Origin of the sequence: Micromonospora sp. NPDC006431 (assembly GCF_042870725.1) — a bacterium.
In the GTDB taxonomy this organism is placed as follows: Bacteria; Actinomycetota; Actinomycetes; order Mycobacteriales; family Micromonosporaceae; genus Micromonospora.
In genome coordinates this window covers 443,173-500,843 of sequence record NZ_JBIAHQ010000002.1, presented here as the reverse complement: position 1 = coordinate 500,843, position 57,671 = coordinate 443,173, and the positions used below count along the sequence as shown (strand labels likewise).

The window sequence follows — 57,671 nt, the reverse complement described above, 5'->3', positions numbered from 1 at the left end:
CGGGCGGCCACCGAGCCGCAGATCTCCGGCTACCGGGTGGGCCAGGTCGACGCCCAGACGCTGACCGTGCCGGTGGACGTGACCCTGGCCGGCGGCAAGCGGGAGGCCCAGACGGTGACGCTGGCGACGGACCAGCAGACGGGCGCCGTGGAGGTCTGCGGGGTGAGCTGACCTGGCCCCGGCTGGGCTCGGCGGCTCCGGTGGTCGTACCGTTGTCCCGGACCGTCCGGTTCAATCCACTCACCCCCGCCGACCGCCAGCCGGCGTAGGAGGAAACATGCCAGCCGACCGTATCGACGCCGTCGTCAGCCTCGCCAAGCGCCGGGGCTTCGTCTTCCCCTCCAGTGAGATCTATGGAGGCACCCGATCGGCGTGGGACTACGGTCCGCTCGGCGTGGAGCTCAAGGAGAACGTCCGGCGGCAGTGGTGGCGGACCATGGTCCAGCAGCGCGACGACGTCGTCGGCCTGGACTCGGCGGTTATCCTGGCCCGCCAGGTCTGGGAGGCCTCCGGCCACATCGCCGAGTTCGTCGACCCGCTGACCGAGTGCCAGTCCTGCCACAAGCGGTTCCGCGCCGACCACCTGGAAGAGGCCTTCGAGGCCAAGCACGGCCGGCCGCCGACCTCGCTGTCGGAGATCAACTGCCCGAACTGCGGCAACAAGGGCACCTTCACCGAGCCGAAGATGTTCAACGGCCTGATGAAGACCTACCTGGGCCCGGTGGAGAGCGAGGAGGGCCTGCACTACCTGCGCCCGGAGACCGCCCAGGGCATCTTCGTCAACTACAAGAACGTGGAGACGGTCGCCCGCAAGAAGCCGCCGTTCGGCATCGCGCAGACCGGCAAGTCGTTCCGCAACGAGATCACCCCCGGCAACTTCATCTTCCGGACCCGCGAGTTCGAGCAGATGGAGATGGAGTTCTTCGTCGAGCCGGGCACCGACGAGCAGTGGCACGAGTACTGGCTCCAGGAGCGCTGGAACTGGTACCTCGACCTCGGCCTGTCGGAGCAGAACCTGCGCTTCTACGAGCACCCCAAGGAGAAGCTCTCCCACTACTCGAAGCGCACGGTCGACATCGAGTACCGGTTCCAGTTCGGCGGCAGCGAGTTCGCCGAGCTGGAAGGCATCGCCAACCGCACCGACTTCGACCTGTCGACGCACAGCAAGCACTCCGGCGTCGACCTGTCGTACTTCGACCAGAGCAAGGGTGAGCGCTGGATCCCGTACGTGATCGAGCCGGCCGCCGGCCTGACCCGTGCCGTGCTCGCCTTCCTGCTCGAGGCGTACGACGAGGACGAGGCCCCGAACACCAAGGGCGGCGTGGACAAGCGCACCGTCATGCGCTTCGACCCGCGGCTGTCCCCGGTCAAGGTGGCGGTGCTCCCGCTGTCCCGCAACGAGGCGCTCTCGCCGAAGGCTCGGGGCCTCGCCGCGGACCTGCGCAAGCGCTGGGTGGTCGAGTTCGACGACTCGCAGGCGATCGGCCGCCGGTACCGCCGCCAGGACGAGATCGGCACGCCGTTCTGCGTCACGGTCGACTTCGACACCCTCGAGGACAACGCGGTGACCGTCCGGAACCGGGACACCATGGCCCAGGAGCGCATCTCGCTGGACCAGGTCGAGCGCTACCTGATCGAGCGCCTGCCCGGCTGCTGAGCTGGTCACGGGGCCCCGGCCGCGCCGGCCGGGGCCCCGTACACTTGTCCGGTGACCGCCCCGACCCTGCCCGCGCTGCGCCCGTTGACCCTCGGGCCGCACCAGGTGTGGCCGCCGGTGGTGCTCGCGCCGATGGCCGGGATCACCAACGTCGGCTTCCGCCGGCTGTGCCGGGAGCAGGGCGGCGGTATCTACGTCTGCGAGATGATCACCACCCGGGCGTTGGTGGAGCGCAACCCGAAGACGCTGCGGATGATCGCTTTCGGTGCCGAGGAACAGCCGCGCAGCCTCCAGCTCTACGGCACCGACCCGGAGATCACCGCCGCCGCCGTGCGGATCGTGGTCGAGCAGGGCCTCGCCGACCACATCGATCTCAACTTCGGCTGCCCGGTCCCCAAGGTGACCCGGCGGGGCGGCGGGTCCGCCCTGCCGTGGCGGCGCCGGCTCTTCGCCCGGCTGGTCAGGGCCGCGGTGAACGCCGCGTCACCCGCCGGGGTGCCGGTCACCGTCAAGATGCGCAAGGGCATCGACGACGACCACCTGACGTACGTCGAGGCGGGGCTCGCCGCGCAGGACGCCGGCGTCGCCGCGGTCGCCCTGCACGGGCGTACGGCCGCGCAGCGCTACTCGGGCACCGCCGACTGGGATGCCATCGCCACCCTGAAGCAGGCGCTCGACGTGCCGGTGCTCGGCAACGGCGACATCTGGGAGGCCGACGACGCGCTGCGGATGGTCGCCCACACCGGGGTGGACGGCGTGGTGATCGGGCGCGGCTGCCTGGGCCGGCCCTGGCTCTTCGCCGACCTGGAGGCCGCCTTCAACGGCCGGTCCGACCGGCGGCTGCCGAGCCTGGGCGAGGTGGCGGTGACCATGCGACGCCACGCCGAGCTGCTGGTCGACCAGTTCGTGGTCGGCGCCCGCAACCCCGCCCGGGGTGAGCGGGACGGCTGCACCGACTTCCGCAAGCACGTCGCCTGGTACCTCAAGGGCTTCCCGATCGGCAGTGAGCTGCGCCGATCCCTCGCGATGATCGACAGCCTGGCCCAGCTCGACGACCTGCTCGGCAAGCTCGACCCGGCCCTGCCGTTCCCGGTGGAGACCCTCGGTCAGCCGCGTGGCCGGACCAACTCACCGGGCAAGGTCTTCCTGCCGGACGGTTGGCTGGCCAGCCGGGACGACGACACCCCGCCCGACGGCGCCGAGCTGGACGACTCGGGCGGCTGACCCGCACCCGGCTCCGGTTGCCCGAGACGACAACGGCCGGCCCCGTGGTGGGGTCGGCCGGGTGCCGGTCCCCGGGGAGCCGGCGGTGAAGTTGCCGAAGAAGGGCCGGCCCCTGGCGGGGGGGCCGGCCCTTTGGGTTGTTTGGTGTGTCAGGAGGTCGAGTAGCCGCGGGTGGCGATCCAGTCGGCGAGGTTGTCGACGCTGATCCGGTAGGAGGCGGTGTTCGGGTTGGCCGAGTCGGCGATCGTCACGGTCTTGCCGTTGTCGTGGTAGCCCACGACGCTGATGTAGTGGCCGCCTTCGAAGGAGTGGGTGTTTCCGTCGGTGTCGGTGGTGGTGCCGGCGATGTTGGCGACCACGGCGCGGCCGTTGTCGATGGTGCGGACGATGTCGGCGCGTAGGGTCTCGGTCTGCTTGTCGTCGGCCTTGGTGTCCTTGATCTCGACCGAGTGGTAGGCGTTGTTGTTGCCGGTTTCCTTGTTCAGGACGGGGGTGATGTCGTTGATGCTGTTGGTGCCGTTCTCGGTGGTGCCCATTTCCTTGGCCATGGCGTCGATGTTGATGTTCTTGCCTTGGACGGAGAGGGCGTTGCGGGTGGCGGCGGGGCCGCAGTAGTAGAAGTTCGGCTGGGCCTCGTAGCGCACGTTCAGTTCCCGCTCACCGTTCTTGCTGGCCTGCGCCTGGGCGGCCTTCTCGGCGGGGGCGGCGTGGGCGGCGATGGCGGGTCCGGCGATGCCACCGGCGGTGGCGGCGATGCCGGCAGTGGTCAGCAGGGTCTTACGCAGGATGGTGTGGGTACGCATGATGGTCAGAACCTTTCAGTTCGGGGGAACGGCACACACACGCGAAGGGGGGTGCGCGGGCGCCGCGTGAAAGGGAAAGTCAGAAAGGGGAATCTGCCCGGCGGCCCTGGGGGCCTGCGCGGGGCGTTCCGGGTGTAACGACCGGGGGTCGGGGATCATTCCACCCGGCGTTCCGGGGCCGGCCCTGGGTGCTGCTCGGGCGGCCGGGGATGTAACCACAGGGGGCTGGGGATCATTCCACCCGGGCTCCCGGGGACCTGGCCGAGGCCTCGCGGCCTGCTCGGCGGCCCAGGGATGTAACCACGGCCGGGGGCCGATCATTCCGCCGCAGCCGGGGCCACCATCGGGTCGCAGATCCGGCGCGGTCAGCCATGTTCAACGCCCCCGGCCCGGCCAACATTCCACCGCCGGGCCTGGGCCACCGGGACACCCGCCCGCAAACCGGACAGCCGGGTACGCCCCACCCTCGCCGAACCGGACACCACACCCAAGGCACGCTTCGGTGCACCGCCGAGGTGCTCGCACCGCCGTTGAGCCGCCACCTCGCCGATGAGGCGGTAAACCCGTCGACCATCCCCCCACCTCGCCGACATGGGCGGCCCCTCCCCGGGCCGACACCGCCACCTCGCCGACATGATGCCGGCTCCGCCACTTAACGGACGCCGAGACATCGCCCTCGCAAAATCGGGGAAGTTGCTGCCTTCCGGTGCCCTAAGGCAGCAACTTCCCTGATGCTGCGCGGATCTTGGGCGCGACGCGACGCGACGCGGCGTGGCGTGGCGCGGCGTGGCGTGGGTGTGGGCGGGTCAGGTGGTGTGGGGCGCCTCGTCCCGGGAGCGTTGGGTCGGGATCGGGTGGCTGGGCGTCGCCGGCCAGGGGATCTCCGGGGCGGGATGGAAGGCGATCCCGGCGGTGGTCCAGCGCGGGCCGTGGCCGGCCAGCCGGTCCCGGAAGGCGGCCCAGTCGTGCGTCGACCGGGGGGACCAGCCCAGCTCGGCGATGGCGGGCAGGCGCGGGAAGAGCATGAACTCCACCTCGGCCAGCGTGGTGACCGTCTCCGTCCAGAGCGGCGCTTCGACTCCGAGCACGGCCTCGGCCGGTACGCCGGTCAGATGCGTCCCCGGGTCCCAGTCGTACGCCCGCCGCACGTCGATCAGCCCGGCCCAGTCGTGCCCGATGGGGGTGTCCGGGGTGTACTTCATGTCCACGTAGGCGTGGTTGGCGGGGGAGAGGATCACCCGGGCGCCGCGGCGTACCGCGTCGGCGGTCTCGGGGTCGTCGCCGTTGGTGCCCCACCACTGGAGCACCCGCCCCTCGGCGTGCCCGGTCGGGGCGAGCTGGTGCCAACCGATCACGGTCTTCCCGGTCGCCGCCACCAGTTCCTGCGCCCGCTCGATGAAGCCGCGGTAGGTGTCGGCCGGCACCTTGAACGCCTCGTCCCCGCCGAGGTGCAGCCACGGCCCGGGGGTGAGCGCGGCCACCTCGCCGACCACGTCCGCGACGAAGGCGTACGTCCGCTCGTCGGCGGGGTCGACGTAGCTGAAGCCGACCTCGGTGCCGGTGTACGGCGGCGGCGGGGTCTTGCCCGGCGCCAGCTCGGGGTATGCGACCAGCGCCGCGTTGGTGTGCCCGGGCAGGTCGATCTCCGGCACCACGGTGACGTGGCGGCGGGCGGCGTACGCGACGATCCGCCGGTAGTCGTCCTTGGTGTACCAGCCGCCGGGCCCGCCACCCACCTCGGTGGTGCCGCCGACCTCGGTGAGCTTCGGCCAGGAGTCGACCGCGATCCGCCACCCCTGGTCGTCGGTGAGGTGCAGGTGCAGGTGGTTGAGCTTGTAGCGGGCCAGGTGGTCGATCACCCGCAGCACGTCGTCGACTTCGAAGAAGTGCCGGGCCACGTCGAGCATCGCCCCTCGGTACCCGAACCGCGGCCGGTCGACGATGGTGCCGCCGGGCACCACCCAGCGCTCGGCGACGGGGGTGGCGTTCTCCATCGCCGCCGGGAGGAGCTGCCGGAGCGTCTGTATGCCGTGGAACAGGCCGGCTGCGCTGCCGGCGGTGATCCGGATCTCGGCGCCGGTCACGTCGAGCCGGTAGCCCTCGTCGCCCAGCGCCTCGGCAGCCGCGCGGCCCGTCCCGTCGGCGTTCGCGCCAGCCGGCGCCGATGCCGCTGCGCCGACGGGGCCCGCCGCGCCGACGGGGCCCGCCGCGTCGGTGGACTTCGCCATGCTGGTCAGGGTGAGCACGAGCGAACCGTCGGCCCGAGCGGCGGAGTCGGTGACCGGGAGCGGGTAGCCGGTCGCGGGGCGGAGCAGCCCGGCGAGCTGCTCGGCGACGTCCCGGGCAGCCCGGTCGGCGTCGACGCGGATCACCGCGTCCTCGGCGAGCACGAAGTCGGCCGCCGGGTCCGGCGTGACCAGCTCGGGGGCGGGCACCACGTCGGCCAGCCGTACCGGCGCGGGCGGGGCGAGCAGCTCGCCGGCCGCGCGGGCGGCGCTCCGGGCCAGCTCGGCGGCGGCCGGCTGGCGGGCGGACAGGCCGACCGCGTCGAGCGGCTCGGGACCGGTCTCGGACGGGGCGGCGGGGGTGGTCGGCACGGTGACGGCTCCCGGGTGTATTTGCGCTGGATATGGCAAAGGTGAGGTTCAGCGAAACCAGTGCCGTCAAGCGTACGAGGGGATCGGGGATTGCGTGATCCTGCACGTGGAAGCGTTCCCAAAAACCGGTACGGACGCGGATAGTGGTGACGGTTGTGCCAATAGTCACCGAACGGTCCCAGCCCCCGCGATGTTCGCTTAACCTTCGCCCACCGGCCGCTGACCACACCGGGATTACCGGTGGTCGGTCTCGGGGTATGTCCGAACTGAACCTTCGTTAAGTGTCAATTCCGGCGCGCGTGGGAGGCTCTGGTGGCTGCGCAAGAGACGGTCGATCACAAGTACGTCTATGACTTCGCCGAGGGCAACAAGGACCTCAAGGACCTGCTCGGCGGCAAAGGGGCCAACCTGGCCGAGATGACCAATCTCGGGCTGCCGGTGCCGCCCGGCTTCACCATCACCACCGAGGCCTGCAAGGCGTACCTGGCGACCGGGCGGCAGCCGGACGGGCTGGCCGGCCAGATCGAGGCGCACCTGGAGTCCCTGGAGCGGGAGATGGGCCGCCGGCTCGGCGACCCGGACGACCCGCTGCTGGTCTCGGTCCGCTCCGGGGCCAAGTTCTCCATGCCCGGCATGATGGAGACCGTCCTGAACGTCGGCCTCAACGACCGCAGTGTCATCGGACTCGCCAGCCGGGCCGGCGGCAACGACCGGTTCGCCTGGGACTCCTACCGCCGCCTGATCCAGATGTTCGGCAAGACCGTCTGCGACGTGCCGGGCGAGGAGTTCGAGCACGCCATCGACGACGCCAAGCGCGCCAAGGGTACGGACAACGACCTGGACCTGGACGCGGACGACCTGCGCGGGCTGGTCGACACGTTCAAGAAGATCTTCGCCAAGCACACCGGCCGGGAGTTCCCGCAGGAGCCCCGGGAGCAGCTCGACCTGGCCATCCGTGCGGTCTTCGAGTCGTGGAACGCCGAGCGCGCGGTGGTCTACCGGCGGCAGGAGCGCATCCCGGCCGACCTGGGCACCGCGGTCAACGTGGTGGCCATGGTCTTCGGCAACCTCGGGGCCGACTCGGGCACCGGCGTCGCCTTCACCCGCGACCCGGGCAGCGGCGCCCAGGGGATCTACGGCGACTACCTGGCCAACGCGCAGGGCGAGGACGTGGTCGCCGGCATCCGCAACACCGTGCCGCTGGAAGAGCTGGAGCGGATCGACAAGAAGTCCTACGACGAGCTGCTCGACTACATGGCCCGGTTGGAGGAGCACTACAAGGACCTCTGCGACATCGAGTTCACCATCGAGCGCGGCAAGCTCTGGATGCTCCAGACCCGGGTCGGCAAGCGCACCGCGGCGGCGGCCTTCGTCATCGCCGGCCAGCTCGTCGACGAGGGTCTGATCGACCTGGACGAGGCGCTGCACCGGGTCAACGGCGCGCAGCTCGCCCAGCTGATGTTCCCCCGGTTCCAGCTCGACCACGAGTACGAGCCGGTGGCCAAGGGCATCGGGGCCTCACCCGGCGCGGCGGTCGGCAAGGCGGTCTTCACCTCCGCCCGGGCGGTCGAGTTGGCCGCCGAGGGTGAGGCGGTGATCCTGGTCCGCCGGGAGACCAACCCCGACGACCTGAACGGGATGATCGCCGCCCAGGGCATCCTCACCTCGCGGGGCGGCAAGACCAGCCACGCGGCCGTGGTGGCCCGGGGCATGGGCAAGACCTGCGTCTCCGGCGCGGACGAACTCCAGGTCGACGTCCCGGCGAAGCGGTTCAGGGTCGCCGGGCAGACCGTCAGCGAGGGCGACGTCGTCTCCATCGACGGCACCACCGGCAAGGTCTACCTCGGCGAGGTGCCGGTCATGCCCTCCGAGGTGGTGCAGTACTTCGAGGGCACCCTCGACGCGGAGCGGACCGACGACCCGCTGGTCCGGGCCGTACACCGGATCATGACCCACGCCGACGCCAAGCGGCGGCTGGCGGTCCGGGCGAACGCCGACACCGGTGCGGACGCGGCCCGGGCCCGGCGGTTCGGCGCCCAGGGCATCGGCCTGTGCCGCACCGAGCACATGTTCCTCGGCGACCGGCGGGAGCTGGTGGAGCGGCTGATCCTGGCCTCCGGTGACCAGGAGCGGCAGCAGGCGCTGGCCGCGCTGCTGCCGCTGCAGCGGGAGGACTTCGTCGAGATCTTCCGCGAGATGGACGGCCTGCCGGTCACCGTGCGGCTGATCGACCCGCCGCTGCACGAGTTCCTGCCCCCGCTGGAGCAGCTCGCAGTCAACGTCGCCGTCGCCCAGGAGCGCGGCGAGGACGTGGCCAAGGAGGAGGCGCTGCTCGCCGCCGTCCGGCGGATGCACGAGGAGAACCCGATGCTGGGCCTGCGTGGCGTACGCCTGGGCCTGGTCATCCCCGGCCTGTTCGCCATGCAGGTCCGCGCGATCGCCGAGGCCGCCGTGACGGTCGTCCGGGCCGGCGGGTCGGCCTGCCCGGAGATCATGGTCCCGCTGGTCGGCGCCGTGCAGGAGCTGGAGACGGTACGCGCCGAGGCCGAGAAGATCATCGCCGAGGTGGTTGGCGACAGCGGCGTCGAGGTGCTGATCGGCACGATGATCGAGGTGCCCCGGGCGGCGCTGACCGCCGGGCAGATCGCCGAGGCGGCGCAGTTCTTCTCGTTCGGCACCAACGACCTGACCCAGATGGGCTGGGGCTTCTCCCGGGACGACGTGGAGGGCGCCTTCTTCTGGCGCTACCTGGAGCTGGGCATCTTCGGCATCTCGCCGTTCGAGTCGCTCGACCGGGAGGGCGTCGGCCGGCTGGTCCGGATCGCGGCCGAGGAGGGCCGGGCCGCCCGGCCCGGGCTGAAGCTCGGCGTCTGCGGCGAGCATGGCGGCGACCCCGACTCGGTGCACTTCTTCCACGAGGTCGGGCTCGACTACGTCTCCTGCTCCCCCTTCCGCGTCCCGGTGGCCCGCCTGGAGGCCGGCCGAGCCGCGGTGGAAACCCAGGGCTCCGACTCCCGCTGAGTGCGATCGGGGGGGCCGCCGGCGCGCCGGCCGGCGGCCCCCCGACGGGTTCCCCGCCTCGCCCGGCGCGCCGTCCGGCGGCTCCGGGCGTAACCTGGGCTCGCTCGTGTCGATCAGCAGAAGGGTGGCCGCATGACCAGCGTCTGGGAGAACCTGACCGTGGACGCCCAGGACCCGTCGCGGCTCGCCCACTGGTGGGCCGAGGCGCTCGGCTACCAGGTGGTGAGCGAGAAGCCGGACGAGGTGGAGATCCGCCGGGCGCCGGGCCAACTCCCCGGCATCGTCTTCGTCCCGGTCAGCCAGGCGAAGGAGACCAAGAACCGGCTGCACCTCGACCTGCGCCCGGCGAGCCAGGAGGCGGAGGTCGAGCGGCTGGTCGACATGGGGGCCCGGCACGTGGACATCGGCCAGGGCGACGTCGGGTGGACCGTGCTGGCCGACCCGGAGGGCAACGAGTTCTGCGTGCTCCGTGAGCGCGAGGAGTGAGCCGGTTTTGCGAGCCCGCAGTCGCGAGCAGCGGTGGCGCGGGCGCGAGGATGACGGTTGAGCGCGGGTCCCGGCGCTGAGGACGGGGCGCGCTTCGTCGTCGAGCCGCCCAAGGACACCGGGTACGGGCGGTCACCGTACGAGCGGGACCGGGCGCGGGTGCTGCACTCGGCGGCGTTCCGCCGGCTCGCCGCGAAGACCCAGGTGCACACCGCGGGCACCGACGACTTTTTGCGTACCCGGCTGACCCACTCGCTCGAGGTGGCGCAGATCGCCCGGGAGATGGGCGCCCGGCTCGGCTGCGACCCGGACGTGGTGGACACCGCGGGACTGGCCCACGACCTGGGGCATCCGCCCTTCGGGCACAACGGCGAGGACGCCCTGGACGTCATCGCCGCCGGCTGCGGCGGCTTCGAGGGCAACGCGCAGACGCTGCGGGTGCTCACCCGGCTGGAGGCCAAGGTGCTCGGGCCGGACGGCCGTTCCGCCGGGCTCAACCTGACCCGGGCCTCCCTCGACGCGGTCAGCAAGTACCCCTGGGAGCGCCGGCCCGGTGAGCGCAAGTTCGGCGTGTACGCCGACGACCGCCCGGTCTTCGACTGGCTGCGCGCCGGGGCCCCGCCCGGCGGCCGGCGCTGCCTGGAGGCGCAGGTGATGGACTGGGCCGACGACGTGGCGTACTCGGTCCACGACGTCGAGGACGGCATCCACGGCGGGTACGTCAGCCTGCGACCGCTGCTGGCCGATCCCGAGGAGCGGCGGGCACTCTGCGCCGACGTGGCCGCGACGTACTCCGGGGAGGCCCCCGAGGACCTGCACGAGGTCCTGGTCGAACTGCTCGCCGAGCCGGCGCTCGCCCCGCTCGCCGCGTACGACGGCAGCCACCGGGCCCTGGCGGCGCTGAAGGCGACCACCAGCGTGCTCACCGGCCGCTTCGTCGCCACCGTGGTGGCCGCCACCCAGGAGCGGCACGGCCCCGGCCCGCACCGCCGGTACGCGGCCGATCTGGTGGTGCCGCGTCGGATCCGGGTGCAGTGCGCGCTGCTCAAGGGCATCGCGCTGCGCTACGTCATGCGCCGCCCCGGTGCCGGCACCCGGTACGCCCAGCAGCGGGAGATCCTCGCCGAACTGGTCGCCGTCCTGGTCGACCGGGCGCCGGACGCGCTCGACCCGGTCTTCGCGCCGCTGTGGCGGGAGGCGCCCGACGACCTCGCGCGGCTGCGCGTGGTGATCGACCAGGTGGCCTCGCTCACCGACCCGGCCGCCCTGGCCTGGCACGTTCGCCTGGTCCGCAGCTGATCCACGCCGCGTCGCGCGGAAGGGTTCGCGCAACATCCCGGAAGTTGCTGCCTCTCCATGTCGGCAAGGCGCACGATCCCCGAGCTTGTCCGGATCTCGCCGGCCCTGGCCTGGGGAGGGGCACGGGCGGAGGCGGCGGGGCCGACGACTTAGGCTAGCCTAAGTGGCATGACGCAGCGCCCGAAGAAGGTCACCGCCGCCACGGTCGTACGGACCGAGCGGCCCACCCCGCATCTGATCCGGCTGGTGCTCGGCGGGGAGGAACTGGCCGGCCTGCCGGTGGGCGCGTACACCGATCACTACGTCAAGTTCGTCTTCCCGCCGGCCGGGGTGAGCTATCCGCACCCGACGGACCTGGCCACCATCAAGCGGGAGTTCCCGGCCGCGCAGTGGCCGCGGCTGCGGGCGTACACGGTGCGGGCCTGGGACGCGGCGGCCGGCGAACTCACCGTCGACGTGGTGTACCACGGCGACCAGGGGCTGGCCGGGCCGTGGGCGGCCGGCCTGCGCCCCGGCGACCGGGTGCTGTTCACCGGCCCCGGCGGGGCGTACGCCCCGGACGCGACGGCCGACTGGCACCTGCTGGTGGGGGACGAGAGCGCGCTGCCGGCGATCGCCGCCGCCCTGGAGCGGCTGCCGGCCGGCGCGCCCGCGAAGGTCTATCTCGAGGTCGGCGGCCCGGCCGACGAGCTTCCGCTGACCAGCCTGGGTGCGGTCGAGCTGTGCTGGCTGCACCGCGCCGGCCGCCCGGTGGGCGCGGCGCTGGTCGAGGCGGTCCGGGCGCTGGACTTCCCGCCCGGCCGGGTGCACGCCTTCGTCCACGGCGAGGCCACCGCCGTCAAGGAGTTGCGCCAGCTGCTGCGCGTCGAGCGCGGGGTGCCCCGGGAGGCGTTGTCCATCTCCGGCTACTGGCGGCGCGGCATGGACGACGAGGGCTGGCGCTCCACGAAGGCCGCCTGGAACACGCAGGTGGAAGCCGAGGAATCCATCGCCGCCCTGCCCGCCTGACGGGCGCCACCCCGCCCCGACCGCTGACCTGTCGCGCTCCCGAGCGAGAGCGGGTGTACCTCGACATGTAGTAGACCTGCTACATTTCGCGGTAGTGATCCGTCAATCTCGGGGGATGGTCATGACCGCGGTCGAACTACCGGGAGTCGCCCCGACTCCCCGCCCGCCCGACGAGGACCTGGTCCTCGACGTCCGCGACCTGCGCATGCGGTACGGCACCGTCGACGTGCTGCACGGGGTCGACTTCACCGCCCGGCGCGGCGAGGTGCTCGCCCTGCTCGGGCCCAACGGCGCCGGCAAGACCACCACGATCGAGATCCTGGAGGGCTTCCGGATGCGCTCGGCCGGGGAGGCCCGCGTCCTCGGCGTCGACCCCGGCCGGGGCGACGAGCGCTGGCGCGCCCGGATGGGGGTGGTGCTCCAGTCCTGGCGGGACCACGGCAAGTGGCGGGTCCGGGACCTGCTGGCCCACCTGGGCACCTTCTACGCGCCGTACGCCACGGACCGGATCAGTCGACCCTGGCCGGTCGACGAGCTGCTGGACGCCGTCGGGCTCACGCCGCACCAGGGCAAGCGGGTGCACCAGCTCTCCGGCGGCCAGCGCCGCCGGCTGGACGTGGCGGTCGGCATCGTCGGCCGCCCGGAGCTGCTCTTCCTGGACGAGCCGACGGTCGGCTTCGACCCGGCCGCCCGGCGCGAGTTCCACGAGCTGGTGCACCGCCTCGCCGACCTGGACGAGACCACCATCCTGCTCACCACGCACGACCTGGATGAGGCGGAGAAGCTCGCCGACCGGATCCTCATCCTGGCCGGCGGCCGGATCATCGCCGACGGATCGCCCGACGAGCTGGCCCGCCGGGTCGCCGGGGACGCGGAGATCCGGTGGACCCGGGACGGCGAGCGCTTCGTGCACGTCGCGGCCGACGCCACCGGCTTCGTCCGCGACCTGCTGAACGAGCACGGGCACGGCGTGCAGGAGCTGGAGGTCCGCCGGGCCAGCCTGGAGGACGCGTACATGGCACTGGTCTACGAAGAGGAATCCGGGGTCCGGGCCGGCACGGCGGCGGCCTCGGTGTGGCGGCAGGAGAGCCAGCGATGAACCCGACCACGGCGGCCGTCCGGGCCGGCGTCCAGCGCGGTGTGATCGAGCTGCGCAACACCTTCACCAACGCGCAGGACCTGTGGAACTACTTCTTCCCGACCGTCATCCTGCTGGTCACCATGTTCTTCATGCGCGGGGCGACCGTGCCCGGCACCTCCTTCTCCCTCGGCGCGCGTACGCTGCCCAGCGCGCTCGGGATGGGACTCGCGTTCGGCGGGCTGCTCGGCCTGTCCCAGCAGCTCATCGTCGACCGGGAGGACGGCACACTGCTGCGGGCCAAGGCGACGCCGAACGGCATGCTCGGCTACCTGATCGGCAAGATCGTCATGCTCTCGACGGTGGCGCTGATCGGGCTGGTCCTCCAGTTCACCCCGGCGCTGTTCTTCCTGGACGGGATCCGGCTGACCGACGGCGGCGCCTGGCTCACGATGGCCTGGGTGGTGCCGCTCGGGCTCGTGGCGACGCTGCCGCTGGGCGCGGTGATCGGCTCGCTGATCGAGAACCCCCGCAACATGGGCCTGGTGGTGCTGCCCATCTTCGGCCTCATCGCGCTTTCCGGCATCTTCTACCCGCTCAACGGCTACCCCGGCTGGCTCCAGGCCGTCGCCCAGGCCTTCCCGATCTACTGGCTAGGGTTGGGGATGCGCTCGGCGCTGCTGCCGCCGGAGCTGGCCGCCGTCGAGCTGGGCGGGTCCTGGCGGCACCTGGAGACGCTCGGTGTGCTGGGCCTCTGGGCCGTGCTCGGGCTGACCCTGGCCCCGGTCGTGCTGCGCCGGATGGCCCGCCGCGAGTCCGGTTCCCGGGTCGCGGCGCGCCGGGAGAAGGCCATGCAGCGGGTCGGGTGAGAGGGCGTCGATGAGTGAGACCGTGCACAACCGCATCGCGGTGCTGCGCGCCGAGCGGGGCATCTCCCGGCGGCAGCTCGCCGACGCGCTGGGCGTGCACTACCAGACCGTGGGCTACCTGGAACGGGGCGAGTTCCGGCCCAGCCTGCACCTGGCGCTGCGGATCGCCGCGTACTTCGAGGTGCCGGTCGAGGTGGTCTTCTCCATCGAGCCGTTCCCGCGGATCGGGGAGGACGCCCGCAGCTCCGGGCGTCCGGCCTGAGGCGGAGCGTCAACGCCTGCGCGCCTGGCCGGTCAGATGCCGGCTGGCCGCTCCACCGACAGCCAGTTCAGGCCGAGCCCGCAGAGCAGCCAGGCCACCAGGGAGGCCGCCCACTGCAGCAGCACGAAGGGGCCGCACACGGCGAGCACCGGACCCGGCGCGACCCCCGGGACGGAACGAGGGAGCCCGCGGGGCATTCGCCACACCGGGTGTCCCCCGGCCGCCGGATCGTCGGTCCCGCAGGGCAGGATGTACGCCGAGGGGGTGGCGGAGATGGCGGGGCGGATCCGGGACGAGGACATCGCGCTGGTCCGCGAGCGCACCTCGATCGCCGAGGTCATCTCCGACACGGTGACCCTCAAGTCGGCCGGCGGCGGCAACCTCAAGGGGCTGTGCCCGTTCCACGACGAGAAGAGCCCGTCGTTCAACGTCTCGCCCGCCCGCAACGTCTGGTACTGCTTCGGCTGCGGGGCCGGCGGCGACGCCATCAAGTTCCTGATGGACGCCGAGCACCTGAGCTTCGTGGAGTCCGTCGAGCGGCTGGCCGCCCGCGCCGGCATCCAGCTCCGCTACGTCGAGGACGACCGGTCGGCCCCGCGACGCGACCGGCCGCAGCAGGGGCAGCGGCAGCGGCTGGTCGCCGCGCACGCCGCCGCCGTCGACTTCTACCGCGCCCAGCTGAGCACCGCCGGCGCCCGCCCGGCCCGGGAGTTCCTGGCCCGGCGCGGCTTCGACCGGGCCGCCGCCGAGCGCTACGGCTGCGGCTTCGCCCCCGACGCCTGGGACCTGCTCACCAAGCACCTGCGGCAGCAGGGCTTCACCCACGACGAGCTGGTCACCGCCGGGCTGTCCCGCCCGGCCCGCTCGGGCAGCCTGATCGACCGGTTCCGCCGGCGGCTGCTCTGGCCGATCCGCGACCTCACCGGCGACGTGATCGGCTTCGGCGCCCGCAAGCTGTTCGACGACGACGACGGCCCGAAATACCTGAACACCCCCGAGACGCCGATCTACAAGAAGTCCCACGTCCTCTACGGCATCGACCAGGCCAAGCGGGAGATCGCCAAGCAGGGCAAGGTGGTCGTGGTCGAGGGCTACACCGACGTGATGGCCTGCCACCTGGCGGACGTCCCGACCGCGGTGGCCACGTGCGGCACGTCGTTCGGATCGGACCACATCTCCGTCCTCCGTCGGGTGCTCTTCGACAGTGACGAGCGAGCCGGCGAGATCATCTTCACCTTCGACGGGGACGCCGCCGGGCAGAAGGCCGCGCTACGCGCCTTCGAGGACGACCAGCGCTTCGTCGGGCGTACCTTCATCGCGGTCAGCCCGGACAACATGGACCCGTGCGAGCTGCGGCTGGCCAAGGGCGACCTGGCTGTCCGCGACCTGGTCGCCCGCCGCGAACCGCTGGTCGACTTCGCGCTCCGCCACGTGATCAGCCGGTACGACCTGGACACCGTCGACGGCCGGGTGGAGGCGATGCGCCGGGCCGCCCCGCTGGTCGCCAAGATCAAAGACCGGGAGAAGCGCCCCGAGTACGTCCGCAAGCTCGCCGGCGACCTCGGCATGGAGATCGAGCCGGTGCAACGCGCCGTGCTGACCGCCGCGTCCGGGCAACCGGCCGGCGAGCCGGCCGCTCCGGCCCGCTCCGGCCCGGCCGCGCCGACGGTGGACAGCCCGCAGTCGATGGTCGAACGGGAGGCGCTGAAGCTCGCCCTCCAGGAGCCGGTGCTGGCCGGCCCGATGTTCGACGCGGTGGAGGCGGGCGCATACCGGCACCCGGTGCACGTGGCGGTGCGGGCGGCCATCGCCGCGGCCGGCGGGGCGGCGGCGGCCGCCGGCGGCGCGGTCTGGATCGAGCAGGTCCGGGACGCCTGCGACGACCTGGCGGGCCAGGCGCTCGTCGGCGAGTTGGCCGTCGAGCCGTTGCGCATCGACGGCGAGCCCGACCCGCGCTATGTCACGGTGACCCTGGCCCAGCTCCAGTGGGGCTCGGTGACCGGCCGGATCAAGGACCTCAAGTCGAAGATCCAGCGGATCAACCCGGTGAGCAACAAGGACGAGTACTTCGCGCTCTTCGGTGAACTGCTCTCGCTGGAGCAGCACGCGCGGGCGCTACGCGAGCAGGCCGCCGGAGGGCTGTGAATGGGACTGTTCAACCGCAAGCCGAAGCTGCCGCCCGCCGCCCGCCCGCCGCTGGCCGCCGAGGAGCGGGTGCTCGCCTGGGCCGCCGCCGGCAACGGCGAGGGCGACGGCGTGCTGGTCGCCAGCAACCTCGGCCTCTGGCTGCCCGGCCGGGGGCTCCGGATCGGCTGGCACGACATCCTCAAGGCGGTCTGGTCGGGGCGCGAGCTCACCGTCACCCCGGCCGAGCGGGTCGCCGAGCGGGACGGCTACCTGGTGGTGGCGGACTGCCCCGCCGAGACCTACCTGCTGCTCGACCCGGGCGACCTGCCGCACCAGGTGCGGGCCCGGGTCACCCGCTCGGTCGCGTACACCAGTCATCACCCGGTGCCCGGCGGCGCCGGCCGGATCGCCGCTCGCCGGGTGCCCGGGCTGGACGGGCTGACCTGGACGGTCCGCTACGACCCGGGCACGCCCGCCGACGACGAGGCGGTGGCCGCCGAGACCGACCGGCTGGTCGCCGCCGCCCGGTCGGCCACCGCCCCCGCCGACGTCTGAGCCTCAGCCGGTGCGGTAGTAGCGGGCCGCGCCCGGATGCAGCGGGATCGGGTCGGTGCCCGCCGCGCTCTCCCGGGTGAAGTTGGCCGCCTCGGGGTGCACCCTGATCAGCTCGTCCTGGTGCGCGAAGAGCACCCGGGTCAGGTCGTACGCGAGCTGGTCCGGCATGTCCGCGGCGACCAGGATCACGTTCGACACGGTGATGGTCGGGGTGGCCGCCGGGGTGCCGTAGGCCTCCTTCGGCAGGGTCGCCGTGGTGTAGACCGAGCCGTACCGGGCGGCGAGCGGCTGGACCAGGTCGGTGAGCGGGAGCAGTTGGAACGTCCCCGGCGCGCCGGCGAGCAGGTCCTTGATGCCCGGGGTGGGCAGGCCACCGGAGAAGAACATCGCGTCCAGGGTGCCCGCCCGCATCCGCTTCACCGTCTCCGGCAGCGACAGGTTGGCCCGCCGGATGTCCCGGTCCGGGTCGATCCCGGCGGCGGCCAGCAGCCGCCCGGCGATGATGTCGGTGCCGGACTTCGGCGAGCCGGTGGAGACCCGCTTGCCGCGCAGTTGGGCGAAGCGGTCGATCTTCCCGCCGGTCCGGACGATCACGTGGGTGTAGTTGCTGTAGACCCGGGCCAGCGCCCGTACCGGCTGCGGTTGGCCGTCGAACACGCCCCGCCCCTTGACGGCGTCCGCCGCCGTGTCGACCAGGCTGAAGGCGATCTCCATGTCGCCGCCGGCGAGCCGGTTGATGTTCTCCACCGAGGCACCGGTGGGTTCCGCCCGTGCCTCGTAGCCGGGCAGGTGCCGGCTGATCAGGTCCGCGTAGCCGCCGCCGAGCTGGTAGTAGACGCCGGTGGTGTTGCCGGTGGCGAGGAAGATCCGCCCGCCGTGCCACGCCCGCGGCCCGGGGTCGGCCGTACCGCAGCCGGCGACCAGAGCGGCCAGCAGCAGGGCGGCCGCCAGCCGAAGCGGGCGGCCGGTCACGGGCGGGCCGCCGGTTCCAGCGCCTCCGCCACCCGCTGGACCAGCATCGCCGTCTCGTAGCCGACCTGGCCCAGGTCGCAGCCGGGCGCGGCGAGCACGCCGAGCAACGCCCGCTCGCCGACCGCCATCACCAGCAGCACCCCGCCGTCCATGTCGAGGATCTGCTGGCGTACCCGGCCGGCGGACATCAGCCGGGCGGCGCCCACGCCCAGGCTCGCCAGCCCGCTGATCACGGCGGAGAGCTGGTCCACCTGCTCGACGGAGAGGTCGGGGGAGGCGGCCAGCCGCAGCCCGTCCTGGGACACCGCGAGGGCGTGCGACACGTCCGGCACCCGTTCGGCGAAGTTCGCCAGCAGCCAGTCGAGTCCGGCGGTGACGGATGAGGTCATGGGTTTCTCCCGGTGGGTGTGGTGTTCGGGGTACGCCGCGTCGCGCTGGCCACGCCCTCGGCGAGCGCGGACAGGCGGGCCCGCACCACCTCCGGGTCGAGCAGGTCGTCGGCGGGTCGGGGCGGCGGGCTGGTGACGGGCAGGGGTGCGGGCAGCTGATCGCCCCGGGGAATCCGGCGCGGCAGCGCGGCCCCGGTGGTCAGTGGCGACGCCGACGGGGTGCCGGATGCTCGGACCTGGGCGGCTTCGGGCGCCAGCTCCGTGGTGCCGGGCGGTGGTACGGCGGCGACGCCGCGCGCGAGGCCGGTCGCGGTCCCCGGCACCGGGCCGGCGTCGCTGGCCGGCGCTGGCGGGCGAGCCCCGACCACCGGCACGGCGACGGTGGGGGCGCGGTGCAGGGCGGCCGGGTCGAGCGGGGCGGTGTCCAGTTCGGGCGTCGCCGCATCGGTCGCGGGGCGGCCCGGCGCGGGCCCGGACCGGAACCAGGGGGCGTCGCGGCCGGCGGTCGGCCGGCGGTCGGCCCGCCGGGTCGCCGACTCGACCCGGGTCAACGCGGACTCGGGCACCTCCACCTGGGCGACCGTGCCGGTGTCGGTGTGGTGCAGCTGCACCCGGATCCCGTGCCGGGCGGCCAGGTGGGCCACCACGTGCAGGCCCATGCTGCCGGCCGCGGCGCTGGAGAGCGTGGCCGGTGCGGCGAGCCGTACGTTGATCTCGGCCAGCCGGCTCTCGCCGATGCCGATGCCCTGGTCGTGCACCCGCAGCGTGACCCCGTCGACGGTGCGCCGCCCGTCCACCAGCACGGGCGCGTCCGGCGGGGAGTAGACGGTGGCGTTCTCCAGCAGCTCGGCGAGCAGGTGCACAAGGTTGCCGACCGCCGCGCCGTGCACCGCCGCGGTCGGCACGTCCACCTCCACCCGGGGGTAGTCCTCGATCTCGGAGGCCGCCGCCCGGACCGCGTCGTCGAGGAGCAGCGCCCCCTCGTGCCCGCGGCCCGGCTCGCCCCCGGCGAGGACCAGCAGGTTCTCCCCGTTGCGGCGCAGGCGGGCGGCGAGGTGGTCCAGCGCGAAGAACCGGGCCAGCGCGTCCGGGTCGGTCTCCTCGCGTTCGAACTCGTCGAGCAGCCGCAGCTGGCGGGTGATCAGCGTACGGATCCGGCGGGCCAGCGCCTCGGCCATCCGGGTCACGTCCAGCCGCAGTTCGGCCTGCTCGCCGGCGAGCCGCAGGGCGGCCTTGTTCACCGTGTCGAACGCCTCGGCCACCTGGGCCACCTCGTCCCGGCCCCGGCGGATGCCGGCGGTCAGCCGGGTCGCCGTGCCGTCGCCCGGGCAGCCGTCGCCCGCGGCGATCGCGGTGATCCGTTCCGGCAGTTCCCGGTTCGCCATGGTGAGCGCGGCGACCCGCAGCCGGCGCAGCCGGCGGCTGGTGCGTACCGCCAGCAGCACGGCGGTGAGCAGCGAGGCGAGCGCGACGGCGGTGGTCCCTCCGGCGGTGAGCAGGGCGCGCTGCCGGGCGGTGCGGGCCAGCGCGGCGGCGTCCCGGTCGAGGCCCTCGGAGAGTTCCCGGCCGAGCAGGTTGTACCGGCGGATCGTGCCGCTCTGCGCCACGTACCAGGCGTCGCCGTCGGTCTTCAGCGCCTCCGGCCCGCCGTCGGTGTCGAGCACCTCGTCCCGCATCCGGCGGGCCGTCTCGACGTCGCCGCCGGCCAGGCGGTACCAGGCGGCGCGTGCCGGGCCGGTGGCGATCCGGAGGAACTCGGCCTGGCGCTGCTCCCGGGCGCCGCGCAACCGGCCGAGCCGGACCAGCTCGCCCCGGGCCAGGGCGCCCCGGACGAAGACGCCGCGCAGCAGGTCGCGTTCCAGGGCCGCCAGGTGCTCCTGGGTGGCCATCGCGGCCACCTCCCGGGCGCCGTTGGCCAGCTGGGCGTCGCGCAGCTGGGCCGGCAGGGCGTCGGCGACGGCGAGCAGCGAATCCACCAGCGTCACGTACGCTGGGTCGCCGCTGTCACCGACCAGCGCGAGCCGGCGGGTGGGGTCGAGCTGGCCGAGCTGGCCGTCCGCGTCGTTGAGCACCGGAGCCAGGTCGGGGGCGGCCCGGCGGGCCTCGCCGCTGGCGGACCGGTAGTGGTCGACGGCGGTGTCCACCCGCCGCCGTTGGGCGTCGACCAGCGGCCGGCCGGCCGTGCCACCGCGCTGGCGCAGCGCCGCCGTCTCACCCAGCTCGCGTTCCAGCTCGTGCACCAGCCGTACGGTCGCGGTGGCCGTACCGGCGAGGACGCGGGCCCGGTCGGCGTCGGCGGAGGCGGCCAGCGCGGCGTCGGTCTGGACGGCGCCGAGCACCACCAGGCCGACCGTCGCCACCAGGATGGGCGCGAGCAGTTGGCTGCGCACCGACCAGAGCCGGTGGGTGTGGCCCGGCGGGCGGTGGTGCCGGCGGACGCGGCCGGGAAGGGGGAGCGGCACGGGGTCTCCCGGTCGGGGTAGGACGCCGGACCCGGACGTGGCGTCCGGGTCCGGCGTCGTCGGGTCAGCTCGCGCCCAGGTCCTTGAGCGCCTTGTCCGCGCCCCGGTGCAGCGGCACCGGTTCGGTCTTGCGGGCGTTCTCCAGGCCGATCGCCTTGGCGGCCGGGTTGGCCTGGGCGAGGGCGTCCTTCTTCTCGAAGACGGTCCTGGTGATCGCGCAGGCCACGTTGGCGTCGAGGTTGTCCCGGACCAGCAGCACGTTCGGCACCAGGATGGTCGGGGTGTCCGCGGCGGTCCGGTAGACGTCCTTGCCGATGGTCCCGGCCTGGTACGCCGGGTTCAGCTCGGCCATCTTGGGCAGCAGCGGGCTGAGGTCGAGGAACTTCACCTTGTCGCCGGAGGTGGTGAAGAGGTCGGTGAGGCCGCCGGTGGGCAGGCCGCCGGACCAGAAGAAGCCGTCGATGCTGCCGTCCTTCATGCCGTCGACGGTCTTGGTCAGGTCGAGCCGCTGCGCCTGGATGTCCTTGGCCGGGTCGAGGCCGGCGGCGGTGAGCAGCCGGTTGGCGATGACCTCGGTGCCGGACTTGGGCGAGCCGGTGGAGATCTTCTTGCCCTTCATGTCGGCGACCGAGGTGATCCCCGCGTCGGCCCGCACGACCACCTGGGTGTAGTTGTCGTAGATCCGGGCCAGCGCCTTCACCGGCTGCGGGGCGGTGAAGCTGCCCTTGCCCTGCACCGCGTTGACCGCGGTGTCGAAGAGCGAGAAGGCGACGTCGTACTGGCCGGCGACGAGCTGTTCGACGTTCTGCACCGAGGCGCCGGTCTCGGCGGCGGTCCCGGTGAGCTTGCCGTCGGTCGTGGCCGAGAGCTGACCGGCCAGCGCGTTGCCGACGACGTAGTAGACCCCGGTGGCGTTGCCGGTGGCGATGCCGACCCGGGTGTCCTTGGTGACCTTGCAGGTGACCTCGCTGGCGGCGTCGTCCGTCGCCGCCCCGTCCTGCCGGCCCCCGCACCCGGCGGCACCGGCCGCGACGAGGGCCAGCACTCCGACGCCCGCGGCAACCCGCGAGTTGATCCGTGTCATTCTCTCTCCTCCCCAGGAACCAGCTGTTTCGGCACCGACGGGGCGCCGGCGCGGCCGGCGGATCCACGTCGGACGAGCACACCCGCCACGGCCAGCGCGGCCAGCACGGCCCCGACCGCGACGGGCACGGGTTCGAGCCAGAGCAGCACCAGCCCGGCGACCGCGCCGACGATCCGCTCGGGCACGCCGGCCGGGCCGACGCCCGGCAGCCAGCCGCCGGCCGCCACCGCCAGCACGGTGACGCCGAGCGCGGAGACCACGCCGGCCACCAGGATCCGTTCCACCCCGCCAATGCCGAGCAGCCCGAGACCGGTCGGCGTGATGACGAAGGCGATCGGGATCAGGTACGCCGGCAGCGCGTACCGGAGGGTCTGCCACATGGTCGGGACCAGCCGGCCGCCGGTCACCGCGGCGGCGGCCACCGCGGCGAGCGCGGTCGGCGGGGAGACCTCGGACAGCACCGCGAAGTAGAAGACGAACATCGCCGCGGCGGGAGCGGCGACGCCCAGGTTGAGCAGCGCCGGGCCGATGATCACCCAGCCGATCACGAACGACGCGGTGACCGGCACGGCCAGGCCGAGCAGGCTGAGCGCGACGGCGGCGAGCAGCGCGGTGAGCGCCAGCACCACGGCCGGCTCGGAGCTGACCGCCTGCGCCCCGCTCACCAGCAGTGCGGCGGCCTGCGGGCCGAGGCCGGTCTTGGTGGTGGTGGCGGTGATGATGCCGGCCGCGGCGCAGACCGCGCTCACCGCGAGCACCCCGCGGACGCCGCCGCGCAGCGCCTCGACCAGGCGAGCCGGGGTGAGCCGGTGACGTCGGTCCAGGAAGGACAGCGCGGCGGCCAGCACGGTGGCGATCACCACGGCGCGGGTCGCCGAGGCGCCCATCGCGAGCACCACGATGATCACGATGAGCGAGAGGAAGTGGTATCCGAAGCGGGCCAGCAGGCGCCAGGCGGAGCCGCTGTCGATGACCACCGCGCGGACGCCGGAGCGCCGGGCGTCGATCTCGACGGAGAGCAGGATGCCCAGGTAGTAGAGGATCGTCGGCACGGTCGCCCAGCCGAGCACCTGCAGGTAGGACACGCCCAGGTATTCGGCGATGATGAAGGCCGCCGCGCCCAGCGTCGGCGGGGACAGGATCGCGCCGACTCCGGCGGCGGCCAGCATGCCCCCGGCCCGCTCGGCGGGGTAGCCGGCGCGGCGCAGGATCGGCCAGGTGACCGCGCCGATGCTGACCGTGGTGGCCGCTCCGGAGCCGGACACGGTGCCGAGCAGGAAGCCGGAGGCGACGGCGGTCCGGCCGGCGGCGGTACGGGAGCGGCGGAACGCGGCGGCGGACAGTTCCACGAAGAACCGGCCGGCCCCGGAGAGGTCGAGCACCGCCCCGTAGATGGTGAAGAGCACGATGTACGAGGCGGCCACGTCCAGCGGGGTGCCGTAGAAGCCGCTGTCGGAGTTGTAGAACGCGTCGATGAGCTGCCCGAAGTCGAGCCCGGCGTGGGCCACCGCCCAGGACTGCGGCAGCAGCCCGCCGTAGTAGCCGTAGGCCAGGAAGAGCAGGCAGACGGCGGGGAGGATCCAGCCGGTGGTCCGCCGGCACGCCTCCAGCAGCAGGAGCATCAGCACGGTGCCCATCGCCACGTCCAGCGGCACGAGCAGGCCCTGCCGGTCGAGGAAGGCGTCGTACCCGCCGCCGCCCGCGCCCAGCGTCACCGGCAGCACCGGGTAGAGGCAGCTCACCAGCGCGGCCAGGGCCAGCAGCCAGTCGACGAGGGTGGGCCCGCCGCGCCGCGCGTCGGCGGCCGGTGCGGTCGCGCCGTCCGCCACCGGGTCGCCCGCCGCCGGCGCGGTCGCGGGCCGCCGCCGCCGCGGCCGCACCCCTGACGGGTACGCCAGGAAGACCATCGGCAGGATGCCGGCCAGGAAAATGATCAGGTAGTACTTGCTGCCCTGAGGGAGCGGAAAGAACACCTGCCAGAGGGCGAGCAGTGCGACGGCGACCGTGACTCCGGTGAACAGCAGCCCGACCGGTCCGGACAGGACCCGTCCCGGCTTTTCGTCCTCGAACTGGGCGGCGAGTTCCCGGGTGTCGGGGGGTGCGGCGAGCGGTGCGTCGGCCCGCCGCGGCTCGCCGACCGCCCCGTCGTCGGGCGGGAGCGAAACCGGGACATCGTCCAGCTTGGACGCGGTGTCCTGCGGGCCGGTGGGCAGGGGCGTCGGCGCGGAGCCGTCGGACGGGCGAACGGGCGACACGAGGGGGCACGATACGCGAATAGTTCACATTATGGAACCATTGCCGGACGTGATTGCACCAAGTAACGGGAATGGGTGGCAATTACTGGCTGCACGCTCGTTTCGGAGCGATTTTCACGAATGTGTAGGCAGTCGACATTGCCCGAGTGCTGGTTTTGCCCGATGATCGGAGCGATCTGTCCGCAATGGCGGGTGATGTCCAGGTGAAGGGGTTGGCGGTGCTGGCCACTGCGGCCGTCACTCAGAGTGATTGACGCTACGCCCAGTGTCCGACATCCGTGGCGGCGGTTAACCGGTCGAGTCTGTCGGACCCGGCCGCTAGGGTCGGCCGGTGACCAGTGCTCAACCACTCATCCAGGCGCGGGGGCTGGTGAAGCGGTTCGGCGACTTCACCGCCGTCGACGGCATCGACGTGGCGGTGCACCCGGGCGAGGCGTTCGGCTTCCTCGGGCCGAACGGGGCCGGCAAGTCCTCCACCATGCGCATCATCGGCTGCATCTCCCCGCCTTCCGGCGGGGAGCTGAGCATCCTCGGCATGGACCCGGTCCGCGACGGTCCCGCGATCCGGGCCCGGCTGGGCGTCTGCCCGCAGCTGGACAGCCTCGACCCGGAGCTCACCGTCCGGGAAAACCTGACCACCTACGCCCGCTACTTCGGCATCCAGCGCCGGGTCGCCCGCGAGCGCGCCGCCGAGCTGCTCGACTTCGTCCAGCTCACCGAGCGGGCCGAGAGCAAGGTGGAGCCGCTGTCCGGCGGCATGAAGCGCCGGTTGACCATCGCCCGCGCGCTGGTCAACAACCCGGAGATCGTGCTGCTCGACGAGCCCACCACCGGTCTCGACCCGCAGGCCCGGCACCTGGTCTGGGAGCGGCTGTTCCGGCTCAAGCAGCAAGGCGTCACGCTGGTCCTCACCACGCACTACATGGACGAGGCGGAGCAGCTCTGCGACCGGCTGGTGGTGATGGACGGCGGCCGGATCGTGGCCGAGGGGTCGCCCCGCACCCTCATCGAGCGGCACTCCACCCGCGAGGTGGTCGAGCTGCGTTTCGCCGCCGAGTCGCAGGAGGTGTTCGCCGGCAAGCTGAGCGGGCTGGGCGAGCGGGTCGAGGTGCTGCCCGACCGGATCCTGCTCTACGTGGCCGACGGCGACGCGGCGGCGGTCGAGGTGAGCGCCCGCGGCCTCGTGCCGGCCAGCGTCCTGGTCCGGCGCAGCAGCCTGGAGGACGTCTTCCTCCACCTCACCGGCCGCACCCTCGTCGACTGAGTGCTCCGCGTGCACCGGCCCCCTGATCCGTGACGGCCAGCGTGCCGTTGACTCGGCGTGGCGAATGGTCGAGCGGCACGGGCTGGCCAACGTCCGGGTGGCCCCGGCTTCCTGAGCTGCCAACGATGAGGACCGGCTCAACGGGCCCTGGCCCAGGTCAGGAAGCGGTCGGTCAGTCGTTGCGGCGGGAGCTGGCCAGTCAGGTCGGTCATCGCCTCGTGCATCAGCGTGCTGAGGTAGATCAGCAGGCCGGTCCGGTTCTCGCGGTACTCGCCGAGCAGCGCCAGTCGGGCCGGGGAGCACGGCCACGCGGCGCCGCACACCCGGCATCGCCAGGAGGGGCGCGCCGCGACGTGCGGGCGGTAGCGGGGCATCAGTGTGTGCCCTCCTCGAGCCCATGCGGCTCCTGCGGTCCGCGCGGCTCCTGCGGTCCGCGCGGCTCCTGCGGTCCGCGCGGCTCCTGCGGTCCGCGCCGATCATGCGGTCCGCGCCGATCATGCGGTCTGCGTCGATCCTCCTCGGGTCCGCGCGGCGACGGTAGCCAGCGGCCCCCGTTCGCCCGCCACTCCTGGGCGCGGGTCAGCCGCCCCGGGCGTCCCGGACCGTCGGTCGGGAACACCTCGGTCGGTGCGGTCGCCCACGTCGGGCGCGCGTTGGGGGTGCGCCGGGGGAGCGTGCTGGGCGGTGTCGGGCGGCAGCGCCAGAACCTGAGTCGCATGGTGAGCCTCCGTCGAGGTGGGAGGGGGCGCCCTGGACCTCGTTGTCCGCAGGACGCCCCCGGCCTGGTTCCGCCCGCCGTCCGATCCCGTGAGCGGTTCCGCTGCGTGACAGTCTGCTGAGGACACGACTACGGTGGGAGGTCCCGCGCGCCGACGACCAGTGCGTACGGCGGCCGATCCCACGCGGTACGAAGATGTACGGAGGGTGTCCGTGGAAAGCTCGTCCATGCTGGACCACTTCGCGGAGGAACTGCGGCTCGCCCGGGCCACCAGTGGCATGTCGCAGAGCGCGCTGGCCGAGGCGTTGAGCTATTCGGGTGCCCTGGTCGCCAAGGTGGAGACCTCCGAGCGCCGGCCGAGCCTCGACTTCGCGCGCCGGTGCGACACGGTGTTCGGCGCGGACGGGCGGTTCGAACGCATCCAGCGGCGGATCAGCCGGGAGACCGTGGTCCCGTGGTTCCGCGACTGGGCCGGGATCGAGGCGGAGGCGACGGCGCTGCGTTCGTTCGAGCCGCTCTATGTGCCCGGTCTGTTGCAGACCGAGGCATATGCCCGCGCCATCCATGTCGGCGGTGGGCTGTTCGCGCCTGACGAGATCGAGCAGCAGGTGGCGACCCGGCTGGACCGCCAAGCGGCGCTGACCCGCGATCGGCCGCCGCTGCTCACCGTGGTCATCGACGAGTACGTGCTGCGCCGCCGGATCGGCGGGCCGGAGGTGATGCGCGAGCAGTTGCTTCATCTGGTGAAGCTCGGCTCCACGCTGCCCCGGGTCCGAATCCAGGTCGTGCCGCTCTCCGCCGGGGCTTACGCTGGGCTCGGCGGCCCCTTCGTGATCGCCACCTTGCCAAGTGGAGAGGACCTCGTCTACGTGGAGGGGCAGCTCCACGGGCAGGTGATCGATCGCCCCGAGTACGTGCGGCAGATGGTCGAGGTTTGGGAGTCGATCCGGGGCGAGGCAATATCGCAGCAGCAGTCCCTGAACCTGATAGCGGAAGTGGCGGAGACATGGACCTGAGCGGCGCCCGGTGGCGCAAGAGCACCCGCAGCAACGGCCAGGGCGGCAACTGCGTGGAGGTGGCCGACAACCTCCCCGGCCTGGTCGCCGTACGCGATTCCAAGGACCCGAGCGGCCCGGTGCTGGTTGTCAGCCCCGATGCCTGGCGCGTGTTCGTCGCGCGGGTCGCCGAGCGGCCGTAGCGGTGGCGGCGTGCGCCGATGCACGCCCACTTTGTACTACCGATGCCAGTAGTTAACACAGAGTGACATTGTGAGGTTCCGGCTATCCGGCACGCAGCGTGATCGGGGACGCCACGGACCAGCCGACCTCACCCAGCCATTCGGCTCGGGAAACGCCGCTGAGCTGCTTCTTCCTGACCGACCTCCTGCGGCCAGCCAACTCCCCTGCACCCGCTTTGCTCTGCAGCCACGGACGCAGCAGGCACGCTGGGTGTCCGCTGCCTCCGTGGCTGCAGAGCAAAGGGCGCGGCATCAGATGCCGGCCGCCGCAATCGACGTGACGGACCGTGACCACGGGGTGTTCCCCGTCCGAGGTGGTGTCCGTCGCGCCGGCGGCGGCCGGCGGGAAGTTCGCCGGCCAGCCGAAAACGGCACGACGGTCTCGGGATGCCGTCGTAGGGTGGGCGGTCTTGTCGTACCCGAGCGGTAGGAACGACGTGGACGGCGGACGGGGGTGGTCGACGTGAGCGTGGCGGAGCGGGCCGGGCCGGCGGCGCCCCGGGTGCCGGCGCTGGCGGTCTTCGCGCACTACCTGGTCGGCTACCGGCGCACCTGGCGGGCCGGCGTCTTCTCCTCCTTCCTGCTGCCGGTGCTCACCGTGGTCGGCTTCGGTGTCGGCGTCGGCGCTTACGTGCACCAGGGCGTCGGCGGGGTGCCCTACCTCGACTGGCTGGTGCCCGGCCTGATCGCCTCCACCGCCCTCCAGGTGGCGGTGGCCGAGTCCACCTGGCCGGTGCACAGCAACTTCAAGTGGATCCGGACCTACCACGCCCAGGTGGCGGCGCCGCTGCGCACGGGCGACATCCTCGCCGGGCACCTCGCCTTTGTGCTGTTCCGGGTGCTCACCAGCACGGCGGCGTTCCTGCTCGTGACGGCCCTGTTCGGGGCGCTGCGGTCGCCCTGGGCGGTGGCCGTCCTGCCGGTGAGCCTGCTGCTCGGCCTGGCCCTCGCCGCGCCGACCTTCGCGTTCAGCGCCGCCGTGCCCAGCGACAGCTACCTGGCCCTGCTGTTCCGCTTCGCGATCATCCCGATGACCCTCTTCGCCGGGGTGTTCTTCCCGGTCGAGTCGCTGCCGGCGGGGCTGCGCCAGGTGGCCTACGCGACCCCGCTCTGGCACGGCGTGGACCTCTGCCGAGCCGCCACGCTGGGCGTCGCTCCGCAGTGGTCGATCACGGGTCACCTGCTCTACCTCGCCGCCTGGGCCGCCGCCGGCGGGCTGCTGGCCCGGCGGGTGTTCCGCCGCTCGCTCGTCGTCTAGGGGAGGATGTCGTGGTCAGTCTCGTCCTGCCCCGGCTGGTCAGCTTCGAGGGGGCGCCGCGCCGCTCCGCCTCGGTCGCCGAGCGCAACCTCACCGCGCTGCGAAGCGCGTACTGGCTGGTGCTGCTCTCCGGTTTCCTGGAGCCGGTGCTCTACCTGTTCTCGATCGGGGTCGGGGTGGGCGCCCTGGTCGGCGACCTCACCCTGCCCGGCGGGCAGGTGGTGTCGTACGCCGCGTTCGTGGCCCCGGCGATGCTCGCCTCCTCGGCGATGAGCGGTGCGCTGTCGGAGACCACCTTCAACTTCTTCGGGAAGATGAAGTACATGAAGCTGTACGACGGGATCATCGCGACCCCGGTGCAGCCGTTCGAGATCGCCCTCGGCGAGCTGGGCTGGGCGATGACCCGGGGCAGCCTCTACTCTGCCGCCTTCCTGATGATCATGGTGGTGATGGACCTGACCACCGCCGCGCGGGCGGTTCTCGCCTTCCCGGCCGCGGTGCTCATCGGTTTCGCGTTCGGCGCGCTCGGCATGACCGTCTCGACCCTCCTGCGCAGCTGGCAGGACTTCGACCTGATGGGGTCGGCCCAGTTCACCCTCTTCCTCTTCTCCGGGACGTTCGTGCCCGCCGAGGCCTATCCGGCCGCGCTGCGTTGGGTGGTCGAGATGACCCCGCTCTACCGGTCGGTGCACCTGATCCGGGAGGTCTGCGTGGGGATGTCCGGCTGGTCGTGGCTGCCGGACGTGGCATACCTGCTGGTGCTGACCGCCGGGATGCTCGCGCTCGCCTCCCGGCGGATGGGGAGGTTGCTCTACAAGTAGGCGGTTAACCGACCTGCCGTCGGGCACTCGTGGGGACAACGCCGACCACGAGGGAGGGCCGATGGCCACCGACGAGTCTTCCGCCCGGAGTGGGCGGGACCGCGACGATTCGGGCAACACCTCGGGCGGACGGGACGGTTCGGGGCGGACCGGGCCGGTCGGCCCGGACGAGGGCCCGGAGCGCCCGACGGCGATGCCGGGCGCCGGGTGGCAGGCGGCGCTCAGGCGCACGGTCCGGGAGTTTCAGCAGGACAACCTGACCGATCGGGCGGCCGCGCTCACCTACTACGGGGTGCTCTCGATCTTCCCCGGCATGCTGGCGCTCATCTCGGTGGTGGGCCTGCTCGGCCCGGGTGCCGTCAAGGGCGTCAAGGACACCCTCGACCAGACGGCGCCGCAGCCGACCATCCGCCACATCATCGACATCGCGATCGCCCAGGCGGGCAGCTCGGGCGGCCTGGCCAGTATCGCCGCGGTCGTCGGTGTGCTGGGCGCCTTCTGGTCGGCCTCCGGCTACATCGCCGCGTTCATGCGTGCCTCCAACACGATCTACGACGTGCCGGAGGGCCGGCCGATCTGGAAGACGCTGCCGATCCGGCTCGGGGTGACCGCCCTGGTCGGGGTGATGCTGCTGGCCGCCTCGGTCATCGTGGTCTTCACCGGCAAGCTGGCCACGCAGGTGGGCAGCGCGATCGGCCTGGGCTCGACGGCCGTGACCGTATGGAACATCGTCAAGTGGCCGGTGCTGCTGATCCTGGTGAGCCTGATGTTCGCCATCCTCTACTGGGCCTCGCCGAACGCCCGCCACGGTGGCTTCCGCTGGGTGAGCCCCGGCGGCCTGCTGGCCGTGGTGATCTGGCTGGTCGTGTCCGCGCTGTTCGCCCTCTACGTCGGCAACTTCGGCTCGTACAACAAGACGTACGGGTCGGTGGCCGGCGTGATCGTCTTCCTGATCTGGCTCTGGCTGACCAACATCGCCATCCTGCTCGGCGCGGAGTTCGACGCCGAGCTGGAGCGGGGTCGCGCCATCGCGGCCGGGCACCCCGCCGAGTCGGAGCCGTACGTCGAGCTGCGCGACGACCGCAAGCTCAGGAAGAAGCGCAAGCCCCCCACCGGGCGCTGACTCCGCCGCGCCGCCCTTCCCGCCGCCCCCGCCGCGCCCGTCGCGGCCGGGGCGGCGGCGGTCGGGCAGCGCGGTTCAGCCAGATGGCCGACCCGGCGCTGTCGGGCGGTCACGCCACGCTGTCCATTGCACTGAAGAGGATCATGCTTTTCGTGATCCACACCCCGGCTTTTGTTCGCATGGACAAAAGTTTGGATCAGATCTGCCGAAGCTATGGACACGTGACCCGGAAGGCTCCTACTGTGTCGGACACGACACGTCGCCGTTGCGTCGATGTGAACGACTCCGATGCGGAGGTGTGCCGGTGCGGACTGTGGACCCCCTGCACGTCCGACTCCTGCGACTGCTCCGGGACGAAGGGGCGGTGTCCCGGGCCGAGCTCGGCGACCGCCTGCAGATGCCCCGCCCCCGCCTGCTCGCCGAGTTGGAGCGGCTGGTCGGGCTCGGGTACGTCGCCGAGGCGGGGCTGGCCGCGTCCCGTGGCGGACGGCGCTCCACGCTGGTCGAACTGAGCCCGCACCTGCGCTTCGCCGCGGTCGACCTGGGCGCCAGCTCGATCGACGTCGAGGTGGTGAACGGCCGGCTCGAGCCGGTGGTCGCGTACACCGAGGCGGCCGACATCCGCTCCGGCCCGAAGGTGATCCTGCAGCGGGTCAGCGAGCTGCTGCACAAGGCCAAGGTGGACGGCGCGTACGAGCGGCTGGACGCGGTGGGCATCGGCGTCCCCGGGCCGGTGAGCTTCCGGGACGGCGTGCCCGTCTCGCCGCCGATCATGCCGGGCTGGGACCGCTTCCCCGTGCGCGAGGTGCTCACCCGCGAGCACGGCTGCCCGGCGGTGGTCGACAACGACGTGAACATCATGGCAATCGGTGAGCGGCACGGCGGGGTCGCCCACTCGGTGGACGACTTCCTGCTGATCAAGATCGGCACCGGTATCGGCTGCGGCATCTACCTCAACGGCGAGGTCTACCGGGGCACCGACGGGTGCGCCGGCGACATCGGCCACATCCAGGTCGACCCGAACGGTCCGATGTGCTCGTGCGGGAACCTCGGCTGCCTGGAGGCCGTCTTCAGCGGCGCCGCGCTGGCCCGGGAGGCCACCGCGGCGGCCCGGGCCGGGGTCTCCCCGGCGCTCGCCGACCGGCTGGCCGCGCGGGGCGCGGTGACCGCGCTGGACGTGGCGCAGGGGGCGGTCGAGGGGGACGTCACCTGCATCCAGCTCATCCGCGACGGCGGCCGCCGGGTCGGCAGCGTGCTGGCCGGGCTGGTGAGCTTCACCAACCCGTCGATGATCGTGATCGGTGGTGGGCTCGCCCAGCTCGGCCACATCCTGCTCGCCGAGATCCGCAGCGTGGTCTACCGCCGGTCGCTGCCGCTGGCCACCGGCAACCTGCCGGTCGTCCTCTCCGAGCTCGGCCACCGGGCCGGGGTGGCCGGCGCCGCCGTGCTCGCCAGCGATCTGGCCTTCGGGGAGGCGTCATGACCACCCGGCACGAAGACGGGGCCGTTCCGGGACGGCGTGGGGCCGGTGGGGCCGGCCAGGGGATGCGCGCCGTCCCGGAACCGCCCGCCGCGCCGGCGGACAGCAAGGAGGCCGACGTGACAAAGCCGCTGGTGGCGGCCCCCGCCGACACCGTCGCGGGCGAGGTGGTCCTGCGCCTCACCGACGTCGTCAAGACCTTCCCCGGGGTACGCGCGCTGGACGGGGTGCAGCTGGAGGTCCGGGCCGGCGAGGTGCACTGCCTGCTCGGTCAGAACGGCGCCGGCAAGTCCACCCTGATCAAGGTGCTCGCCGGGGTGCACCGGCCGGACTCCGGCGAGGTCGAGTGGCGCGGTGAGCCGGCGAGCTTCGCCAACCCGCAGGCCGCGATGCGGGCCGGGATCGCCACCATCTACCAGGAGCTCGACCTGGTCGAGGACCTGTCGGTGGCGGAGAACGCCTTCCTCGGTCACGAGCCGCGCCGGCTCGGCTTCGTCCGCCGCGGCCACATGGCCCGGCGTACCCGGCAGATCCTGGCCCGGCTCGGCCACCCGGAGATCCCGCCCGGCCGGCTGGTCCGGCACCTGCCCGCCGCGGGCAAGCAGATCGTCAGCATGGCCCGGGCGCTCTCCCATGAGGCCCGACTGATCATCATGGACGAGCCGAGCGCCGTGCTCGCCCACGACGAGGTGGGCAACCTGTTCCGGATCATCCGGGAACTCACCGCGCAGGGCATCGCGGTCATCTACATCTCGCACCGGCTGGAGGAGATCCGCGAGATCGGCGACCGGGTCACCGTACTCAAGGACGGCCGGACCACGGCGGCGAACCTGCCGGCGCGCGACACCCCGACCAACGACCTGGTCGCCCGGATGACCGGGCGGACCATCGAGTACGTCTTCCCGGAGCGCCCGGCCGACGAGACCGCCGGCGCGGAGCTGTTGCGGGTCGACGGGCTGACCCGGTCCGGGGAGTTCGCCGACGTGTCGCTGGCCGTGCGGGCCGGGGAGATCGTCGGCATCGCCGGGCTGGTCGGTTCCGGCCGCTCGGAGCTGCTGGAGACCATCTACGGCGCCCGGCGGGCGCACGCCGGCACGGTCCGGATGGGCGGCCGCACGCTTCGCCCGGGCAGCGTCGGCGCGGCGGTACGGGCCGGCATGGGCATGGCCCCGGAGGAGCGCAAGAGCCAGGCGCTGCTGCTCGGCGAGCCGATCTACCGCAACGTCACCCTGGCGACCTTCGGCCGGTACGCCCGCCTCGGCTTCACCGACGCCCGCCGGGAACGGGCCGAGGCGGACCAGATCGCCGACTCCCTGGAGTTGCGGCCCCGCGACGTACGCCGGCCGGTGCGCACCCTCTCCGGCGGCAACCAGCAGAAGGTGGTGGTCGGCCGGTGGCTGCTCGGGGACACCCGACTGCTGCTGCTCGACGAGCCGACCCGGGGCGTGGACGTGGGCGCCCGGGCCGAGCTGTACCAGGTCATCCGGGCCCTCGCCGCGCGGGGCGTCGGGGTGCTGCTGGTCTCCAGCGAGGTGCCCGAGGTGCTCGGCCTGGCCGACCGGGTGCTGGTAATGCGGGAGGGCCGGGTGGTCCGGGAGGCCCCGGCCGGCGAAATCGACGAGAACACCGTGCTCGACCTCGTCATGGCGGGGTCCCTCATGGAAGGCGCGCCGGCATGACCGAGACGACACCCACGGCCACACCGGAACGGGCGGCGGGGCTGCCGGCCCAGTCGCCGCCGGTCAACCCGGCCGAGACCGCGAAGGCCGAGCCGCCGGCCCGGCTCTCCTGGTGGCGCGGTGACGGGGGTGAGGGTGCCCGGCGCAACCTCGGCCTGCTGGCCACCCTGCTGGTGCTGGTCGTCATCGGCATCCTCACCCGGCCCGACCTCTACGGCAACGCGAGCTGGGTGTGGGGCAACACGCTCACCATCCTCAAGCTCGCCTCGGTGGTCGGGGTGGTCACCGTCGGGATGACCTTCGTGATCATCGGTGGCGGCATCGACCTGTCGGTCGGCGCGATCGTCGCGCTCGCCGGCGTGTGGTCCACCACGCTCGCCACCCAGAGCTACGGCGCCGGCGGCATGATCTTCAGCGCGCTGACCGTCGGGCTCGCGGTCGGCCTGGTCAACGGCCTGCTCATCTCGTACGGGCGGCTGGTGCCGTTCATCGCCACGCTGGCCATGATGGTCGCCGCCCGCGGCCTGGCGGCCGAGATCTCCGACAAGCAGACCCAGGTCTCGAACGACACCTTCATCAACGGCATCGCCAGCACGAACCTGCTCGGCATCCCGCTGCTGGTCTACATCCTCGCCGCGGTGGTGGTGGCCGGGTGGGTGCTGCTCAACCGCACCACCTTCGGCCGCCGCACGGTGGCGGTCGGCGGCAACCCGGAGGCGGCCCGGCTCGCCGGCATCGACGTCCGCCGGCACACCCTGCTGCTCTACGCGCTCTCCGGGCTGTGCTGCGGCATCGCCGCGGTCATGCTCACCTCGCAGGCCACCTCCGCGCAGGCGGCCATGGCCAACCTCTACGAGTTGGACGCGATCGCCGCCGCGATCATCGGCGGCACGCTGCTCAGCGGCGGGCGCGGGACCATCGTCGGCTCCCTGCTCGGCGTGATCATCTTCTCCACCATCACCAACCTCTTCGCCATCAACGGCCTCTCCACGGAAGCCCAGAACATGGTCAAGGGCGGCATCATCGTCGCCGCCGTCCTGGTCCAGCAGGTCCAGTTCGGCAGCCTCACCCAGTTCCTCCGCCGCAACCGGGCCACCAGCACCACCTGATCCGACCGCGACACCGGCGGCCACCTCGACAGCGACGGTGGCCGGGCCCAGCACACCCATTTTCACCCCACCACCTCATCCAGGAGGCCGTCATGACAACGCAGGGTCGCGACCTGTCGCGCCGCCGGCTGCTCTTCGGTGGAGCAGCGCTCTCCGCCGGCGTCGTGCTCGCCGGCTGCACCAGCAACGAGCAGGCGCCCACCGCCGCGCAGACCAAGGCCGCCGCGACCGGCGGCAACAGCGAGCCCGGCAAGAAGGTGACCATCGGCTTCTCCGCGCCGGCCGCCGACCACGGCTGGATCGCCGCGATCACCAACAACGCCAAGGCGCAGGCCGGGGCGTACTCCGACGTGGAGCTCAAGTCCGTGGAGGCCGGCGCCGACGCGGCGGCCCAGCGCGCCGCGCTCTCCACCCTGATCTCCCAGAAGCCCGACGTGATCGTGCTGCTGCCGCACGACGGCAAGGAGCTCAACGCGTTCGGCCTGGAGGCGATGAAGGCCGGCATCCCGGTGGTCAACCTGGACCGGGCCTTCCCCGACGCGCGGGCCTACCGCCTGCAGATCAAGGGCGACAACTACGGCATGGGGGTGGCCGCGGCCACCTACATCTACGAGCAGCTCAAGGCCAAGGGCGTCAGCAACCCGGTCATCGGCGAGATCCCCGGCATCGACTCGCTGGAGCTGACCCAGGAACGCTCCAAGGGCTTCGCCGACACCCTGGCGTCGTACGGGCTGAAGGTGGCCAACCGGCGGCCGGCGGAGTTCACCGCCGACTCCGGCCAGCAGGCGGCCACCGGCCTGTTCCAGGCACTGCCCAAGCTCGACGCGCTCTGGAACCACGACGACGACCAGGGCATCGGCGTCCTCGCCGCGGTCAACCAGGCCAACCGCAAGGAGTTCTTCATGGTCGGTGGCGCCGGCTCGAAGAAGGCCATGGAGGACATCCAGGCCGACAACACCGTCCTCAAGGCGACGGTCACCTACAGCCCGTCGATGGCCTCCTCGGCTATCTCGCTGGCCCGCCTGATCGGCCAGAGCAAGGGCATGTCGGACCTGGTGGAACTCCAGGTTCCGAAGGAGATCGTGCTCGCCTCCGAGACGATCACCAAGGAGAACGCGGGCAACTACCTGAAGCTCGGGTTCTGATACACGGGGGGAGACCCACCTTGTCCAATCACGACAAAGTCCTGCGGGTCGGCATGGTCGGCTACGCGTTCATGGGCGCCGCGCACTCACAGGCGTGGCGCACCGTGAACCGCGTGTACGACCTGCCGGCGCGGGTGCGGATGGCGCTGATCTGCGGCCGGGACGAGCTGAAGGTGGCCGACGCCGCCGGCCGGCTCGGCTGGGAGGGGCACACCACCGACTGGCGGCGGCTCGTCGAGTCCGACGAGATCGACGTGGTCGACATCTGCACACCGGGGGACAGCCACTGCGAGATCGCCATCGCCGCGCTGGCCGCCGGCAAGCACGTGCTGTGCGAGAAGCCGCTCGCCAACACCGTCGAGGAGGCCCGGCAGATGGCGACCGCCGCCGCTCGGGCCCGGGCTGCCGGGACACGGGCGATGTGCGGTTTCAACTACCGCCGGGTGCCCGCGGTCACCATGATGCGGCAGTTCGTCGCCGACGGGCGACTCGGCGAGATCCGGCACGTCCGCGCGGTGTACCTGCAGGACTGGATCGTGGACCCGCAGTTCCCGCTGGTCTGGCGGCTGCAGAAGGACAAGGCGGGCTCCGGCGCGCTGGGTGACATCGGTGCGCACATCATCGACCTCACCCAGTACGTCACCGGGCAGCGGATCACCGGGGTCAGCGCGGTGACCGAGACCTTCGTCAAGGAGCGGCCGTTGCCGGCCGGGTCGAGCGGCCTGGCCGCGCAGGCCGACGGCCACGGCCAGGCGATGGGTCAGGTCACCGTGGACGACGCGGCCGTGTTCGTGGCCCGGCTCGACGGCGGGGCGCTCGCCACGTACGAGGCGAGCCGGTTCGCCACCGGCCGCAAGAACGCCCTCCGGGTGGAGATCAACGGCTCGCTCGGCACCCTGGTCTTCGACCTGGAACGCCTCAACGAGCTGGAGTTCTACGACGCCACCCGGCCCACCGCCGAGCAGGGCTTCACCCGGATCCTGGTGACCGAGGGGGACCACCCGTACATGTCGGCCTGGTGGCCGCCCGGCCACATCATCGGCTACGAGCACTCCTTCACCCACCAGATGCGCGACTTCGTCGAGGCGATCGCCACCGGCACCGACCCGGCGCCGTCGTTCGCCGACGCGTTGCAGGTCCAGCTGGTGCTGGACGCGGTGACCCGCTCGGCAGAGCTCGCCAGCTGGACGGAGGTGGAGCCGGCGCTGGCCGAAGTGGCCGCCTGACCCACGCGGCGCCCCGCGTTGGCTGGGGTGCCGCCTGACGGATGTGGCACCTCGCGTTGGCTGGGGTGCCGCCTGACGGATGCGGCGCCCGCAGGGCACCGCCCGAGGAGGTTTCCCGGAACCCGACCGGCGAGGGCCCGCCGCGGTTGCGCCCCACGGCGGGGATGAGGTCGGATTCCGGGGAACGTGCCACCGGAGCCCCTCCGGCGCGGCACGACAAAGCACGGCCCTCCGGTGCGGCCGGACCGGGATTCCCCGGCCGCACCGGCGGACCGACCCGACCCTGGGGAGGGAGCACGATGCGTACGGGTGTCTGGCTGGTGGGAGCGCGCGGCTCGGTCGCGACCACCAGCATCGTCGGGGCGCTGGCCCTGCGGGCCGGGCTCACCGACCCGACCGGTTGCGTCACCGAGCTGCCCGAGCTGCGCGGGCCCGCCCTGCCGGCCTTCGCCGACCTCGTCCTCGGCGGCCATGACGTGGTGGCCTGCCCGCTCAGCAAGCGGGCCGAGGCGCTCGCCGCCGCCGGGGTGCTGCCCGGCCGGCTGCTGGACGCCATCAGCGGGGAGTTGGCCGGTGTCGAGGCGGCGCTGCGCCCCGCCCCGACCGAGGGCACCCAGGCCGAGCGGGCTGCCGCCGTGGCCCGCGACCTGACCGACTTCCGGAGCCGGCACGCCCTGGACCGGGTGGTGGTGGTCAACGTCTCCACCACCGAACCGGCCGCCACCGCACACCCGGCCCACCACGACCTCGCCGCGCTGCGGGACGCGCTGGCCGGCCCCGCCGAGGTGCTGCCGGCCAGCTCCCTGTACGCGTACGCGGCGCTCACCGCCGGCTGCCCGTACGTGGACTTCACGCCGTCCACCGGGGCCCGGCTGCCCGCGCTGGCGGCCCTGGCCGAGGAGCGCGGCCTGCCGTACGCCGGGAACGACGGCAAGACCGGGGAGACCCTGGTCAAGGCGGTGCTCGCGCCGATGTTCGCGATGCGGAACCTGGCCGTGCGCTCCTGGTCCGGGCTGAACCTGCTCGGCGGCGGGGACGGTGCCGCGCTCGCCGAGCCGGCCGCCAACGCCGCCAAGGTGAGCAGCAAGCAGCGGGTGCTCGGCGAGACCCTCGGCTACGTCCCGCAGGGCGACACCCGGATCGACTACGTCGAGGACCTCGGCGACTTCAAGACCGCCTGGGACCTGATCACCTTCGCCGGCTTCCTCGGCACCCGGATGCGGATGGAGTTCACCTGGCACGGCTGCGACTCGGCGCTGGCCGCCCCGCTGGTGCTCGACCTGGCCAGGCTCACCGCCGCCGCGCACGCCGTCGGCCGCCGCGGCCCCCTCGCCGAGCTGGCCTTCTTCTTCAAGGACGGCATCGACGCGCCCGCCCATTCGCTCGCCGAGCAGTGGACGGTGCTGTGCGACTTCGTCGCCGGGCTTCACGCCGGAGCCGGGCGATGACCCGGCTGGCCGACCTCGCCGAACTGGTCCGGGCGCCCGCCGCGCTCTCCGTACCGGGGGACGTGGTGGCCGGCGCGGCGGCGGCCGGCGCACTGGACCGCCGGACGCCGGCCCTGGCCGGGGCGTCGGTGCTGCTCTACTGGGCCGGCATGGCCGCCAACGACTGGGCCGACCGGCGGTTGGACGCCGTGGAACGCCCCGAGCGGCCGATCCCGTCCGGCCGGGTCCACCCCGCCGCCGCGTTCGGCGTCGCCGCCGGCCTGACCGCCGCCGGGCTCGCCGTGGCCACGGCCGCCGGCGGCCGGCGGGCGGCCGCCGTCGCGGTCCCGCTCGCCGGCGCGATCTGGGGGTACGACCTGCTCGCCAAGAACACCGCCGCCGGCCCCGCCGTGATGGCCGCCTGCCGGGGCCTGGACGTGCTGCTCGGCGCGAGCCCCGGCGCCGGCTGGAGCGCGCCGCGCGCCGCCGGCCGGGTCCCCTCGGCCCGGCGGGGGTTCATCCGGGCGCTGCCGGCGGCGCTGACCGTCGCCGCGCACACCTGGACGGTCACCGCGCTGTCCCGCCGCGAGGTGTCCGGCGCGGACCGGCGGCTGCCCCAGGCCACCCTGGCCGGCACCGCGCTGGTCGCCGCCACCGCGCTGAGCCGTACCGAGCCGGTCCCCGCCGCGCTCGCCGCCGGCTACGCCGCCAGCTACGGGTCGGCGCAGGTCCGGGTGCTCGCCGATCCGTCACCGGCCCGGGTCCGCGCCGCCGTCGGCGCGGGCATCACCGGACTGCCCGCGTTGCAGGGCGCGCTGACCGCCCGGGCCGGCGCCCGACTGCTCGGCCTCGCGGTGGCGGCCGCCGCCCCGCTCGGCCGCCGCCTGGCCCGACTGGTCTCGCCGACATGACCGGCCGGCCGGCGCCCAGCCCGCCATCCCCGTCCGTGCCGCACGGCGCCCCGCTGACGGCGGACGCCGGGGCTGCGCCGGCCGGGCGCGGGGGCGCGCCGGACCCGGCCGGGCTCCGCTTCGGATACGGGACCAACGGCTTCGCCAACCACCGGCTCGACGACGCGCTCGGCGTGCTCGCCGACCTCGGCTACCAGGGGGTGGCGCTCACCCTCGACCACGACCACCTCGACCCGTTCGCGCCGGAGCTCGGCCGCCGGGTGGCCGCGGTGCACCGCCGGCTGACCGCGCTCGGCCTGGCCGTGGTGGTCGAGACCGGTGCCCGCTACCTGCTCGACCCGTGGCACAAGCACGCCCCGACGCTGCTGCACGACGACCCGGCGCTGCGGATCGAGTTCCTCCGCCGGGCCGTGCGGATCGGCGCGGACCTGGGCGCCGAGGCGGTCTCGTTCTGGGCCGGCGTACGCCCGTCGGAGGTGCCGGAGTCCGTGGCCTGGGACCGGCTCGTCGCCGGCTGTGCCACGGCCTGCGCCGAGGCCGCGGCGGCCGGCGTGCCGCTCGGGTTCGAGCCCGAGCCGGGCATGCTGGTCGAGGACATCGCCGGCTGGCACCGGCTGCGGGACGCGCTCGGCGCGCCGCCCGGCTTCGGCATCACCCTCGACATCGGACACTGCCGCTGCCTGGAGCCGCGGCCGGTGCCCGACTGTGTGGCGGCGGTCGCCGACCACCTGGTCAACGTGCAGATCGACGACATGCGCCGGGGCGTGCACGAGCACCTGGAGTTCGGCACCGGCGAGATCGACTTTCCGCCGGTGCTGCGCGCTCTGGCCGACGCCGGCTACCGCGGCCTGGTGGCCGTGGAACTGCCCCGGCACTCGCACGCCGCGCCGGCGGTGGCCGCCCGGTCGATCGAGTTTCTGCACGCCGCCGCCGGGACCGACCGGCCCCGGACAACCGACTCGGACCCTTTGCTCTGCAGCCACGGAGGCAACACGTCCGGACCGCGGGTGCTGCGTAAGGGGCTGCAGAGCAAAGGCGGTGGCTGAGCACCTGCCACCCGGCTCAGAGGGGAGACGGAATGACACCCGACCGACTGCGCGCCGCGCTGCGGGGCGTACCCGATCCGCAGTGGCTGGACGCGGCCCTGCGCCGCGTCGCGACCGAGCCCACGGCGATCGCGCGCCTCTTCGCCACCGCCGCCCGGCGGTGCGGTCGGGGGCCGCTGCCCGATCCGCCGGGCTGGACGGTCGACGAGGCGGCCCGCGCGCTGCTGCTCACCGCGCTCCCCGCCGACCACGCGGCGGTGGCCGACTCCCTCTACCGGGACGGCGACGCCGCCGAGAAGCGGGCGGTGCTGCGTGCGCTGCCGCTGCTGCCGATCGGGGCGGCCTGCGTGCCGCTGCTGCACGACGCGATCCGCACCAACGACACCCGGCTGGTCGCCGCCGCGCTCGGCCCGTACGCCCGGCACCTGGAGCAGCCGGCCTGGCGGCAGGCCGTGCTCAAGTGCGTGTTCACCGGCGTGCCGCTGGCGGCCGTGGACGACCTGCACGGCCGGGCGGACGGCGAACTGGCGGCGATGCTGGCCGCGTTCGCCGCCGAGCGGAACGCGGCCGGCCGGACCATGCCCGCCGACGCCACCGCCCTGCTCGACCGGCTCGGCGCCGGCTCGCACCCCACCACCGCCCGGGAGGCGTGATGCGCATCTTCGACCCGCACATCCACATGACCTCACGCACCACCGACGACTACGAGCGGATGGCCGCCGCCGGGGTACGCGCGGTGGTGGAGCCGGCGTTCTGGCTCGGCCAGCCGCGCACCAGCGCCGCCTCGTTCGTCGACTACTTCGACTCGCTGATCGGCTGGGAGCCGTTCCGGGCCGGGCAGTTCGGCGTCCGGCACCACGCCACCGTGGCGCTGAACCCGAAGGAGGCCAACGACCCCCGCTGCCGCCCCGTGCTCGACCTGCTCCCGCGCTATCTGGACAAGGACGGCGTGGTGGCGGTCGGCGAGATCGGCTACGACTCGATGACCCCGGCCGAGGACGCCGCCTTCGCGGGGCAGCTCGCCCTAGCCGTCGGGCACGACCTGCCCGCCTTGGTGCACACCCCGCATCGGGACAAGGCCCGCGGCGTCGAGCGCACCCTGGCGGTGGTCGCCGAGTCCGGCATCGACCCCGGGCGGGTGCTGATCGACCACCTCAACGAGGTCACCGTGAAGCTGGTCCGGGACACCGGCTGCTGGCTGGGCTTCTCGATCTATCCCGAGACGAAGATGTCGCCGCCGCGCATGGTCGAGCTGCTGAAGACGTACGGGACCGAGCGGATGGTGGTCAACTCGGCCGCCGACTGGGGGCGTTCCGACCCGCTGCTCACCCGGGCCACCGGGGAGGCGATGCTGCTCGCCGGGTTCACCGAGGACGACGTGGACCGGGTGCTCTGGCGCAACCCGGTCGAGTTCTACGGCCAGTCCGGAAAGCTGGACCTCACCGACGTGGACGCGCCCGCGCCCACCTTCGCCGGCAACTCCATCCTGCGCGGGGGCGAGTGATGCGCTTCCGCCACGCCGACGGCAGCACCGTCCACCTCGGCTACTGCACCAACGTCCACCCGGCGGAGGACCTGGCCGGGATCCTCGCCCAGCTCGACACGTACGCGCTCCCGGTCCGCCGGGCGCTCGGCACCGACCTGCTCGGGCTGGGGCTCTGGCTGGCCGCCCCGGTGGCCGCCGCGCTCGCCGCCGACCCGGCGGCCCGCCGCCGGCTCCGGCACGAGCTGACCGTACGCGGGCTGGAGGTGGTCACCCTCAACGGCTTCCCGTACGCGGCCTTCCAGGCGCCGGTGGTGAAGGGGGCGGTGTACCACCCGGACTGGACCACCCCGGAGCGGCTCGGGTACACCCTGGACCTGGCCCGGGTGCTGGCCGACCTGCTCCCCGAGGACGCGGCCCGCGGCTCGATCTCCACCCTGCCGCTGGCCTGGCGTACGCCGTGGGACGCCGCCCGGGCCGACGCCGCCCGACGCCGCCTCGACGAACTGGCGGCCGGGCTCGCCGCGGTGGAGCGGGAGACCGGGCGGACCATCCGGGTCGGCTTCGAACCGGAACCGGGCTGCCTGGTGGAGTCCACCGGACAGGCGCGTGAGATATTCTCAACCATGGATTCGGACCGGCTCGGGATCTGCCTCGATCTGGCCCATCTCGCCTGCGCCTGGGAGGAGCCGGTCGAGGCGCTGGGCCGGCTCCGGGCCGCCGGGCTGCCGGTGGTCAAGGTGCAGGTCTCCGCCGCCGTCGAGGCGGCCGATCCGGAGGGTTCGGCCGAGGCGCTGCGCCGCTGGGTGGAGCCGCGCTTCCTGCACCAGACCCGAGCCGCCGGCTGCGCCGAGGGCAGCGACCCGGCCGACCCGGCGTACGCCGCCGATGATCTCGACGCCGCCCTCGACACCCGGCTGCCCGGGCCGTGGCGGGTGCACTACCACGTGCCGCTGCACGCCCCGCCCGAGCCGCCGCTGCGGTCCACCCTGCCGGTGCTGCGGGCCGCGCTCGCCGCGCTGTACGCCGGACCGGTCGCCGGCTGCGAGCACCTCGACGTCGAGACGTACACCTGGGGGGTGCTGCCGGCGGCGCGGCGCCCGCGTACCGACGCGGAGCTGGCCGCGGGGATCGCCGCCGAGCTGGCCTTCGCCCGCGACGAGCTGGTCGGGCTCGGGCTGGCCACGACGGCAAACGAGCGAAGCGAGGTGCCGGCATGAGCGAGCGTCAGCGAGCGAATCATCGACACGGTGCCGTGGTGCCTCATGGCGGTGCCGAGCGAAGCGAGGTGCCGGCATGAGCGAGCGTCAGCGAGCGAATCATCGACACGGTGCCGTGGTGCCTCATGGCGGTGCCGAGCGAAGCGAGGTGCCGGCATGAGTAAGCGGCTAGTGGTCATCGACGTGGTGGGGCTGACCCCGCGCCTGCTGGCGCACATGCCCCGGCTGCGCGCGGTCGCCGAGTCGGGCTTCTCCGCCGAGCTGGGCACGGTGCTGCCCGCGGTCACCTGCTCGGTGCAGTCCACCTTCCTCACCGGAGAACCACCGGCCGGCCACGGGATCGTCGGCAACGGTTGGTACTTCCGGGATCTCGGCGAGGTGCTGCTCTGGCGGCAGCACAACGCCCTGGTCGGCGGGGAGAAGCTGTGGCAGGCGGCCCGCCGGGTCGAGCCCGGCTACCGGGTCGCCAACGTCTGCTGGTGGTACGCGATGGGCGCCGACGTGGACTGGACGGTGACGCCGCGCCCGGTCTACTACGCGGACGGGCGCAAGGAGCCGGACTGCTGGACCGATCCGCCCGAGCTGCACGACGCGCTCACCGACGCGCTCGGCACCTTCCCGCTCTTCACCTACTGGGGGCCCGGGGCGGGGCTGCCGTCGTCGCGGTGGATCTGCCGGGCGGCCGAGCGGATCCTCGCCGACCACGCCCCGGACCTGACCCTGGTCTACGTCCCGCACCTCGACTACGACCTGCAGCGGTTCGGCCCGTCTTCGCCGCAGGCCGCCGCCGCGGCGGCCGAGCTGGACGCGGTGCTCGCCCCGCTGCTGGACGCCGCCCGGGAGCGGGACGCCACCGTGGTGGCGCTCTCCGAGTACGGCATCACCGACGTCTCCCGCCCGGTCGACGTCAACCGCCTGCTGCGGTCCGAGGGGCTGCTGCGGGTCTACACCCAGGACGGCATGGAGTACCTCGACCCGTGGACGTCCCGGGCCTTCGCGGTCGCCGACCACCAGGTCGCGCACGTCTACGTGAAGGACCCGGCCGACGTGCCGGCGGTGGCGAAGCTCTGCGCCGGGCTGCCCGGGGTGGCCGAGGTGCTGGACGCCGCCGGGCAGGCCGGCTACGGGCTCGACCACGAGCGCTCCGGCGAGCTGGTGCTCGTGGCCGAGCCGGACGCCTGGTTCACCTACTACTACTGGCTCGACGACGCCCGCGCACCCGACTTCGCCCGCCTCGTGGAGATCCACCGCAAGCCCGGCTACGATCCGGCCGAGCTGTTCTTCGACCCGGCCGCCCCGGGCGCCGCGAAGCGCCGGGCGGGGGTGGCGCTGGCCCGCAAGAAGCTCGGCATGCGCTACCTGATGAGCGTGGTGGGGCTGGACGCCGGGGCGCGGGCGGTCCGCGGCTCGCACGGCCGGCTGCCCGCCGACCCGGCCGACGGGCCGGTGCTGCTCTGTTCCGACCCGACCGCGGCCCGGGACCGGGTCGCCGCGACCGACGTGAAGGCCCTGCTGCTCCAGCTCGCCGGACTGGCCCGGGAGGCACCATGACCGTCACCGTCGCACCGACCGACCCGGCCCTGCTGCGGGACCGTTTCGACGCCGCGCTCGCCGCGTTCCTGCGCGAGCGGCGGCCGGGTCGGTCGGACGACGGTACGGGGGCCGTCCACGCCGTGCTGCGCCGGTTCGTTCTCGCCGGTGGCAAGCGGCTGCGGCCCCTGTTCTGCTACTGGGGCTGGCGCGGCTTCGGCGGCCCGGACGGTGCCCCGATCGTGGTCGCGGCGGCGGCGCTGGAGCTGTTCCACGCCTTCGCCCTGATCCACGACGACATCCTGGACGGCAGCGACCTGCGGCGCGGCCAGCCGTCGGTGCACCGGGTCTTCGCCGAGCAGCACACCCGCTCCGGCTGGCACGGCGACCCCGCGGCGTACGGCCGGGACGCCGCCCTGCTCTGCGGCGACCTCTGCGCCGCCTGGTCGGGCCAGATGTTCCACGACTGCGGGCTCGAACCGGCGCAGGTCCGCCGCGGGCTCGCCGTCTTCGCCCGGATGCGGGCGGAGGTGATCGCGGGGGAGTACCTGGACGTGGTCTCCGCGGTCGGCGACGGCTCGGTGGCCGCCGCCCTCGCCGTGGTCCGGATGAAGACGGCCCGGTACACGGTGACCCGCCCGGTGCAGATCGGCGCCGCCCTGGCCGGCGCCGACCCCGCCATCGTGACGGCGCTGGCGGAGTTCGGCGACCCGCTCGGGGACGCCTTCCAGCTCCGCGACGACCTGCTCGGCGTCTTCGGCGACCCGGCCGTCACCGGCAAGTCGAACCTGGACGACCTGCGGGAGGGCAAGCCGACCGTGCTGCTGGCGCTGGCCCGGGAGGCGGCCGGCCCGACGCAGGCGGCGCGACTGCGGGCGCTGGTCGGCGACCCCGAGCTGGACCACGGGGGCGCGGCCGAGGTGCGGGGGATCATCGAGGCCACCGGCGCGCGGGAGCGGGTCGAGGGCATGATCCGGACCCGCGTCGACCAGGCCCGCGCCGCGCTGGACCGGACGCCGCTGGCCGAGCCCGCCCGGTCGGCACTGGTCGAGCTGACCACCCGGGCCGCGCACCGCCGGCACTGAGCCGCCGTCCCCGGTGGTGACCTCCAGCCGGTAGCGGCAAGGTGGGGCGCCCGGTTGGGCACCCCGATCAGGTGGGGCCTTCCGCGAGCGGGGCGGCGGAAATAGAGTGGGGGGCGGCGACCGCGAGGTGGCCGGTGACCCGACGGGAGGCGCAACCCGTCGGGCCTCAGGCGCGACCGCGCCCACCGGTGTCCGTCGAGGTCGCCAGCACCTGGTCGCCCTCGCCCGGCCCGCAACGGAATCCCCCATCACACAGGGGAGAAGGACAATGGCGCGACCCATCACGCTCTTCACCGGCCAGTGGGCCGATCTTCCGTTCGACGAGGTCTGCCGGCTCGCCGCCGAGTGGGGGTACGACGGCCTCGAGATCGCCTGCTGGGGCGACCACTTCGAGGTCGACAAGGCCCTCGCCGACGAGTCGTACGTGGACCGGAAGCGGGCCACCCTCGCCAAGCACAACCTCCAGGTTTTCGCCATCTCCAACCACCTGGTCGGGCAGGCGGTCTGCGACCACCCCATCGACGAGCGGCACCAGGACATCCTGCCCGCCCGGATCTGGGGCGACGGCGAGCCGGAGGGCGTCCGCCGCCGGGCCGCCGAGGAGATGAAGGACACCGCCCGGGCGGCGGCGAAGCTGGGGGTGCGGACGGTGGTCGGGTTCACCGGCTCATCCATCTGGCACACGCTGGCGATGTTCCCGCCGGTGCCGCCGGCGATGATCGAACGCGGTTACCAGGACTTCGCCGACCGGTGGAACCCGATCCTCGACGTCTTCGACGAGGTGGGGGTCCGCTTCGCGCACGAGGTGCACCCCAGCGAGATCGCGTACGACTACTGGACCACCAAGCGGACGCTGGAGGCGATCGGCCACCGCCCCGCGTTCGGGCTGAACTGGGACCCGTCCCACTTCGTCTGGCAGGAGCTGGACCCGGTCAACTTCATCTTCGACTTCGCCGACCGGATCTACCACGTCGACTGCAAGGACGGGAAGGTCCGTACCGGCGACGGGCGGCGCGGGCGGCTCTCCTCCCACCTGCCGTGGGCGGACCTGCGGCGTGGCTGGGACTTCGTCTCCACCGGCCACGGGGACGTGCCGTGGGAGGACTGCTTCCGGGCGTTGAACGCGATCGGCTACGACGGCCCGATCTCCATCGAGTGGGAGGACGCCGGCATGGACCGGCTGGTCGGTGCGCCCGAGGCGCTCCAGTTCGTCCGCCGGCACGCCTTCGACGCCCCGGCTGCCGCCTTCGACGCCGCCTTCAGCAGCAACCGCGACTGACCGGTTCGGCCGCCACGAACAGGCGGGAGGCGATCGAGGTCGCCTCCCGCCTGTTCAGGTCAGTGCCGGTCTGGTTGGCCGGACGGTTACTGCGTGACCTCGTGCTCGTGGTCGTGCAGGCCGCCGCCGCCGCTGTCGCCGGCACCCGGTCCGTTGCCCTGGACCGGCGCGCGCAGGCTGCTGGTGTCGAACGCGTACGTGATCACGGCGTGCGCGATCGCGTCGGACATCTCCTCAAGCGCCTGCTTGTTGATGTTGTTGATCGTGTCGCAGGCCTGGTGGTAGCACGAGTCGTACGGCATGCCCGGGGTGCCACCGAAGACCGCCGCCTCGTCCGCGGTCTTGATTCCTTCGCCGCCGGTGAACAGGCCACCGGACGGGATGTCCACGCCCGCGGCGATGAACGGCCCGTAGTCGCTCCGCCCGGAGAACGGCGTCTCCCGCGATGCCAGCCCCTGCGAGGCGAAGTAGTCGTGGAAGAGCTGCTCGATGGCGCCCGAGCCGGCCGGCCCGGCAGCGGACCCGGTGCCGACCGGGAACGCGGAGTTGTCGCCGTCGTAGACGAAGCGCACGTAGTTGGGCGAGGCGACCATGTCGAAGTTCAGGTAGAGAGCGATCTTCTTACGCTCCGCGGCCGACAGGTTGGCAACGTAGTGCTCCGAGCCGACCAGGCCGGACTCCTCGGCCGCCCAGAGGGCGAAGCGGACCTTGTTCTTCGGCTTCACCTTGTGCATCTGCGTGGCGATCTCCAGCAGGGAGGCGCTGCCCGAGCCGTTGTCGTTGATGCCCGGGCCGGCGGAGACAGAGTCCAGGTGGGCACCGGCCATCACCACGTTGTTCGGGTCGCCCGAGTCCGACTCGGCGATGAGGTTCTCCGCGGTGGCCGTACCGCGGAAGGTGCTGGCCTTGACCCGCAGCGTCACGCCACTGGAGACCTGCGCCACAAGCTGCTGGCCGAGCTCCCGGGTGATGCCGGTCGCCGCGAAGTCGAGCGTGAAGTCCTCGCCCAGCGTCCCGTTCAGACTGCCGGTGGTGTTGTTGTAGATGATCGCGGCGGCCGCCCCGGCGTTGAACGCGTTCCTGGCCTTCAAGCCGAAGCCGCAGGAAAAGGTGTCGGTGCTTCCGCCGCGGCTGATGAGGACGACCGTGCCGGCGTTGGCCGGGCCGAAGTCCGCCGACGTGCAGCCGAAAGCGGAGCCGGTCGGCACCGACGCCCGCGCGGTCACATCGCCGCTGCCCGAGTAGCTCATCAGCACGTTCGGCAGGTCGGCGGCCGGCGACGGGGACACCCGCTGCAGCAGGCCGGGACCGTGCGAGATGAACGTCTGGTACTGGAACGACTGCCGGCTCACCTGGAGGCCGGCCGCGCGGAGCACGCCTTCGGCGTAGTCGACCGAGCGGTCGTAGCCGGCCGAGCCGGCCACCCGCGTACCACCGTTCTCGTCGGCGATTCGCTGCAGGGCCGTGAGGTGTTTGATGATGCCGTTGCCACGGAAGTGATTTTCCGCACCCCTCGGGTGTGAAGGTGCCCTCCACCCGGGCCGTCGGGCAGGGCAGCCGAGCGGGCGGTGCTCAGCAGGCCGCGAAGACCTGGTCGCTGATCAGGCGAGCGCCACCGATCAGGGCGGCCCGGTCGTCCAGGTCGGAGAGGACGATCGGCATGCTCCCGGTGGCCAGCGGCGTCGAGCGTCGGTAGACCACGCCGCGAATCTCGGCCAGCAGGACGGGACCGATGCCGGGGGCCGCGCCGCCGATGATCACGATGGCCGGGTTGACGAAGCTGACCAGGCTGACCACCACCTGCCCGAGCCGGCGGGCGGCGTCGCGGACCAGCGTCTGCGCGACCGGGTCCCCGTCGGTCACGGCCCGGCCCACGTCGGCCATGGTCAGCGTGCCGGCCGCCGCCAGCCGGTCGCCGAGCGCCGTCGAGCGCCCGGCCCGCGCGGCGGTCACCGCCTCCCGCACCAGCGCGGCATCCCCGCAGTACGCCTCCAGGCAGCCGGTCTGGCCGCAGCCGCACAGCGGCCCGTCCTCGGCGAGCGGGAGGTGACCGACGTCACCGGCCCCGCTGGCCGCGCCCCGGTAGAGCGCACCGTCGAGGATCAGCCCGCAGCCCACCGCGTTGCCCAGCTTGACGTAGAGGAAGTCGTCGAACGCCCGGCCGGTGCCGGCGTGCAGCTCGCCGAGCGCCATCACGTTGGCGTCGTTGTCGACCTGCACCGGGCAGCCCAGCTCGGCGGCGATGGTGTCGCGGACCGGGAACTGGTGCCAGCCGGGCAGGGCGGGCGCGACGGCCGGCGCGCCGGCCCGGACCGCGACCGGCCCGGGCAGGGCCACGCCGACCCCGGCCAGCCGGGCCAGCCCGGCCTCGGCGCGGAGCTTGCCGAGCACCTCGACCGCGCGGCTCACCGCCGCTTCCGGGCCGACCCGTACGTCCAGCGGCTCGGCGTACCGGGTGAGCAGGGTCAGCTCGCCGTCGGTGAGCGCCACCTCGAGCCGCCCGTCACCGACGACCACCGCGCCGAACCGGACCTGCCCGGCCATCCGGAGCAGCGACGACCGCCGCCCGCCCCGGGACGCGGCCGGCCCCGCGGTCTCCACCAGGCCCTGCGCGGTCAGCCGGTCCACCTCTGCGGCGAACCGGGCCCGGGGCAGGCCCAGGGCGTCCGCCAGCTCCACCCGGGAGCGCGGGCCGTCGCGCAGCAGCCGCAGCAGCCTTGTCTGGTCCGCGCTCTCCGGTCCCACCATCGTCATCGCGATCACCCCCCGCTCCGAATGTGCCATACGTGCGTCACAGCGGCGTGACGCGAGGGGGCCGCCCCCGGTTTCCCGGGAGCGGCCCCCCTTGCGGTCGGAAAGGTCGGGTCAGCCCCGCAGGCTCGACATGTGCTGGTAGCTGATCTCCGCGTAGCGCAGCGACCGGCCCGGGTCGGCGCTGCCACCGGGCGCGGTGTCCTGCTCCCACATCGGGTTGTGGTAGCCCTTGGCGCCCATGTTGGCGAAGAAGCCACCGTAGTCGATGTCGCCCTGGCCGAGCGGCACCATGTCGTACCCGTTGGTGGTGCCCGTGTTGATCTTGCCGTCCTTGGCGTGGAACAGCGGGAACCGGCTGGTCCGGGCGGCCACGGTGGCCAGCGGGTCGAAGACGTTGGTCTGCGTCACGCCGTCCGGGTCGGTGTAGCTGCGGTACCGGTACTGGGCCACGTGCGCCCAGTAGATGTCCATCTCGAACCAGACCCACTCCGGGTTGGTGAGCCCGAAGAAGTACTCCAGCTTGCGGACGCCGGAGGACCGGGTCGGCCGGCCCAGCGCGTCCAGCGGCCCGCTGTCCAGCAGGAAGTTGTACGCCGCGTCGTGGTTGTGGGTGTAGAGCTTCAGCCCACGTGCGGCGGCCATCTCGCCGAAGGTGTTCCACCGGTCGGCGGCGGCGTCCCAGTCGGCCTTGTAGTTGCTGCCGGTCGGGTCGCTGCCGGTGCCGATGTGGGTCATGCCGAGGATCTCGGCGGTGTCCAGCGTCTGCTCGAACTGGGCGATCGTGGTCGGGGTGACCGTGCCCGGGACCGAGGCGTGCGAGCCGTTGGCGCGCAGCCCGTTGTCGTCGAGGATCTTGCGGATCTCCGTCGGGGTGATCTGCCGGCCGAGGATCGAGGTGTGCTGGGTGTACCCGGCGAACTCGACCTCCTTGTAGCCGATCTCGGCGAGCCGGCCGAGCACCCGCTCGAACCCGAACGGCACTCCGCTGCCGTCGTCGGCGGCGCCGATCCGGTCACGGACGCTGTAGAGGATGATGCCGCGCTTGCCGGGCGGGACGAGTACGCCGTTGCTCGCCGCACTGGCCGAGGGGGCCCAGCCGGCGGCGCCGACGGCGACCGCCCCGGCCGCCCCGGCGATGGTGCCGAGCATCCGTCGGCGGCTCATCCCGTGTGTGCTGTCGTTCATCTCGGGCTGCCTTTCTCAGGTGATGGGTGGTGTTGGAAGGGGGAGTCGGGCCGGGGGGGGGCCGGCGGGGGGCGGGCCCCCCCCCCCCGGCCCGCCGGCCCCCCCCCCCCCCGGCGGGGTACAAGAACCGCGGTTGTGTGGTTTTTTTCTTGCGGGGTTGCTTTCTTGTGGTTTGGGGGGTTTTTGGGGGGGGGGGGGGGGCGGGGGGGGGCCGTCCGGTGGACGGCCCCACCCGGGCGTCACGGCGTGACGCCGATGCCCTGGCCGGTGAACTCGACCCAGTTGAGGTTGCCGAAGCCGCTGGTCGGCCCGCCGGAGACGGTGGTGAAGACCAGGTACAGCTTGTGCGTCCCGCCCGGGTCGGTGATCGGCACGGTGGTGCTGGTGAAGGCGTTGTTGCCGCTGGTCGCGTTGACCGTGGCGGTGGTGAGCAGCGGGCCGGTGGGGGAGTCCAGGCGCAACTGGACGCCGAACCGGGGCTGCCCGGCGGTGGCGGCACTGCCGCCGGAGGTGCGCAGCGTGATCGACTGCATGTTCTTCAGGTTGACGGTGTTGTTGATCGCGATCCAGTCACCCGCGTCGAGGCCGCCGCGCTGCTGCCCGCCGCCGGTGTCGGCGGTGGTGGCGACCGTGGTGCCGGACTCCTCGGTGGCGAACTCGACCTCCTGCCGCTTGGCCTGGATGATCTGCTGGTCCACCGTGGTCAGCGCCGGCTGGCCGTTGGCGCCCTTGTCGGTGTACGACGCGCTGACCACGCCGTAGATGTAGCCGCCGTGCGAGGCGTCGTCCGCCTCCGTGGGCAGCACGCCCGAGCAGCCGAACTGGTTGGCCTCACCGTGCCCGTGGGTGTCGTGGCCGAGCACGAAGGTCACCTCGACCTTGCTGCAGTCGATCGGCCCGTCCTCCGGGTCGGTGACGGTGACCGTCCACGGGATGTCGTCGCCCCAGCTGAAGAAGCCGCCCTCGAGCGGGGTGTTGACCGTGACGGTCGGCGCGGTGTTGCCGACGGTGATCGTGGTGTTCGCCGACGCCGTCTTGCCGCTGGAGTCGGTCACCGTCAGGCGGGCGGTGTAGACCCCGTTGGAGGTGTAGGTGAACGACGGGTTCGGGTCGATCGAGTCGGTGGTGCCGTTGCCGTCGAAGTCCCAGGCGAACCGGATCGAGTCGCCCGGGTCCGGGTCCTTCGAGCCCTCGCTGGAGAACGAGACCGTCAGCGGCGCGCGGCCGTTGGTCGGGGTCGCGTTCAGCACGGCGGTGGGCGCCCGCAGGCCCTTGACGTAGCTGAACTTCAGCATGGCCGCGTCCGGGTTGATGTTGAAGAACCCGTCGCCGTAGGTCAGCAGGTAGAAGTTGCCGTCCGCGCCCCAGCGCATGTCCATCGGGTTGTCGCAGAGGAACGGCTTGGCCGGGGTGGTGGGCGCCTGCCCGCAGTTCAACACATTATTGATCTTCAGGATCTCACCCTGGTCGTCCAGCCGGATCTCCTTGAGGGTGTCCCGGGTGAACTCGCCGAAGAAGATGGCGCCGTCGTAGTACTCGGGGAACTTCGTCTCCGACCTCAGCTCCGGGTCGTAGTCGTACTTCGCCGCACCGTGCGGGCCGACACCACCGGTGCCCAGCTCCGGGAAGAGCACCGGGCAGGTCTGCGTCGGAGTCGACAGGTAGGACTCCGGGCAGGGGGTCGGCGCCTGGAACGAGTACCACAGCTCAGACTTCTCCACCTTCGGCAGGTCGGTCAGGCCGGTGTTGTGCCGGGAGGTGTTCTTCGGCGCCGCGCAGTCGAACGGCGCGACCGGCGAGATGGGGTTCGTGGTCCAGTTCATCTCGATGTACGGCAGGTTCGGCTGCACGCACATCGGCCAGCCGTAGTTCGCCGGCTTGTCGACCACCATCATCCGACCCGTGCCCGCCGGCCCGCGCCCGACCTGGGCGACCGAGGAGTCGGGGGAGTAGTCGGTGATGTAGGCGACGTCGTTCTTGTCGAGGGTGATCCGGAACGGGTTCCGGAAGCCCATCGCGTAGATCTCGGGCCGGGTCTTCGCCGTGCCGCCCGGGAACAGGTTGCCCGCCGGCACGGTGTACGAGCCGTCCGCGCCCACCGTGATCCGCAGGATCTTGCCCCGCAGGTCGTTGGTGTTGGCCGAGCTGCGCCGGGCGTCCACGAAGGGCGCCTGGTAGACGCCGGTGGCGCTGACCGAGTCGTTGTGTGGCGAGAAGCCGCCGGAGCCGCCGCCGCCGGCCGGGGTGTCGTCCCCGGTCACCAGCCAGAGGTTGTTCTTCGAGTCGAACGCGATGTCACCGGCCACGTGGCAGCAGGCGCCTCGGTCCACCGGCACCTGCATGATCTTCTGCTCGGTGCTCAGGTCGAGCGACGGCGTCTCCCCGTCGACGAACTTGAACCGGGAGAGCTGGAAGTAGCCCTGCCACACGTCCCAGGCGTGCGGGTCGGTGCTGGTGGTCGGCGCGGCCCCGGTGGGGGTGTTCAGCGGGGGCGCGTAGTACAGGTAGACCCACTTGTTGGTGGCGAAGTCGTTGTCGACCGCCGGGCCGTACATCCCGTCCTCGCTGTGGGTGTAGACCGGGATCTGGGCCAGGACGGTGGTCTGGTTGGTCTCCGGGTTGTGCAGGCGTACGCCGCCGCGCCGGTCGGTCTGAAGCACCCGGCCGTCGGGAAGGACGTCGAAGCCGATCGGCTCGTTGACGTTGGGCTGCGCCCCGACCACCGTCATCTGGTAGTTGGCCAGCACGGTCGCGCCGCAGTCGCCGTCGGTCACGCCGGCCGCCCACTGGATCGCCCCGCCCAGGTGGGCCCGCAGGTCCACGGTGCTGTAGCTCTCCGGGGTGGCGCCGAGTCCGGTGTAGAACGACCGGCCGCCCTGGTAGTCCTTGCACCAGGTGACCGGGTGGTCGAAGCCCATCGTGCCGCCGGTGTACGTCTTCTCGTCCACCGTGGCCAGCACGTGCGAGACGCCCCGGACGTTGGCCGCGAAGTTGTACCACCGGTCGGTGGTGCTCCACCGCTGCGGGAGCGTCTCCGACGCGGGGTGGACCCGGTCGGCGACGGTGACGGTCGCCTTGCTGGCGGCCGACGGCGCGCCGGTGGCCCGGGTGCCCAGCACGTTGGTGAGGAAGGACCAGTCCGGGTTGGCTTCGATGGCGGAGTGCACGCCGACGAAGCCGCCGCCGTCGCGGTAGTACTGCTCGAAGGCCGCCTGCTGGGCGTCGTTGAGCACGTCGCCGGCGGTGTTGAGGAACACCACGGCGCGGAACTGCTTGAGGTGCGGCTCGTCGAACTTGCGGGCGTCGTTGGTGACCTCGACGGTGAAGCGCCGTTCTTGCCCGAGTTGCTGGATGGCCTGCACGCCGGCGGCGGTGGCGGCATTGTTGCCGCTGGCCGACCGGGTGAAGACGAGCACCTTGTACTGCATGCCGTTGCTGTTGGGTGCCGGGGCATTGAGCACCGGCGCGGCCTGGGCCGGGGTCGGAGCCTGCTCGGCCGTCGCGACGAGCGTCGCGCCGACGAGGGCGAGCAGGCTGAGGTGGGTGGCGGCCCTGCGGCCGAAGGGTCTGCGCATCGAACCTCGCTCTGGTCGGGCGGGTCCGCCTCAGCGCGGGACGAGAGCTGAGGAGGTCGCTGATGTGGTGACGAGAGCCTGGCCAGGTTCTACGCGAGACGATATTTGCGGACGCGACCAAAGAGAAGAGGTCGGAGCCAAAAGTTTTCTATGAATCGCTTCGACTTTTGTTCAGGATCAGCAAAAGTAGGAGGGTTGGGTCCCGTCCGGGCAGACGAGAACGGGCCGGTCGCCTGATGGCGACCGGCCCGCTGCCCTGATGGCGTCAGGAGTTGCTGCCGGACGGCTTGGTGCTCCCGCTGCTGGTCGACGCGTTCGGCCCGCTGTTCGATCCCGTGCCGGCCGAACCGGACTTGGCGCCGACGGAGGCCGGCGTCCCGGCGAACGGCTTGTCGGCCGAGGTGAGCCCCGGCTTGCCGCCGTTGTCGCTGGTCAGCTTCTCGCCGAGCTTCGTCTGCCCCAGCCTGTCCTTGCCCTCGGCATAGAGCCGGGTCGCCTGGGCCTGCGCCACACCCGCCGCCTCCTGGACGGTCGGGTGGTCGAGCACCTTGCGACCCCGGACCACGAGCTCGTCGTACTTCTCTCGACCGGCACGGGCGCCCAGGACGAATCCCGCAGCCAGCCCGCCAAGAAACATGATCTTTCCGCGCATGGCGGCTCCTTCCGTACCTGACGCGCCGCCGTCCCCGACCGGGCGGTTGCCGACCGGGAACGACCATCTCGCGCCTGCGTCCTCTGTCGGCGGCTAACTACCCATCCTGCTCTCCGCTCATGCCTCCGCGCGCCCAGATGGCGATTTGTCCGTATTGATGATTGATCGTGTCGCCCGGAAATGCCGCCGCGGATGGCGGTAACCCCCTGGCGCACCACCCCCGGATGTCCTGTACTCTTGTCCCCGTCGCCCGGCGCGGAGAGATCCGAACCGGGTGATCTGCGGTCCCCCGTAGCTCAATTGGCAGAGCAGCCGGCTGTTAACCGGCAGGTTTTTGGTTCGAGTCCAAACGGGGGAGCTTCGCTTCACAGACACCCGTCGACCCCAGGTCGGCGGGCGCTTCTCGTTTCCCTGCCCCGGCGTCACGGGCGGTTTCCGCCCGAACGGTGCGCCCTGCCCGGCAGGATGGAGGTCGACTGGGACTCCCGCTGCGTCGGTTCGTGCGTCGGTTCAAAGGTGGGTGGAGATGGCCGGAGGACCGCACCGCTGGACGGCGACGCTGATCGCGGGGGCGGTCGTACTGGGTTGGCTCGTCATCGGGGCGATCGCCGGACCGTACTCGGGGAAGCTCGGCGATGTCGCCACCAACGACAACGCGGCCTTCCTGCCGGCCAACGCCGAGGCGACCCGGGCGCAGGACCTGTCCGCCGGCTTCGTGACCAGGCAGACCACCCCTGCCCTGATCGTCTACCAGCGCACCGCCGGCATCACCCCGGCCGACCAGCAGCGCGTCCGGGCGGACGCGGCCCGCTTCGCCCAGGTGCCTGGGGTGGTCGCCCCGCTGCCGCCACCGATCGCCAGCCAGGACGGCCAGGCGGTGCAGGTGATCGTCCCGATCGCCAGCGCCGAGGGCGAGCGGATCCGGCAGGTCGTCGGCCAGTTGCGCGGCATCGCGGGCGCGGACCGGGACGGGCTCTCCGTGGACGTGGCCGGGCCGGCGGGCCTGCTCGCCGACCTGATCGAGGTCTTCACCGCCATCCACGGGCCGCTGCTGCTGGTCACCCTGGTGGTGGTGCTGGTGATCCTGCTGATCGTCTACCGCAGCCCGGTGCTCTGGATCTGCCCGCTGCTCGCCGCCGGCATGTCATACGCGCTGGCCTCGCTCTTCGTCTATCACCTCGCGCGCAGTGACGTCATCAAGCTGAACGGGCAGGCGCAGGGCATCCTCACCGTGCTGGTCTTCGGCGCCGGCACCGACTACGCGCTGCTGCTCATCGCCCGCTACCGGGAGGAGTTGCACCGGCACGAGCGCCCGTGGGACGCGATGCGGACCGCCTGGAAGGGCGCCGGCCCGGCCATCATCGCCTCCGGCGCCACCGTCATCCTCAGCCTGCTCTGCCTCCTGCTGTCCAGCCTCAACTCCAACCGCGCGCTCGGCCCGGTCGCCGCCGTCGGCATCGCCGCCACCCTGCTGGTGATGCTGACCTTCCTCCCCGCCCTGCTGCTGCTCGGCGGACGCTGGGCGTTCTGGCCGCGACGGCCCCGCCACGACCACGCCGACGCGCGTACCGAGCACCGCGTCTGGGGCCGGATCGCCGGCTTCGTCGCCCGGCGGGCCCGGCCCGTCTGGCTGGTCACCGCGGTGGTCCTGGCCGCCCTCGCCGGTGGCGTGACCCAGCTCGACGCCAACACCCTGGGCCAGTCCAGTCTGTTCACCCACCGCACCGACTCGGTGGCCGGGCAGGAGGTGATCGACCGGCACTTCCCGGCCGGCACCGGCAGCCCGGCCACCATCTTCACCACCGAGGCCACCGCCCGGCAGGTCGCCCAGGTGGCCCAGGGCGTACCCGGGGTGTCCGCGGTGCGCCCGGTCACCGGCCATGGGCCGGGCGGGCCACCCGAACCGAACGCGCCGCCCAAAGTGGTCGACGGGCGGGTGCAGCTGGAGGCCACCCTCGCCGACCCGCCGGACAGCCACGCCGCCGAGCGGACCGTCCGCGACCTGCGGGAGGCGGTGCACAAGGTGCCCGGCGCCGGCGCCGTGGTGGGCGGCTTCACCGCTGTCAACGTCGACACCGCCGACGCCGCCGTCCGGGACCGCAACGTCATCATCCCGGTGGTACTGCTGGTCATCGCGGTGATCCTGGCCCTGCTGCTGCGCGCCCTGCTCGCCCCGCTCCTGCTGATCGCCACCGTGGTGCTGTCGTTCCTGGCCACGCTCGGCCTCTGCGCACTGATCTTCAAGTACGGCCTGAACATCCCCGGCGTCGACCAGTCGTTCCCGCTCTTCGCGTTCGTGTTCCTGGTCGCCCTCGG

The 57,671-nt window shown here is 72.8% G+C and carries 47 protein-coding genes and 1 tRNA gene (2 of these 48 only partly in view); 34 read left to right on the top strand and 14 right to left on the bottom strand.

The window, feature by feature from the left end; genetic code table 11:
- The 3 genes from ACFYM6_RS05840 to dusB form a co-directional block, all read left to right on the top strand.
- On the top strand, nt 1–171 hold the 3' portion of the coding sequence (locus tag ACFYM6_RS05840) for a hypothetical protein (protein ID WP_387272622.1). 390 nt of this gene lie to the left of the window's left edge; only the last 171 of its 561 coding nucleotides appear in the window; the start codon falls outside the window, past its left edge; the stop codon is at nt 169–171.
- A 106-nt stretch (nt 172–277) separates the two neighbouring features.
- Entirely contained in the window at nt 278–1,657 is a 1,380-nt protein-coding gene (locus ACFYM6_RS05835) for a glycine--tRNA ligase (RefSeq protein ID WP_357443855.1), read from the top strand.
- A 51-nt stretch (nt 1,658–1,708) separates the two neighbouring features.
- Complete coding sequence (gene dusB, locus ACFYM6_RS05830) at nt 1,709–2,881, top strand: tRNA dihydrouridine synthase DusB (protein WP_387272620.1); 1,173 nt, start codon at nt 1,709–1,711, stop codon at nt 2,879–2,881.
- 149 nt (nt 2,882–3,030) lie between these two features.
- Here dusB and ACFYM6_RS05825 read toward each other — a convergent pair whose 3' ends face one another.
- Nucleotides 3,031–3,684 carry a C39 family peptidase gene (locus ACFYM6_RS05825; protein ID WP_387272618.1) on the bottom strand — a complete coding sequence of 218 codons (654 nt, stop codon included), beginning with the start codon at nt 3,682–3,684 and terminating at the stop codon, nt 3,031–3,033.
- Nucleotides 3,685–4,490: 806 nt separating this feature from the next.
- Complete coding sequence (locus ACFYM6_RS05820; protein ID WP_387272814.1) at nt 4,491–6,302, bottom strand: beta-N-acetylhexosaminidase; 1,812 nt, start codon at nt 6,300–6,302, stop codon at nt 4,491–4,493.
- 291 nt (nt 6,303–6,593) lie between these two features.
- Here ACFYM6_RS05820 and ppdK point away from each other — a divergent pair, with 291 nt between their 5' ends.
- The 7 genes from ppdK (at nt 6,594) to ACFYM6_RS05785 (ending at nt 14,304) form a co-directional block, all read left to right on the top strand.
- Nucleotides 6,594–9,302: a pyruvate, phosphate dikinase gene (ppdK, locus tag ACFYM6_RS05815; RefSeq protein WP_387272616.1), complete on the top strand. Its 2,709-nt coding sequence runs from the start codon at nt 6,594–6,596 to the stop codon at nt 9,300–9,302.
- 132 nt (nt 9,303–9,434) lie between these two features.
- Complete coding sequence (locus ACFYM6_RS05810; protein ID WP_387272614.1) at nt 9,435–9,788, top strand: VOC family protein; 354 nt, start codon at nt 9,435–9,437, stop codon at nt 9,786–9,788.
- A 57-nt stretch (nt 9,789–9,845) separates the two neighbouring features.
- The gene (locus tag ACFYM6_RS05805; RefSeq protein WP_387272612.1) at nt 9,846–11,087 is read left to right on the top strand and encodes a deoxyguanosinetriphosphate triphosphohydrolase; all 1,242 of its coding nucleotides are present in this window, start codon (nt 9,846–9,848) and stop codon (nt 11,085–11,087) included.
- A 168-nt stretch (nt 11,088–11,255) separates the two neighbouring features.
- Nucleotides 11,256–12,095, top strand: coding sequence for a siderophore-interacting protein (locus ACFYM6_RS05800; RefSeq protein ID WP_387272610.1), 840 nt, complete (start codon nt 11,256–11,258; stop codon nt 12,093–12,095).
- A 121-nt stretch (nt 12,096–12,216) separates the two neighbouring features.
- Nucleotides 12,217–13,194 carry an ABC transporter ATP-binding protein gene (locus ACFYM6_RS05795; RefSeq protein ID WP_387272608.1) on the top strand — a complete coding sequence of 326 codons (978 nt, stop codon included), beginning with the start codon at nt 12,217–12,219 and terminating at the stop codon, nt 13,192–13,194.
- Entirely contained in the window at nt 13,191–14,042 is an 852-nt protein-coding gene (locus tag ACFYM6_RS05790) for an ABC transporter permease (protein WP_357434800.1), read from the top strand. Before ACFYM6_RS05795 ends, ACFYM6_RS05790 begins: the two co-directional genes overlap by 4 nt.
- A gap of 10 nt (nt 14,043–14,052) precedes the next feature.
- On the top strand, nt 14,053–14,304 hold the full coding sequence (locus tag ACFYM6_RS05785; protein WP_387272605.1) for a helix-turn-helix transcriptional regulator: 252 nt from the start codon (nt 14,053–14,055) through the stop codon (nt 14,302–14,304).
- A 32-nt stretch (nt 14,305–14,336) separates the two neighbouring features.
- On the opposite strand, the gene ACFYM6_RS05780 is transcribed toward ACFYM6_RS05785, so the two are convergent.
- The gene (locus ACFYM6_RS05780; protein ID WP_387272830.1) at nt 14,337–14,606 is read right to left on the bottom strand and encodes a hypothetical protein; all 270 of its coding nucleotides are present in this window, start codon (nt 14,604–14,606) and stop codon (nt 14,337–14,339) included.
- On the opposite strand from ACFYM6_RS05780, the gene dnaG reads away from it, so the two are divergent.
- A complete protein-coding gene (gene dnaG / locus ACFYM6_RS05775) occupies nt 14,554–16,449 on the top strand; it encodes a DNA primase (RefSeq protein WP_387272603.1) in 1,896 nt (631 codons plus the stop codon). The two genes, ACFYM6_RS05780 and dnaG, sit on opposite strands and share 53 nt — an antisense overlap.
- On the top strand, nt 16,450–16,986 hold the full coding sequence (locus ACFYM6_RS05770; RefSeq protein ID WP_387272601.1) for a hypothetical protein: 537 nt from the start codon (nt 16,450–16,452) through the stop codon (nt 16,984–16,986).
- Nucleotides 16,987–16,989: 3 nt separating this feature from the next.
- On the opposite strand, the gene ACFYM6_RS05765 is transcribed toward ACFYM6_RS05770, so the two are convergent.
- From ACFYM6_RS05765 to ACFYM6_RS05745, 5 genes are all read right to left on the bottom strand, one after another.
- The gene (locus ACFYM6_RS05765) at nt 16,990–17,958 is read right to left on the bottom strand and encodes a TAXI family TRAP transporter solute-binding subunit (RefSeq protein WP_387272599.1); all 969 of its coding nucleotides are present in this window, start codon (nt 17,956–17,958) and stop codon (nt 16,990–16,992) included.
- A complete protein-coding gene (locus ACFYM6_RS05760) occupies nt 17,955–18,347 on the bottom strand; it encodes a roadblock/LC7 domain-containing protein (RefSeq protein WP_387272597.1) in 393 nt (130 codons plus the stop codon). The genes ACFYM6_RS05765 and ACFYM6_RS05760 overlap by 4 nt, the downstream gene beginning before the upstream one ends.
- The gene (locus tag ACFYM6_RS05755; RefSeq protein ID WP_387272595.1) at nt 18,344–20,809 is read right to left on the bottom strand and encodes a nitrate- and nitrite sensing domain-containing protein; all 2,466 of its coding nucleotides are present in this window, start codon (nt 20,807–20,809) and stop codon (nt 18,344–18,346) included. Before ACFYM6_RS05755 ends, ACFYM6_RS05760 begins: the two co-directional genes overlap by 4 nt.
- A 64-nt stretch (nt 20,810–20,873) precedes the next feature.
- Nucleotides 20,874–21,893: a TAXI family TRAP transporter solute-binding subunit gene (locus ACFYM6_RS05750; RefSeq protein WP_357434807.1), complete on the bottom strand. Its 1,020-nt coding sequence runs from the start codon at nt 21,891–21,893 to the stop codon at nt 20,874–20,876.
- Nucleotides 21,890–24,148, bottom strand: coding sequence for a TRAP transporter permease (locus tag ACFYM6_RS05745; RefSeq protein WP_387272593.1), 2,259 nt, complete (start codon nt 24,146–24,148; stop codon nt 21,890–21,892). The genes ACFYM6_RS05750 and ACFYM6_RS05745 overlap by 4 nt, the downstream gene beginning before the upstream one ends.
- A 331-nt stretch (nt 24,149–24,479) precedes the next feature.
- Between ACFYM6_RS05745 and ACFYM6_RS05740 the strand changes: the two genes are divergently transcribed.
- Entirely contained in the window at nt 24,480–25,412 is a 933-nt protein-coding gene (locus ACFYM6_RS05740) for an ABC transporter ATP-binding protein (protein ID WP_387272591.1), read from the top strand.
- A 137-nt stretch (nt 25,413–25,549) separates the two neighbouring features.
- On the opposite strand, the gene ACFYM6_RS05735 is transcribed toward ACFYM6_RS05740, so the two are convergent.
- Nucleotides 25,550–25,786, bottom strand: coding sequence for a flavin reductase (locus ACFYM6_RS05735; RefSeq protein ID WP_387272589.1), 237 nt, complete (start codon nt 25,784–25,786; stop codon nt 25,550–25,552).
- A gap of 556 nt (nt 25,787–26,342) precedes the next feature.
- Between ACFYM6_RS05735 and ACFYM6_RS05730 the strand changes: the two genes are divergently transcribed.
- From ACFYM6_RS05730 to ACFYM6_RS05640, 19 genes are all read left to right on the top strand, one after another.
- Complete coding sequence (locus ACFYM6_RS05730) at nt 26,343–27,146, top strand: Scr1 family TA system antitoxin-like transcriptional regulator (RefSeq protein ID WP_387272587.1); 804 nt, start codon at nt 26,343–26,345, stop codon at nt 27,144–27,146.
- Nucleotides 27,137–27,328, top strand: a complete 192-nt coding sequence (locus tag ACFYM6_RS05725; protein ID WP_387272585.1) for a DUF397 domain-containing protein — start codon at nt 27,137–27,139, stop codon at nt 27,326–27,328. Before ACFYM6_RS05730 ends, ACFYM6_RS05725 begins: the two co-directional genes overlap by 10 nt.
- A gap of 508 nt (nt 27,329–27,836) precedes the next feature.
- The gene (locus ACFYM6_RS05720) at nt 27,837–28,625 is read left to right on the top strand and encodes an ABC transporter permease (protein WP_387272812.1); all 789 of its coding nucleotides are present in this window, start codon (nt 27,837–27,839) and stop codon (nt 28,623–28,625) included.
- Between the two features lie 11 nt (nt 28,626–28,636).
- The gene (locus tag ACFYM6_RS05715) at nt 28,637–29,446 is read left to right on the top strand and encodes an ABC transporter permease (protein ID WP_387272583.1); all 810 of its coding nucleotides are present in this window, start codon (nt 28,637–28,639) and stop codon (nt 29,444–29,446) included.
- Between the two features lie 61 nt (nt 29,447–29,507).
- The gene (locus tag ACFYM6_RS05710) at nt 29,508–30,569 is read left to right on the top strand and encodes a YihY/virulence factor BrkB family protein (RefSeq protein WP_387272581.1); all 1,062 of its coding nucleotides are present in this window, start codon (nt 29,508–29,510) and stop codon (nt 30,567–30,569) included.
- A 304-nt stretch (nt 30,570–30,873) separates the two neighbouring features.
- Nucleotides 30,874–32,052 carry an ROK family protein gene (locus tag ACFYM6_RS05705; protein WP_387272579.1) on the top strand — a complete coding sequence of 393 codons (1,179 nt, stop codon included), beginning with the start codon at nt 30,874–30,876 and terminating at the stop codon, nt 32,050–32,052.
- Nucleotides 32,053–32,114: 62 nt separating this feature from the next.
- Nucleotides 32,115–33,728, top strand: coding sequence for a sugar ABC transporter ATP-binding protein (locus tag ACFYM6_RS05700; protein ID WP_357435288.1), 1,614 nt, complete (start codon nt 32,115–32,117; stop codon nt 33,726–33,728).
- Nucleotides 33,725–34,837, top strand: coding sequence for an ABC transporter permease (locus ACFYM6_RS05695; RefSeq protein ID WP_387272577.1), 1,113 nt, complete (start codon nt 33,725–33,727; stop codon nt 34,835–34,837). The genes ACFYM6_RS05700 and ACFYM6_RS05695 overlap by 4 nt, the downstream gene beginning before the upstream one ends.
- Before the next feature lie 92 nt (nt 34,838–34,929).
- Nucleotides 34,930–35,982, top strand: a complete 1,053-nt coding sequence (locus tag ACFYM6_RS05690; RefSeq protein WP_387272575.1) for a substrate-binding domain-containing protein — start codon at nt 34,930–34,932, stop codon at nt 35,980–35,982.
- A 53-nt stretch (nt 35,983–36,035) separates the two neighbouring features.
- Nucleotides 36,036–37,208, top strand: coding sequence for a Gfo/Idh/MocA family protein (locus ACFYM6_RS05685; RefSeq protein WP_387272810.1), 1,173 nt, complete (start codon nt 36,036–36,038; stop codon nt 37,206–37,208).
- A gap of 299 nt (nt 37,209–37,507) precedes the next feature.
- Nucleotides 37,508–38,656, top strand: a complete 1,149-nt coding sequence (locus ACFYM6_RS05680) for an inositol-3-phosphate synthase (RefSeq protein WP_387272573.1) — start codon at nt 37,508–37,510, stop codon at nt 38,654–38,656.
- Nucleotides 38,653–39,546, top strand: a complete 894-nt coding sequence (locus tag ACFYM6_RS05675) for an SCO3242 family prenyltransferase (RefSeq protein ID WP_387272571.1) — start codon at nt 38,653–38,655, stop codon at nt 39,544–39,546. The genes ACFYM6_RS05680 and ACFYM6_RS05675 overlap by 4 nt, the downstream gene beginning before the upstream one ends.
- Nucleotides 39,543–40,592, top strand: a complete 1,050-nt coding sequence (locus tag ACFYM6_RS05670) for a sugar phosphate isomerase/epimerase family protein (RefSeq protein WP_387272569.1) — start codon at nt 39,543–39,545, stop codon at nt 40,590–40,592. Before ACFYM6_RS05675 ends, ACFYM6_RS05670 begins: the two co-directional genes overlap by 4 nt.
- A 32-nt stretch (nt 40,593–40,624) precedes the next feature.
- Nucleotides 40,625–41,245 carry an EboA domain-containing protein gene (locus ACFYM6_RS05665; RefSeq protein ID WP_387272567.1) on the top strand — a complete coding sequence of 207 codons (621 nt, stop codon included), beginning with the start codon at nt 40,625–40,627 and terminating at the stop codon, nt 41,243–41,245.
- A complete protein-coding gene (locus ACFYM6_RS05660; protein ID WP_073835584.1) occupies nt 41,245–42,096 on the top strand; it encodes a TatD family hydrolase in 852 nt (283 codons plus the stop codon). The genes ACFYM6_RS05665 and ACFYM6_RS05660 overlap by 1 nt, the downstream gene beginning before the upstream one ends.
- The gene (gene eboE, locus ACFYM6_RS05655; RefSeq protein ID WP_387272565.1) at nt 42,096–43,295 is read left to right on the top strand and encodes a metabolite traffic protein EboE; all 1,200 of its coding nucleotides are present in this window, start codon (nt 42,096–42,098) and stop codon (nt 43,293–43,295) included. The genes ACFYM6_RS05660 and eboE overlap by 1 nt, the downstream gene beginning before the upstream one ends.
- Nucleotides 43,296–43,451: 156 nt before the next feature.
- On the top strand, nt 43,452–44,846 hold the full coding sequence (locus ACFYM6_RS05650) for an alkaline phosphatase family protein (RefSeq protein WP_387272563.1): 1,395 nt from the start codon (nt 43,452–43,454) through the stop codon (nt 44,844–44,846).
- Nucleotides 44,843–45,910 carry a polyprenyl synthetase family protein gene (locus tag ACFYM6_RS05645; protein ID WP_387272561.1) on the top strand — a complete coding sequence of 356 codons (1,068 nt, stop codon included), beginning with the start codon at nt 44,843–44,845 and terminating at the stop codon, nt 45,908–45,910. Before ACFYM6_RS05650 ends, ACFYM6_RS05645 begins: the two co-directional genes overlap by 4 nt.
- A gap of 268 nt (nt 45,911–46,178) precedes the next feature.
- Nucleotides 46,179–47,189 carry a sugar phosphate isomerase/epimerase family protein gene (locus ACFYM6_RS05640; protein ID WP_387272559.1) on the top strand — a complete coding sequence of 337 codons (1,011 nt, stop codon included), beginning with the start codon at nt 46,179–46,181 and terminating at the stop codon, nt 47,187–47,189.
- Between the two features lie 86 nt (nt 47,190–47,275).
- Here the strand turns inward: ACFYM6_RS05640 and ACFYM6_RS05635 are convergent, their stop codons facing one another.
- From ACFYM6_RS05635 to ACFYM6_RS05615, 5 genes are all read right to left on the bottom strand, one after another.
- Nucleotides 47,276–48,613, bottom strand: a complete 1,338-nt coding sequence (locus tag ACFYM6_RS05635) for a M28 family metallopeptidase (RefSeq protein ID WP_387272557.1) — start codon at nt 48,611–48,613, stop codon at nt 47,276–47,278.
- 148 nt (nt 48,614–48,761) lie between these two features.
- Nucleotides 48,762–49,943 carry an ROK family protein gene (locus ACFYM6_RS05630; protein ID WP_387272556.1) on the bottom strand — a complete coding sequence of 394 codons (1,182 nt, stop codon included), beginning with the start codon at nt 49,941–49,943 and terminating at the stop codon, nt 48,762–48,764.
- 111 nt (nt 49,944–50,054) lie between these two features.
- A complete protein-coding gene (locus tag ACFYM6_RS05625; protein ID WP_387272554.1) occupies nt 50,055–51,128 on the bottom strand; it encodes a sugar phosphate isomerase/epimerase family protein in 1,074 nt (357 codons plus the stop codon).
- Nucleotides 51,129–51,367: 239 nt separating this feature from the next.
- Nucleotides 51,368–54,703 (bottom strand): ThuA domain-containing protein, encoded by a 3,336-nt coding sequence (locus ACFYM6_RS05620; RefSeq protein ID WP_387272552.1) that lies wholly within the window; start codon nt 54,701–54,703, stop codon nt 51,368–51,370.
- 265 nt (nt 54,704–54,968) lie between these two features.
- Nucleotides 54,969–55,355, bottom strand: coding sequence for a hypothetical protein (locus tag ACFYM6_RS05615; RefSeq protein WP_387272550.1), 387 nt, complete (start codon nt 55,353–55,355; stop codon nt 54,969–54,971).
- A gap of 285 nt (nt 55,356–55,640) precedes the next feature.
- Here ACFYM6_RS05615 and ACFYM6_RS05610 point away from each other — a divergent pair.
- Nucleotides 55,641–55,713 (top strand) — tRNA-Asn (locus ACFYM6_RS05610).
- Between the two features lie 168 nt (nt 55,714–55,881).
- Nucleotides 55,882–57,671: the 5' portion of an MMPL family transporter gene (locus tag ACFYM6_RS05605; RefSeq protein WP_387272549.1), read on the top strand. It continues 349 nt past the right edge of the window; 1,790 of the gene's 2,139 nt are visible here — the first part of the coding sequence; its start codon is at nt 55,882–55,884; its stop codon lies off the right edge, out of view.

Excerpts from the sequence above, each read along its gene's own strand:
- ACFYM6_RS05835 (WP_357443855.1), top strand. The coding sequence starts at position 278 with ATGCCAGCCGACCGTATCGACGCCGTCGTCAGCCTCGCCAAGCGCCGG.
- ACFYM6_RS05825 (WP_387272618.1), bottom strand. The coding sequence starts at position 3,684 with ATGCGTACCCACACCATCCTGCGTAAGACCCTGCTGACCACTGCCGGC.
- ACFYM6_RS05810 (WP_387272614.1), top strand. The coding sequence starts at position 9,435 with ATGACCAGCGTCTGGGAGAACCTGACCGTGGACGCCCAGGACCCGTCG.
- ACFYM6_RS05800 (WP_387272610.1), top strand. The coding sequence starts at position 11,256 with ATGACGCAGCGCCCGAAGAAGGTCACCGCCGCCACGGTCGTACGGACC.
- ACFYM6_RS05795 (WP_387272608.1), top strand. The coding sequence starts at position 12,217 with ATGACCGCGGTCGAACTACCGGGAGTCGCCCCGACTCCCCGCCCGCCC.
- ACFYM6_RS05790 (WP_357434800.1), top strand. The coding sequence starts at position 13,191 with ATGAACCCGACCACGGCGGCCGTCCGGGCCGGCGTCCAGCGCGGTGTG.
- ACFYM6_RS05785 (WP_387272605.1), top strand. The coding sequence starts at position 14,053 with ATGAGTGAGACCGTGCACAACCGCATCGCGGTGCTGCGCGCCGAGCGG.
- dnaG (WP_387272603.1), top strand. The coding sequence starts at position 14,554 with ATGTACGCCGAGGGGGTGGCGGAGATGGCGGGGCGGATCCGGGACGAG.
- ACFYM6_RS05780 (WP_387272830.1), bottom strand. The coding sequence starts at position 14,606 with ATGTCCTCGTCCCGGATCCGCCCCGCCATCTCCGCCACCCCCTCGGCG.
- ACFYM6_RS05770 (WP_387272601.1), top strand. The coding sequence starts at position 16,450 with ATGGGACTGTTCAACCGCAAGCCGAAGCTGCCGCCCGCCGCCCGCCCG.
- ACFYM6_RS05760 (WP_387272597.1), bottom strand. The coding sequence starts at position 18,347 with ATGACCTCATCCGTCACCGCCGGACTCGACTGGCTGCTGGCGAACTTC.
- ACFYM6_RS05750 (WP_357434807.1), bottom strand. The coding sequence starts at position 21,893 with ATGACACGGATCAACTCGCGGGTTGCCGCGGGCGTCGGAGTGCTGGCC.
- ACFYM6_RS05735 (WP_387272589.1), bottom strand. The coding sequence starts at position 25,786 with ATGCCCCGCTACCGCCCGCACGTCGCGGCGCGCCCCTCCTGGCGATGC.
- ACFYM6_RS05725 (WP_387272585.1), top strand. The coding sequence starts at position 27,137 with ATGGACCTGAGCGGCGCCCGGTGGCGCAAGAGCACCCGCAGCAACGGC.
- ACFYM6_RS05710 (WP_387272581.1), top strand. The coding sequence starts at position 29,508 with ATGGCCACCGACGAGTCTTCCGCCCGGAGTGGGCGGGACCGCGACGAT.
- ACFYM6_RS05700 (WP_357435288.1), top strand. The coding sequence starts at position 32,115 with ATGCGCGCCGTCCCGGAACCGCCCGCCGCGCCGGCGGACAGCAAGGAG.
- ACFYM6_RS05695 (WP_387272577.1), top strand. The coding sequence starts at position 33,725 with ATGACCGAGACGACACCCACGGCCACACCGGAACGGGCGGCGGGGCTG.
- ACFYM6_RS05690 (WP_387272575.1), top strand. The coding sequence starts at position 34,930 with ATGACAACGCAGGGTCGCGACCTGTCGCGCCGCCGGCTGCTCTTCGGT.
- ACFYM6_RS05685 (WP_387272810.1), top strand. The coding sequence starts at position 36,036 with ATGGTCGGCTACGCGTTCATGGGCGCCGCGCACTCACAGGCGTGGCGC.
- ACFYM6_RS05680 (WP_387272573.1), top strand. The coding sequence starts at position 37,508 with ATGCGTACGGGTGTCTGGCTGGTGGGAGCGCGCGGCTCGGTCGCGACC.
- ACFYM6_RS05675 (WP_387272571.1), top strand. The coding sequence starts at position 38,653 with ATGACCCGGCTGGCCGACCTCGCCGAACTGGTCCGGGCGCCCGCCGCG.
- ACFYM6_RS05670 (WP_387272569.1), top strand. The coding sequence starts at position 39,543 with ATGACCGGCCGGCCGGCGCCCAGCCCGCCATCCCCGTCCGTGCCGCAC.
- ACFYM6_RS05665 (WP_387272567.1), top strand. The coding sequence starts at position 40,625 with ATGACACCCGACCGACTGCGCGCCGCGCTGCGGGGCGTACCCGATCCG.
- ACFYM6_RS05660 (WP_073835584.1), top strand. The coding sequence starts at position 41,245 with ATGCGCATCTTCGACCCGCACATCCACATGACCTCACGCACCACCGAC.
- eboE (WP_387272565.1), top strand. The coding sequence starts at position 42,096 with ATGCGCTTCCGCCACGCCGACGGCAGCACCGTCCACCTCGGCTACTGC.
- ACFYM6_RS05650 (WP_387272563.1), top strand. The coding sequence starts at position 43,452 with ATGAGTAAGCGGCTAGTGGTCATCGACGTGGTGGGGCTGACCCCGCGC.
- ACFYM6_RS05645 (WP_387272561.1), top strand. The coding sequence starts at position 44,843 with ATGACCGTCACCGTCGCACCGACCGACCCGGCCCTGCTGCGGGACCGT.
- ACFYM6_RS05640 (WP_387272559.1), top strand. The coding sequence starts at position 46,179 with ATGGCGCGACCCATCACGCTCTTCACCGGCCAGTGGGCCGATCTTCCG.
- ACFYM6_RS05630 (WP_387272556.1), bottom strand. The coding sequence starts at position 49,943 with ATGACGATGGTGGGACCGGAGAGCGCGGACCAGACAAGGCTGCTGCGG.
- ACFYM6_RS05625 (WP_387272554.1), bottom strand. The coding sequence starts at position 51,128 with ATGAACGACAGCACACACGGGATGAGCCGCCGACGGATGCTCGGCACC.
- ACFYM6_RS05620 (WP_387272552.1), bottom strand. The coding sequence starts at position 54,703 with ATGCGCAGACCCTTCGGCCGCAGGGCCGCCACCCACCTCAGCCTGCTC.
- ACFYM6_RS05615 (WP_387272550.1), bottom strand. The coding sequence starts at position 55,355 with ATGCGCGGAAAGATCATGTTTCTTGGCGGGCTGGCTGCGGGATTCGTC.